Origin of the sequence: Spirillospora sp. NPDC048824 (assembly GCF_043198455.1) — a bacterium.
GTDB lineage: Bacteria > Actinomycetota > Actinomycetes > Streptosporangiales > Streptosporangiaceae > Spirillospora.
In genome coordinates, this window is record NZ_JBICUS010000010.1 from 1 (window position 1) to 53,431 (window position 53,431).

The window sequence follows — 53,431 nt, forward strand, 5'->3', positions numbered from 1 at the left end:
TCGCATGTCCGGAACTCCACCCGATCGTGATCATCCCCGGGCGCCCCGCCGACCAGCAGCATCATCCCCACAGCCACGATCTACAGCTGCCGTATCAGCGCACCGCACGACTGCTAGACGGCCGGGCTTCCCGATCCGTTGACACCGACCACGTCAGCCAACTCCCGGGGATCACTCCCGGAGCACCGGCATACGGACCGGCCCGGGGGCGACCCAGCGGGCCCGGGGCTCCTCACAGCAGGCCGACCGCCTCGGATGGATCGATGACGGCCAGGTAGTCGTAATTGCCGGTGCCGGCCGTGCGTTCGAGCGTCCTGATGATTTTCTGGCCGTTGTCGCGTGGACCCTGGATGTAGAAGGGCTTGCCGTCTTTGCCGAAGGTGATGGCGCTGGGCGGGGACCACGGCCCCAGCAGCTCGGCCGCGGCCTCGAAGTCGGGGTGGGGTTCGAAACCGAGGCCGCGGGCGTAGTCGACCGCTCCGTACACCAGATGCCGAGCCAGCTCCGGGGGCGCGGGCACGCGCCTGCCGGAGAAGGAGAAGAAGAACTTGTCGGTGTACTCGGGGAGGCGGCTCGCGGCCATCTCCTTGGGCGGCCATGCGTTCTTGACGCCCAGGCAGTAGACGTCGACCAGGAATCCCACGGCCCTGACCCGGTTGTGTCCGGCGGTCCGTGCGACAAACACCCCGGCCAGGCCGGATGACTCGGATTCGGGTGCAACGAGGCCGGGCCAGTCGGGCTCACCCGCGACCGTCAGTCCGCTGCTCCATTCCGGTGTGACGTAGCAGGCGACGATTTCATCGGATTTCGCGTGGGCCGCTGCCACGGCCCGGATCAGCGGGGTCACCTTGGCCGGGGACAGACCGAGAGCACGGGCGATCTGTTTGGGAGAACGTCCGGACGCGCGGAGTTCCCTGACCCGGGCCAGGAGTTCGTCGTTGTTCATGTGCGCCTTCAGGGGTATCGGGTGCGGTCATCTGGTCGGAGTTCAGCCCGGCGGGTGGAACCCCGCCTGGTCGAGTAGCTGTTGGAGCACTTTCTTTCCCGGGTGGGCGGCGCGGAGTCGGGCGACGAACTCGGAGTGCTCGAGCTCACGGCCGCATCGCCCGGCGAGGTTGCGTGCGGTGAGCAGGCATCGGATGGCGTCCTCATAGCCTGGACGGCTCCCGCGCCGGATGTGGGTTTCGGCCAGATCCCGGTAGAAGGGGATCGCGTCCTCAGGGTGGGTCCGCGCGTGGGCCTCGAGGACGCGCATCCGCAGATCGTGGTCAACCCGGTGATTCTGCACGATGCCCCACGCCGCGGGAACGTCGTCTTGGCGCAGCAGGATCCGTACCAGCAGGTCCGCATGCTCGGCAGTCCGGGCGCGCAGCAGGTCCATGGCACGTGCTCGCCATGTGGCGTCCTGGCCGGCCGCGTCGGTCAGGTCGACGTAGGTCTGCACGGTGGGGGCGGTGGTGAACCTGGTCCACAGCACCTCCATCACGTCCACGTCACGGCCGGCGCGCCGGTGGCAGTCCAGGGCCAGCGACAGCAGCCGGGAGTTCGCCGGCTCGTCGCTCAGTCCCTTGGTAATCCACACGAGTGCGTCGTCATCGCGGCCATCGCCGATCAGGACGTCGGCGATATGGACGAAGTCCCATGATCTGGACGCCGTGCGGGCCAGGAACTCCACTACGGCGTCGGTTCCGCCCTGGGCACGGGCCAGCCCTTCCCGCAGTTTCCGCAGCTTGTAAGGCTCCCGGCCGTTCCCGCCCGGGGCCGCTCGTTCCCGTTCCAGGAGCTCCCCGTAGCGGTTCAGGCCCTCGGGCCCGAGGACGTCGGCGTAGTCGACCAGGTTGTCGAAGGTTCCCCAGCCGCTGCGCAGGGCGCCGGCCAGCAGCCGTCCGGCGAGTGCGACGGGATCGGGGGCACCCGCGCGGCACGCGTCCAGGTGCAGGTCGGCGGCGCGCACGAGGGCGTCGGGCAGGTCACCGCCGGAGCATCCGTCCTCCAGGACCTCCTCCAGCAGGCGGATGGCATCCTCGGTGATGTCGACAACGGCGTCGGGCGCCTCCTCGAGCAGACCCTCGATGTCGTCGAGGACCTCCTCAAGCTCCTCGGTATCGGGATACCACTCGTCGAACCCGTAGTCATCACCGTCATCGCGCTCGGCCGTCAACTCGGCGACGACGCTCGCGATGTCGTCGCGCAGTTCCTGGATGACAAGGGCGTCCGGACCGCCGGCCGCCTCCAGCAGCCGGCTGGTGAGAGCGGGGTCGCCGACGGCCAGTTCGGCGAGCTTGGCCGCCAACCACCCGGAGTCCTTGGTGCGCAGTACGGCCAGCAGGTTCGGTTCACGCCGTTCGCGACCCGAGCGCAGCCAGGTCAGCGCCACCGCCACCGCATGCTCGCACAATTGCGGGGCCGGGGCCGCGCAGGAGATGTGGGCGCAGTTCGCGCCCAACCCCGCCGTGGTGACGAGCAGATTCGTCGCGATGCCCTCGACGTGCGCGCCGACGCGCGTCCCCTCCACCGTCACCGCATCCACCAAGCCGCGATCGGCGAGCGAGCGGCCGGACTCGAACGCATCCTCCCCGGCTTGGGAGCGCACGGTCTGCTCGGTGATCTCTACACTGGCCATGCGGCCCATTGTCCCGCGGCCGTAGCGGCGCAGCGCCGCATTCGGTCATTCCCGCCGCGACGTCAGGCGACCGAGGGTCGTCCCGCGGGGAGAGTTGCGCGGTCGAAGCGGGCGATGAGGCTGGGTTTGCGGTGGTGCTTTTGGTGCAGGAGCGTGAACCGTTCGGTGAACTCCCGGAGGATGCCCGCGCGCTCGGCGATGACCTGTAGGTCTTTGAGGAGCTCGACGGCCACGTCGTAGTCGGACGGTTTGCGGGCGTCGATCAGTTCGTCGACACGTGCCCAGGTGATCTCCGGGTCGCGGGCGATGGCGTCGAGTCTCTTCTCGCGAGCCGCCGCGCGCTGCTGCTCGCGGCGGGCCTCCTGCGCCGTGCGTGCCGCCTCGGCTTCGCGTTCACGCTCGTGGCGGACTTCGGCGGCGGTGTCCAGGAGTTCGGCCACCGTGCGCCGGGGACGGTCGTCCTTTCCGGCGTCGGGTTCGCCACGGAAACTACGGAGTAGCTCCATCTGGACCTGGTGCCCCTGACCTTGCGCGACTCGGAGGAGGAAAGCCTTCCCGGCCTTCACCGGCAGTTCCTCGATCCATTCCGCGAGCCGGCCGGAGTCGTCCTTGGCCTCGGCCAGGGGCGGGCTCGTCCGGGCGGCGACCTGGAGCAGGTCGGGGTCGAGGCGGAGGAAGTCGGCAAGAGCGCGCTGGGAGGCGGTGAGGGCACGCAGTCCTGCGGGTACCGGCGGCTCGAGTTCGTCTTCTTCGTCCTGCTCGAAGGCGTCCTCGTCGCGTTCCCACCTTCCGTAGGCCGCGAGCCAGGCGAGGTAGAGGGGGCGCAGATCTCCGGCTGCGAGTTCGGTGCGCACTCCGATGATCGCCGAGAGGGAGTCCTCGGCGCCTTCGACCCAGTCGCCTCCTTCGTCCTCGCTGGTCAGGTCAAGGATGAGGTGCTTGCCGGAAACCTCGACGGTGACGTGGGGGTCGATGCAATACCGTTCGGCGGCCTTGAGGGGGAGCAGCGTGCGGGGAAGTCGGAGCATCACCTGGTGGGTGCCCCAGTTGGTGACGTACAGGTGGGCGTCGTAATAGCGGCGCATCATCGTGCGCGGGTCACCCCGGAAATCGCCCCAGTCGTATTCGTTCGTGAAACTGGTGGCGGTGATCCGTGCCCGCGTGGACAGTGCGCGGACTTCAGCCTGCTGCCGTTCGTCCAAAGGCTGGTCGACGGCCAGGAACTCGTAGTACTGGTAAGTGCTCATCTTCGCTCGTCGTCAGCGGGCCCAGTGCTGGTAGGACACCCAGGACGTGGGCAGCTCCACCAGCGCGTCCAGTTCGGCATCGTTCAGCCTTGTCACTCTCGTCAGAGTAGTGACGCCGCGCGAACGATGTGAGATTTCATCCGAACCGGGCGACCACAAGGGTGGCGCCGGTGTTGCATCGGGGGTGGGCGGTTATGTGGTCAGGTTGATGTGGGCGGTGATCGGTAGGTGGTCGCTTCCGGTGGTAGGCAGGGTGCGGATGTGGCCGATGGTCGCCGAGCGGGCCATGACCTGGTCGATCCGGGCCAAGGGGAAGGCGGCGGGGAAGCTGAAGGCCAGGCCGCGCTCCGCCACGTTCAGTTGTGAGGTCAGCGGGGCCAGCCCGCGGTCGTCGACCGTGCCGTTGAGGTCGCCCAGCAGGATTGCCGCTTTCAGCTTTTCGGCGGCGACGGCCCTGCCCAGCAGGGTGGCGCTCTCGTCGCGTAGGGAGGATGCGAGGCCGCTCGTCCCGACGCGGACCGAGGGTAGGTGCGCGACGTATACGGCGATCTCACCGTGCGATGTTCGGGCCACGGCCCGCAATCCGCGGCTCCAAGGCTCCGTGATTGCCTGGGCCTTGATGTCCAGGGACTGGGCCGCGGTCAGCGGATGCTTTGACCAGAGTCCGACGGTGCCGTGGACCGTGCGGTACGGGAAGTCGGAGGCGAGGGCCTTCTCATAGACCGGCAGGGCCGAGGGCGTCAATTCTTCCAGCGCGATGAGATCCGGTTTCGTGTTGGCCAGGGCGCGTGCCGTGCCCGCCGGATCGGTGTTCTCGTCGCTGACGTTGTGCTGGACGACGACCAGGTCACTCGCCCCGGGCTCGGCCGCAGGCAGGAGCAGCCCGCCGAAGTGGAGCGCCCAAGCCGCCACCGGCAGGAGAAGGGCCACCAGCGCGGTGGCCGAACGGCACAGCACCGCCAGGGCGAGCAGCACCACGACCAGCAGGCCGAGCCATGGCAGGAACGTTTCCAGCAGGCTTCCCAGATGGCCGATGGAGTTGGGCACGGCCTTGTGGAACGCCAGCAGGCCGGCGGTCACCGCCGCGAGCGCGGCCAGCACCCGGCCACGCGTCCAAGCCGATCGTCGTCTCTCGTCCTCGTCATCGTCCGGATCTCGTCGGGCCGCCCACCTGGACACTGCTGTTGTCAGCGTCGTCGCGCCGCCGCCTGCCCGCGCCTGTTTCACCATGGCTTCCTATCCACTTGGCCTTGCCTCCTTTAGGACCGGCCACCAGGTGGACCAGTTCTGATCTCTACCAGTTGCAGACGGTCTGCAGGTGGGCTCCGTTGGAGGACAGCTGACGGCAGTACGGTCCGCGGGACGGGAACGCGTTCGGAGGATGCGGCGAAGGGGGTGATGGGCGAGTACTTCGCATGAGAGGCGTACGTGATGGAGACGCGAACTTGACCGCGGACGTGGATCGGCCGCCGGTGGCGGACGCGGAGCTCACCGACAGGTTTCGGCGGGATCCGGACGAGTTCACCGCTGTCTACGATCGCTACTTCCGCGATGTGTACCGGTATGCGGTCGGGCGGCTGGACGTGCAGACCGGCGAGGACATCGCCGCGGAAACGTTCGGGCACGAAAGCCGTGTCGTCACCTCGCTGGCCGCGCAGCGTTTGCAGCCGCAGCTTCTCGCGGCCCTTACCGGGCTGAACCAGCGGGAGCGCGATGTCGTCCTGCTCATCGCCCTCGGCCAGCTCAGTCATGGGGAAGTGGCGCAGACGCTCGGCATTGCCGATGGCACGGCGCCGGCAGTGGACCCGCTTCGACGGTGGGGCGCTCAAGAAGGTTCCTGGGCGGCATCCCGTCACGCTGCGCGGCACCGATCTGGGGATCGCGGAGATCGCGGAGCTGCCGACGTCCCCTGCTGAACTGAAGGCGACGTTGCTGAAGAGCAGGACCACGGAGCAGGAGAACGCGGAGATCACGGAGGAGACCCACCTGCTCCTGCTCCTGACCGGCCTGCTCGGGGACGTACCGGCGCCGCCCAAGGTCCGCGCCGCGGCCCTGCGCGCCCTCGCCGCGCTGCCCCACGTCGAGAACCGGGGGAAGGTCCCCGGTGGGCAGAGCCTGCTGTTCGCCGCCGACGGTGGCGGGACGAACCTGGTGGTCAACCCGAAGACCTCCGCGGTGAACGCCGAAGGCTTCGCCGACATCAACGGGGGGCGGGAGTCGATGGGCTCGACCAACTCCACGTCCGGATGGACCAACGAACTCCCCCGATAGTCGGCTCAGAGGACGGGACGTGAGCCTCCCACCGCTGCGATCACGGAATCAGGTGATCACAGCGGTGGGCGGTGGGCGCGTCCGGCCGGAACCGATCGCTCACCGGTTCCGCCCCCGGGCGCGCTTGGTCAGGCGCCGGCGTCGGGTGGCTGTTCGGGGTGGCCGCGGAGTTCGGTGTTGATGCGCATGGCTTCGGCGAGTTGGTCTTCGAGGATGATGATGCGGCAGGCCGCCTCTAGCGGGGTGCCCTCGTCGACCAGGTCCCGGGCGCGTTGGGCCAGGCGCAGCTGGTAGCGGGAGTAGCGGCGGTGGCCGCCGGCGGAGCGTTGCGGGACGAAGAGCTTGGCCGCGTCAAGGCCGCGCAGGAACCCCGGAGTGACGCCGAGCATGTCGGCGGCTCGGCCCATGCTGTAGGCGGGGTAGTCCTCGTCGTCGAGTTTGTCGTCCAGGGCATCGCCGGCTCCGGCGGGTGCGGCGGTCGCCGGGCCTGGTGAGGTGGTCTGCGGGTCCTGGTGCTCTTGGTGACTGCCGGATCGAGCCGGGTGGGTGGAGTTCACAAAACCTTCCGTACTGCCATGTGCCTGCTTTCAAGGCTCAATGTAGAGAGGAAACGCCGCTGGCCCCGGCGCCGAATGGGCGGCGCCGGGGCCATGAGGTACAACACCATCTGTCCGGCCTTCGCACTGCCCGTTCAGACGGGGCGAAGGCGCGGGGATCGCAGTTGCGTGACCGTGACCACTGTCAAATCTGTGGAGCTGCGGTACCCGAGCGGCGTGACTGGAGCCTGCGACGGGCGATCCCGATGGTGCCGCCTTCCTCCTTTCGTTTCCTACCTTCTGTTCACTACCTGTTCTCTTGCCATCACTTGCGTTCCTGCGGCCGGCAGCCCGTTGGCCACCGGTGACCAGGCGGGGTGTCGGAGTCCCTTCCACTGCGTTGACCCCGGCACGCCCGGCCTGCGTCATCCATCTCACCGGGCAGTTCGTCCTCTGCCACGTCTCATGGACTTGTTCTTCGTCGATGGCAGAGACTCTACCCACCTCTCGCCGGAAAATCTACTTCCGTGGGCACATATTTCTTGTGATCCACCTAACGTGTTCTTCGCGCTGTCGGAGTCGGTGTCGGGGCGGTCGGCGGGAGGGGGCGTCTCGCCGTTTGACCAGGTGTCTTCCGGTGCAGACTGTTCAGGTACGAGGCCGTCAGCGGGGGAGGCGGGCCTGTGGGGTGCTTTCGGAACGTTGCCGGGGTGGTGTTGTGCCTTGGCCTGCTCACGGCGTGCGGGGCGGACGGCGACGGGGGCGGCGATGCGCCGGCCACCGCGGAGGGGTCTTCGGTTCGCGGGAAGGTGATCGTGCTCGATCCCGGTCATAACGGGGGCAACGCGTCACATCCTGAGGAGATCAACAAGCAGGTGTCGGTCGGGAACGGGCGTAAGGCATGCGATACGACCGGCACCGTCACGCCGGAGGGCTACTCCGAACACGCCTTCAACTGGGATCTGGCGAACCGGCTGGCGAAGGTGCTCAGGGACAAGGGCGCCGAAGTCACGTTGACGCGGGAGAGCGACATCGGCGTCGGGCCGTGCATCACGGAGCGGGCGGCGACCGGTGGGCGGGTCGGCGCCGACGCGGCCCTGTCGATTCATGGGGACGGCGGTCCACCGTCCGGGCACGGTTTCCACGTCATCGTGCCGGCGCCCGTGGCGGGAAACGCGGGAATCGTGGACGAGTCCGTGCAGCTCGGCAAGGCGATTCGTGCGGCCTACCACGCCGGGACGGGCCTGCCGTACGCCACCTACATCGGCGAGGACGGCCTGGACCGGCGCGATGACCTCGGCGGGCTCAACCTGGCCAAGGTGCCGACGGCGTTCATCGAGTGCGGCAACATGAGCAACGAGGTGGAGGCGGCCAAAATGGCCAGTCTCACGTTCCGGCGACGCATGGCCGACTCTCTGGCCAAGGGTTTCGAGGATTACTTCAGCCGATAGAACGTGTTGCGTTGCCCCTGGCGGTGGGCGGGGTTTCCCGGCAGGATGCGGCTTGCGGGCCGCGTGCCCCTGGGAGATCTCATGGATCTGGTACTCGTTCTGCTCGTGGTCGCCGGCTCTGTCGGCGGGCTGGTTCTCCTGTATCTGCGGGCCGGCGGCTCGGTGAAGCGGGCGTTCGCGAAGGCACCCGCGTCGACGGTCGCGGCGGCTTCCGGGGTGTGCCGGCTGTCGGGGCGGGCCAGGGCGGTGGGCGCCGTCCCGGCGAGTGAGGCCAGCGGACGTTCGTACCTGGCGCGTGAGCTGGCGATCGTGCCGAGTTCGGGCGATTCGGACGGGACGCACCGGTTCGGGCAGGCGGTCGACTTCCTGCTGGACGACGGCAGTGGTGTCGCACTCGTCAGGGCCGCGGGCGGACGGGTCGCGGTGGCGCGGGACTTCGAGGCGCCGGTGACGACGCTGGACAAGGTTCCCTGGGTCGATGACCTGCTGCGTTCCGGCGGTTACCGCAACGGTTCTCCAGCGACCTGCCGGATCCGCCTGTACGAAGGGGTCATCGACCAAGGAGCCCAGGTCGGCGTTCTGGGGCAAGCCGAGCCGCCGGACGACGCCGCGCGCGCTCTGGGTGCCGTTGTGGTCATCAGAGGGACGGCGTCCGAGCCGGTGATGATCCGTCCTGAACCGTTCAGCGAGTCAGCAGACTCCTGAGGGCCTTGGTCACTTCGGCGGGGGCCTCCTCTGCCATGAAGTGGCCGTAGGGGACGGTGGTGTGGTCGAGGTCGGCGACCCATGCGCGCCACAGGGCGACGGCGTCGTAGCCGAGGGCGGCGCCCCAGTCCTGCTGGAGGACGGTCACGGGCATGCGGAGTCGAGTGCCCGCGTCACGGTCGGCCTGGTCGTGTTCGACGTCGATGCCTGCGGACGCGCGGTAGTCGGCGACGATCGACGGGATGGCGTTGCGGCCGGCGTCCAGGTAGGCGGTCCGGACGTCGGCGGGGATCGCGGACGAGCCACTCCCCCAGATGTCCAGGAAGTGGCCGAAGAAGGCGTCCGGGGCGCCGGCGATCAGTTCTTCGGGCAGGCCCGGCGGCTGGGCCATGAGGAAGAGGTGAAAGCCGACTGCGGCGGTGACACCGTGCATCGCGTCCCACATGTCGAGGGTCGGGAGGACGTCGAGGCAGGCGAGGTGGGTGACCGTGTCCGGGTGGTCGAGGCCGGCGCGGAAGGCGACCAGGGCTCCGCGGTCGTGTCCGGCTAGAGCGAAGCGGTCGTGGCCGAGGGCGCGGGCCAGGGCGACGATGTCGGCGGCCATGGTGCGCTTGGAGTAGCCGTCGGCGGGCTTGTCGCTGTCGCCGTATCCGCGGAGGTCGGGGCAGATGACGGTGTGGTCGGACGCCAGGTCGGCGGCGACGTGGCGCCACATCAGGTGGGTCTGCGGGAAGCCGTGCAGGAGGACGACCGGGGTTCCGGTGCCCGCGACGGCCGCGTTGAGGGAGACGCCGTCGGCGACGGGGATGCGGCGATAGTCGAATCCGGTGATGGTTGGCATGACTTCAGGCTGCCGGGCGTGGATGAGCATTCGATGAGCGCGCTATAGCGTTGCCTGCGTGGGGGTCGTTTTCGGGGTTTTGGGGCCGGTGACGGCGTGGGACGGCTCCGGCGGCGTGCTCGCTTTGAGGGGGCCGAGACATCGTGCGGTGCTGGCGCGGCTGATCGTCGCCCGGGGGCGTGTCGTCCCGGTGACGCGGCTGGTCGACGATCTCTGGCTGGATCCGCCGCCAGACGCGGTGGGGGCGGTTCGTACGTTCGTGGCGGCGTTGCGGCGTGCCTTGGAGCCTGAGCGTCCGCCGAGGGCACCGTCCCGGCTGCTGGTCACCGAGGGACCCGGGTATGCGCTGCGGGCCGACGTGGACGGGGTGGACGCCTGGCGGTTCGAGCAGGTGGTAGGTGACGTGACCCGTCCGGCAGAGGAGCTGATTCCGCGTCTGGACGAGGCGCTGGGGTGGTGGCGCGGGCCTGCTTATGCCGATTTCGCCGACGAGCACTGGGCTCGTGCGGAGCGTGCGCGTCTGGCGGAGTTGCGGTTGCGGGCCGTCGAGCGCCGGGCCGAGGCGAAACTGGCGCTGGGGCTCGCCGCCGATGCGGTGCCGGATCTGGACGCGCATGTCGCCGAGCATCCCTGGCGCGAGGAGGCGTGGCGGCTGCTGGCCCTCGCGCTGTACCGCACGGGCCGGCAGGGGGACGCGCTGGCGGTGCTGCGCCGGGCCCGGACGCTGCTGGTCGAGCAGCTCGGGATCGACCCCGGTCCGGCGTTGCGCGGGCTGGAGGACGACATGCTGCACCAGGCCGACCGCCTGGAGCCCGGCCAGGACGCGGCGTCCCGCGTGTGGGCGCAGGCGACCGAGGCGTATGACCGCACGGTGGCGTCCGGTGCGCGGTCCCGGCTGGAGTCGACGGTCGGGATCCTGCGCAACCTCGCGGTGACCGGCGGCGGTGGACTGGAGGCGGCGCGCGAGCAACGCATGGCGGCCATCGCGGCGGCCGAGGAGCTGGGCGATGCCGAGCTGACCGCGCGGGTGATCGGCGCATACGACGTCCCCGCGATCTGGACGCGGTCGGACGACCCGGAGCAGGCATCGCAGGTGGTGGCGGCGGCGGAGCGCACCCTCGCCGCGCTGACGGCCGGCGGGCCCTCGGTGACGCGGGCGCGGCTGCTGGCCACGGTCGCGCTGGAGTCGCGCGGTACCCGCACCGGCCGCGGTCGTGAAGCGGCTCGGGAGGCGGAGCGGATAGCCCGCGGCCTGGACGATCCGGCGCTGTTGGCGTTCACTCTCAACGGCGTGTTCATGCAGAGCTTCCATCGGGCGGGGTCGGCTCCGCAGCGGGACGGGATCGGCGCCGAACTCGTCGAACTGTCCGCCCGGCACGGTTTGGTCAGCTACGAGGTGCTGGGACACCTCGTCCGGCTCCAGGCCCGGAGTGCGCTCGCCGATTTCGCGGGAGCCGATGGCCATGCCGCGGCGGCGGAGCGTCTTGCCGAGCGCCATGAGCGTCCGCTGGTGGGTGTGTTCACCGCCTGGTATCGGGCGCTGCGGCTCGCCGCGTCCGATCAGGTGCCGGGAGAAGAGGTGGAGGCCGCCTACCGGGACGCCGTTGCGCGGATGGACGGTTCCGGTATGCCCGGGTTCGAGGCCGGGTTGCCCGCGCTGGCGGAACTGGCCCTCCGGGTCCGGGACGGGCGGCCTGCGCAGACGGACGCGCACACCGATTGGGGGCCTTACCTGCCGTGGGCCCGTCCGCTGGTTCTGCTGGCGGAAGGGCGGCGAGGCGAAGGCGCCACGGCACTGCGGAAGGCACCGGATCCGCCGCGTGATCTGCTGTTCGAGGCCATGTGGTGCCTCACCGCACGGGCCGCCATCGCGGTCGACGACCGCGAGGCGATGGAACGTGCACGCGACGAACTGGCCCCGGCCGCGGAGGAACTGGCCGGCGCCGGCAGCGGGCTCCTCACCTTCGGCCCGGTTTCCCGGTACCTGGACGACCTCACGGCCGCACTCCGCTGATCAGGACCGCTCTGGTCCCTGACCCGGGGTCTCTAGAACCAGCAGGGGCCTGTTCCCCACGCCCACGTCCATTCCCAGGGGAGTAGGAGGTGGATGTGGCAGTTCATGTTGCCCCAGACGATGTAGGGGCCCTTGTCGTCCCATCCGATGTCGCCCATGTTCTCCTCCACAGCTGTCTGGAGAGGGGCTGGGAGTTGCTTGACGACGCTCTCCGGGACCTGGCGTTCGGGCTCGGGCGTGGGGGCCGCCTGGGCCGGGACCGTTGCGGCCAGGGTCAGCGTCCCGGATAGCGCCAGAACCGCCGCCGCCTTGCTCAGCTTCTTCATGGCCCTGATTCTGACGACGGCGGACGCAAATTTCTTGTCACCCGAGCAACAAACTGCCAGCGTCCACTGGCGCAGTCGGCGTGGCCGCGCGAAGCTCGTCCGCTGAATGGTGGTGGGTGGGGGGCTGGATGACGGTTTACCTGGGGGGACGTTGGTTTGCGCGCCCTTCGGGTAGGGCCGCACGAAACCAGCGAGAGGAGACGGTGTCGTGACGGACGTTTCGAGTGGGGGGCCGCAGCCGGGGGACGAGCGTCCGGTGCTCACCAACCGGCAGGGCCACCCGGTCTACGACAACCAGAACCAGCGCACGGTGGGTTCCCGGGGCCCGGCGACGCTGGAGAACTATCAGTTCCTGGAGAAGATCAGCCACTTCGACCGGGAGCGCATTCCAGAACGTGTCGTCCATGCGCGGGGTGTGACGACGTACGGGTTCTTCGAGGCGTACGGGAAATGGGGCGACGAGCCGATCGCGTCGTACACCCGGGCGAAACTGTTCCAGGAACAGGGGAAGCGGACGCCGATCGCGCTGCGGTTCTCCACGGTCATCGGCGGCCGCGACTCGTCCGAGGCGGCGCGGGACCCGCGTGGGTTCGCCATCAAGTTCTACACCGAGGACGGCAACTGGGACCTCGTCGGGAACAACCTGGCGGTCTTCTTCATCCGCGACGCCATCAAGTTCCCCGACGTCATCCACGCGCTCAAGCCGGACCCGGTGACGTTCCGCCAGGAACCGGCGAGGATCTTCGACTTCATGTCGCAGAGCCCCGAGTCGATGCACATGCTCGTCAACCTCTTCAGCCCGCGTGGAATCCCGTCCGACTACCGGCACATGCAGGGCTTCGGCGTGAACACCTACAAGTGGGTGAACCAGGCGGGCGAGACGAAGCTCGTCAAGTACCACTGGATGCCGAAGCAGGGTGTGCGGAGCATGACGGGGCAGGACGCGGCGGCGGTGCAGGCCGGTGAACTCGGGCATGCCACCAAGGATCTGCGCGACGCCATCGACCGCGGCGAGTTCCCGGAGTGGGAGCTTCTCGTTCAGATGATGGACGACCACGAACACGCGGAACTGGACTTCGATCCGCTCGACGACACCAAGGTCTGGCCCGAGGACCAGTTCCCCGCGCTGCCGGTGGGACGGATCGTCCTGGACAAGAACGTCGAGAACAACTTCGCCGAGAACGAGCAGATCTCGTTCGGCACGGGTGTTCTCGTCGACGGCCTCGACTTCTCCGACGACAAGATGCTCGTCGGGCGGACGTTCTCCTACAGCGACACGCAGCGCCACCGGGTGGGGCCGAATTACCTGCAGCTGCCCGTGAACCAGGCCAAGGGCTCCCGGGTGCAGACGAATCAGCGCGACGGGGAGATGGCCTACTACGTCGATTCCGGGGGCGAGAACCCGCACGTGAACTACGAGCCGTCCATCACCGGCGGCCTGCGGGAGGGCCGGGATCCGGTGCACGACGAGCAGGGCCCGGAGATCCGCGGCCGGCTGACCCGCATGCGCATCGAGCGGGCGAACGACTACAGGCAGGCGGGCCAGCGGTACCGGCTGATGGAGGACTGGGAGCGCGACGATCTGGTGAGCAATTTCGTCGAGCTGATCTCCGAGTGCGCGCGTCCCGTGCAGGAGCGGATGGTGTGGCATTTCCTGCTGGTCGAGGACGACCTGGGGCTGCGCGTCGGCGACGGGCTCGGGATCGGCCCGGATGACGTCAAGCATCTGGATCCGCTACCCGGCCAGGACCTCACGGACGAGGACAGGCAGCGGCTCGAGAACCTCGGGAAGAACGGCCCGCGGAACGTGGACGGGCTGAAGATGACCCACTGCGTCCCGAACGAAAGGGCGGTCCACCAGCACTAGCGGCAGGGACGAGCGTCCGGCCTAGTTCTCGCTGAGGAGGGCGTGGAGGCGGCGGTCCATTTCGGGGCGCATGGCCCGGCAGTGGCCGTCGACCGCGGCATCGACGATCTCCTCCTCGGCGGTGAAGGCGGTCTCCATGACCGTGATGAACTCGGTCGTGGGCGGGTAGATGCGGGCGGCGGCGTTGGCCGTCCGGCGGACGACGACGCGGGCGCCGGCGCGCAGCGCCGACTCGAAGTGGTGGATCTCCTGGCCGGCGTGGGCCTCGCTGGCTCCGAGGTCGCGGAACGAGTCGAGCACCGCCCCCCGGTCCCGGACGCCGAGGTAGCCGGTGAGGGCGTCCCGGACGAGTGTCAGCACGGCACTGGCCCGCACATGCGTGTAGGCGGGGACGCGGGTGGTGATCTCGCCGACCACCTCGGCGGTGATCTCGTCGAGGCGTTCGGTGAGGAACTGCTCCAGGTCGGGCTTCATGGGATGTCCCCCATGTCGTTGGCGGGTGCCGCCCGCGCGAGCGCGGTGGGGTAGGCATGTTACCGACGCGTAGGGACGAAATTAACCCCTTTCTCCGCAATGTCCCTAAAGAGGCATCGGTTCATGGCATGCGCGACACCGCGCATCAAGCAGGGTTGGCTGTCGAGCCCTCCGTGCTCAGGAGGACGACCGTCTCTCGGTGTTGGGGCGCGAGAGCGGAGCGACGACGCGGAGTGAGGGCCGCGCGGGCTCCGGCCAGGGAGGCGGCTCCGCAGGGGCCTGCGGAAACGCCAAGGGCGGCCAGGTCGCGGGCCGTGCGGGCGGTGGCGGCGTCGGTGACCGCCACCGCCGCGTCCAGGCCCGAGCGGAGGAACGGCCAGGCGAGGCTGGACGGTGTGGCGCAGTTGAGCCCCGCCATGGTGGTCGATCCGGTCTGGACGGTGACCGGACGGTCGTGGTGGAGGCTCGTCAACACGCAAGGCGCCGCATCAGGCTCCACGCAGAGCAGGGTGGGTGCGGATCGTCCGGCCCTGTAGTGGGTCACGGCCGCCTGGGCCAGCGAACCCACACCGGCTGGGACGGCGACAAGGCCGGCTGGGGCTGCGCCGGCCGCGGCGAGCTGTTCGTCGATTTCGGTGAAGAGTGTGGAGTAGCCGTCGACGATCCACTGCGGCACGCGCTCGTAGCCGGGCCAGGCGGTGTCCTGGACGAGCAGCGCCGAGGGGTCGGAGGCCGCGACGTCCGCCGCGAGCCGGACCGCCTCGTCGTAGGGTGCCGGCACCTCGGTGACGCCCGCGCCCTCCTCCTTGATCGCGGCCACGGCGGCCGGGTGGACGCCGTGCGGGACGAAGACGTCCGCGGCGAGCCCCAGCATGCGGGCCATGGCGGCGACCGCGCGGCCGTGGTTGCCGTCCGTCGCGGTGACGAGCCGCACCGGAGGCCCGGCTGCGCCGCCGTGGCGAGCGAGGTCGCGCGGCCGCGCGAGCGGGGCGCGGGGCGGCAGGCCGTGGTGCTCGCAGAGCGCCCGGTGCACCCCCCACGAGGCGCCGAGGATCTTGAACGCGGGCAGCCCGAGGCGGGACGACTCGTCCTTCACGAACAGCCGCCGGACACCGAGTTCGGCGGCCAGGGACGGCAGTTCCACGAGCGGCGTGGGGGCGTATCCGGGGAGCGTCCGGTGGAAGGACGCGACGTCGGCGGGGGCGGGCGGGCACGTCCACGCCCTGGCGGCCGGACGAGTGAACCAGGACAAACCGAGCGAGGCGGGAGCTGTGGCCATGGGTCACACGTTTCCGCAGGCCACTTCCATCGGTCCAGCGAATGTTTCTGAGCGATAATCATCAGCTGAACCGATGAATGGGAGGGGTCTCCGTGCTGGATCTCCACCGGCTCCGGCTGCTCCGCGAGCTGAAGCATCGCGGGACGCTCGCCGCCGTCGCCGAGGCCCTCTCCTACAGTCCGTCGTCGATCTCGCAGCAGCTGTCCGTCCTGGAGAAGGAGGCCGGCGTGCCGCTGCTGGAGCCGGTGGGGCGGCGCGTCCGGCTGACGGCGCAGGCGGAGATCCTCGTCGCGCACACCGAGGCCGTGCTGGAGCGCCTCGAACGCGCGGAGGCCGACCTCGCCGCGTCCCTGCGGGGCATCACCGGGGTGCTGCGCGTCGCCGCGTTCCAGACGGCCGCGCTCGCACTCGTTCCGGACGCGCTCAGCCTGCTCCGCGACGCCCATCCGCGGCTGCGCGTGGAGCTCACCCAGCGGGAGCCCGAAAGTGCCCTCCCCGGCCTGCTCGCGCGGGACTTCGACCTGGTCATCACCGAGGAGTACCCGGGCGACCCGAGCCCGCGCCCGGCGGGGATCGAGTACGCCGAACTCGGCGAGGACGAGATGACCCTGGCCATCCCCGCACCGGCCGATGGGGGGCCGGCGGATCTCGCGGGGGTGCCGTGGGTCATGGAGCCCGCCGGTACCGCGTCCCGGCGGTGGGCGACGAGGCTCTGCCGCGCGGCGGGGTTCGAGCCGGACGTGCGGTTCGAGTCCACCGACCTGCTGCTGCATCTCCGGCTGGCCGAGCGCGGTCATGCCGCCGCGCTGCTGCCGGGGCTCGTGTGGTCGGGACGGCCGCCGACGGTGCCGGTCGTGCGGCTTCCGGAGGAGGAGCGGGTGCGCCGCCTTTTCACCGCGTCCCGCCGCGGAGGCGGCTCGCACCCGGCCGTGCACGCCTTCCGGGACGCGCTCGCCGGCGGATTTGCAGAGCGGAACTAACCTGGAAAGTCACCGAGCACCGCGCCGGAACCCCGCCCCCCGCACCCTGACTCCACCCCAGTGGTCAGGGTCCGTCTCAGGGGGCCAGGACCACGGATCTCCCGGGGGATTACTCCACCCCGGTTGGGGGTTTTCCCCGATGGCGATTAATTCGCCCCGCGGGCAGAGTCATATTCAGCAGCAGGGGAACGAGGACCCCTCCGCAGGAAGAAGGCAAAGATGTCGAACACGCCGACCCTCACCTCGCTCACCACGTCCGACCTGGCCGAGATCCTGTTCTGCTGCGGGATCCAGGCCTCCGACCACCCCTCCGCCGAGCAGGTCCGGACGGCCATCGGCGACCGGTTCGGCGCGTGCGGCGGCGACCGCTCCGCCTGCGTCGCAGCCGTCGCCCAGGAGGCCGGTGACCACCCCGAGACCTACCTCCAGCGGATGCGCTGGGCGCTCACCACCGTGTCCGAGGCCTACCACCGCGACCTCGTCACCGCCGCCTGACGGCCCCACGACACCTGACAGTCCCCACGACAAGGGAGGAAGCCCGATGCGTTCACCGTTCACCGACCGGCGCGAGGACATCGTCCCGCGTTCGCTGCGCGACCTGCTCGCCACCGAGGCGTCCCAGGCCGTGAACGAAAGGCGCCGGCGTCGACAACGCAAGACCATGACCGTCCGGCGCGTCACTTAGCCGCCGCGCCGAGACACCCCGCGCGGTCCGCCGGTCGAGGGCGGACGTTCCGGGTCAGTGGCGCGTCCTGCTCTTCGTCTTGGACTTCTTCTTGGACTTGCTACCGGACTCCCACTCGTACCCCGGCGTGTTGTTCTCGCAGTACCGGTCGGCGACCTCCCGGTCGGTCGCGTCGTGCTCGCACCAGCGGCTCCCCCCACCGCAGGCCGTCAGCCCGAACGTGGCGACCAGGACGGTGAGCGCGAGGGCGACGGGACGTTTCTTCGGCATGTTCGGCCTTTCCGCGGCTGCGACTAAGACGACGACGTGTCTCCAGGACGATGACATGTCTCCGACGTGCGCGATCACTGACACGTTCCGCCAGCGGACGATACGGGGCGTGACCGTCTCCGGCCGCGAACTATGCTTGCGGCCGTGAGCGAAGAGCCGATGGACGATCAGGACGTCCACCCCGGCGGCGGTGGCCGCGAGTACCGCATCGGCGAACTCGCGAAGGCCGCCGGCGTCCCGGTGCGGACGCTGCGCTACTACCAGGAACGCAAGCTGCTGCCGCCACCGCGCCGCGAAGGACGCATCGGCCTCTACTCCGAGGACCATCTCGCGCGCCTCCGCATGATCGGGAACCTCCTCGAACGCGGCCACACCCTCGAAGGCATCCGCGAACTGCTGTCGGCGTGGGAGCAGGGCCGCGACATCGGCGCCGTCCTCGGCGTCGAGAAGGCCGTCACGACGCCGTGGTCGCAGGAAGTCCCGGTGACGATGACGCTGGACGATCTGGCAGCGCTGTTCCCTGGAGAGGTCGACCCGAAATCCCTGGAGAGGGCCGTCGCCCTAGGCCACATCGAAGTGGACGGCGACCGCGTCACCCACTGGAGCCGCCGCCAGCTGGAGGCGACGGTGACGCTCGTCCAGGCGGGGGTTCCACTGCAAGAGGTCCTCTCGGCCGGGCAGGAGCTCCAGCGCAGCATGGACGACCTGGCCGCCATGTTCATCCGGCTGATCGCCACGCACGTCGTCGGACGCATCGACGAGCAGGACCTCGGCGATCTCACCGACACCCTCGCGCGGCTGCGCCCCGGCGCCCAGGTCACCGTCGAGGCGGGCTTCGCCCGCGCCATGGACCGGCAGGTCCGCGCCGCGATCGATCAGCTCCTCGGCCGCCTCACCGCCCCCTGACCCGCCCGGACGGCCGTTCGGCGGAACGCGGCCGTCATGGTGTCGACGAACGTCTGATCGGCCGTAACATCGGGGAGATGGTCGACGACGAACGCTGGAAGGCGCGATTCCGGGCCGCCCGGATGAGCCTGCCCCGATGGGCGCGAGACGCCCCGAGCCACAGCATCTACCGGTCGAACGTCACCGGGACTTGGGAAATCTACACGTGGGACCGTGACACCGGCGCGCAACGTCAGGTGACCGAACGGCCCAACGGCACATGGATGGGCACCATCGACCCGTCCGGTGAATGGGTGTGGTGGTTCGCCGATACGGACGGCGACGAGTTCGGTGTGTGGAAACGCGTCCCGTTCGACGCGGAGGAAGGGGCGGAGAGCGTCGAGGCCGTCCCCGGACTGGAGCCGTCGTACCCGTCCGGGCTGTGCCTGGGCCGAACCGGACTTGCCGTCGTCGGGCGGACGACCGACGAGGGCAACACGATCTACCTGTGCCAGGCCGGCGCCTCACCCGAGGTGCTCTACCACCACGCGGAGGACGCGCACGTCGCCGCGCTCTCGCGGGGGGAGAGCCTCATCGCGATCGGGCACAGCGAGCACGGCGACAGCCGCCACATGGCCCTGCGCGTGGTCCGCCCGGACGGCGCCACGGTCCGCGACCTGTGGGACGGTCCCGGCAAGGGCGTGTACGGGGCCGGGTTCGCCCCGGTCGAGGGGGATTCGCGGCTCCTGGTCAACCACGAGCGGCGCGGCCGGGACGAGATGCTGATCTGGGACCCCGTCATCGGCACCGAACAGGAGATCGTCCTCGACCTGCCCGGTGAGATCGGCGCCGGCTGGTACCCGGACGGGACGGCGCTGCTGATCTCCCACTCGCACGAGGCGCGCGACGAGCTGTACCGCTACGACCTGTCCGACGAGACCCTCACGAAGATCGACACACCGCGCGGGGTGCTCGGCGGCGCGGACGTCCGGCCGGACGGGACCGTCGAGTTCTCCTGGTCGTCCGCCGCCGAACCCCCGGTGATCAGGTCGACGTCCGGTGCGGTCGTCCTCACGCCGCCGGGTCCGGCCGCGCCGCCGTCCGTCCCGGTCGAGGACGTGTGGGTCGACGGCCCCGGCGGCCGCATCCACGCGCTGGTCAGCAAGCCGGACGGCGACCGTCCCCACCCGACCGTGTTCGACGTCCACGGCGGGCCGACGGCGCAGGACGACGACTCGTTCGTCGCGCCCGTCGCCGCCTGGATCGACCATGGGTTCGCCGTCGTCCGCGTCAATTACCGGGGGTCGACGGGCTACGGGTCGCAGTGGCGCGACGCCATCGAGGGACGGGTCGGGCTCACCGAACTGGAGGACATCAAGGCCGTCCGCGACTGGGCGGTGTCCAGCGGGCTCGCCGACCCGGCGCGGCTCGTCCTGACGGGCGGGTCGTGGGGCGGTTTCCTTACCCTTCTCGGCGTCGGCACGCAGCCGGACGACTGGAGCGTCGGCGTCGCGGCCGTCCCCGTCGCCGACTACGTCGCCGCGTACGAGGACGAGATGGAGGGCCTGCAGGCGTTCGACCGGTCGCTGTTCGGCGGCTCCCCGGACGAGGTCCCGGACCGCTACCGCGAATCGTCACCGATCACGTACGTCTCGCAGGTCAGGGCGCCGGTGATGATCCTGGCCGGGGAGAACGACCCGCGCTGCCCCATCCGGCAGATCGACAACTACCTCGGGCGGCTCGGCGAGCTGGGCCATCCGCACGAGGTTTACCGGTACGACGCCGGGCACGGCTCCCTCGTCGTCGAGGAACGGATCACCCAGATGGCCGCCGAAATCGGCTTTGCACGGAAGCATCTCGGTATGTCGTGATCTACCCCGGGGGCGGGCGAGGGCCTCGCCCGCCCCCGGGTTTACAAGATCGAAGGTCGGGCATTCCTCCGACCGGCCGCCACTGAGCAATGAGCCGGTAAGGACCCGGCTCGCCCCCCGGCGCTCGACCGTCGTTGATCGGGGGGATCACATGACACGGCTTCAGCACGTCCATGCGCTCGTCCGGCAGGCCGCCGCCGGCCATCGAAAACCCGGGGTGCACGGCCCGGCGTTCCGCCTGACGGCCCTGGTGACCGGACTCGCCGTCGCCACCACGACGCTCACCGCCGCACCAGACCGGGCATCCGCCGCCCACCCGGCCACCGATCCGGCTGCCGGACCCGGGCCGCTCCCTCGTTCGGCCTCACCGCCGGCTCTTCTCCAGGGGACCGCACCACCGGACGTCCCACCCCAGAACGCCGCGTCTCCGGACGTCCCACCGCAGGGCGCCATGCTCCCGGGGACCGAGCCCACCGGTGCCGCACCCCAAGGCGCCACATCCGCGAACGCCGCGCCACAGCACGCGCCTTCCCAGGGCGTCGCGCCTGAGAAGGCCGCCGCCCCCTCGGGTGCCGTGCGTCCGGGCGTCCTGCCGCTGGACATTCCCGAGTCACAGCGCCTGGAGCAGCGGTTCGTCAAGGACATTCTGCGGGGAAACGGCATCCGCTGGACGTCGACCGGCGGCTGCTCCAACCGGAAGGTCACGACCTGCACATCGTTCGAGAACATCCGCTGGGGGACGATCAAAGGGCTGATCGGCTTCGCGGAGTCAAGCGGCTGCGAGATCACCGTCACCGGCGGCACCGAGCGCGGGCACGCGAGCGGCACCCACAGCCACTGGAACGGCTACAAGGCCGACATCGCACCGGGACGCTGCGTCGACCGGGCGATCAAGCGCTACCCGTCCGCCGGTGTCCGGGGCGACGGCGCCGAGCTCTACCGTTCACCGGGCGGTGCGCTGTTCGCCCGCGAGAAGGACCACTGGGACGTCACCTTCCGGTGAGCGCACAGGCGCCGCGTGGTCAGGCGCGGACCTCGCGGATGATGCCGACCAGCTCCCGGGTCACCGACTTGAAACCCGGCATGCGCGACATCGACACCATACGGTTGACCAGCGGGACCGTCCGTTCCACCAGCAGATACGTCTTGCGGCAGCCCGGCGAGCTGTCGTGCACCCAGTACAGGACGATGCCCATCGAGTAGATCCACAGCAGCTCGGGCAGCTCCGCCCGGAACTCCTTGTCGATCTTCAGGTCGGAGCCTTCCACGACCTCGCGGTAGATCGCGACCGCCGACTCGCGGGCCGGGCCCGACTCGGCGCTGAACGGGTTGAGCGGGCTCGTCGGCTCGGCGGCGAACTTGAAGAACTTCCCCGCGAACTCGTGGTACGGGACCATCGTGTCGACGCGGGCCATCAGCACGCCCAGCAGCCGCCGCGCGAACTCCGTCTCCGCGTCCAGGACGGCACGGCAGGCGGCGAGGTGCTCGTCCTGCAACTCGTCATAGTAGGCCTGGATCAGCTCTTCCTTGGAGCCGAAGTAGTAGTAGGCGTTGCCGACCGAGACGCCCGCCTCCTTGGCGATCGCCCGCATCGTCGTCGCCTCGTATCCGCGTTCCCTGAACAGCCGCAGCGCCGTCTCGACGATCAGGGACCGCGTCTGCTCGGACTTCACGGCCTTCGTCTCGGTCACGCCTGCCACCCTAAAGCCCGCCACGCCGTCGTGCTCATTCCGCGAAGGCCGCCGCGACCGGCGCCCGCTCCTCCGGCCGCGCGGCCTTCGCGCTGGTCAGCGGCCGGTGCCTCCGTAGACGACGGCCTCGACCTGCTCGGCGTCGAGGTCGAACGCGTGGTGCGCCGCGGCGACCGAGGTGTCGACGTCGTCCTGGGCGACCACGACGGAGATCCGGATCTCCGAAGTGGAGATCATCTCGATGTTGACCCCGGCGTCGGCGATCGCGCCGAACAGCTTGGCGGTGACACCGGGGTGCGAGCGCATCCCCGCGCCGATCAGCGAGACCTTGCCGATCCGGTCGTCGTAGCGGAGCGACTCGAACCCGATGCGGTCCTTCAGCTTGTTGAGGGCGGTCAGCGCCGTCTGCCCGTCGGTCGACGGGAGCGTGAACGAGATGTCGGTGCGTCCGGTGGACGCCGCCGACACGTTCTGCACGATCATGTCGATGTTGATCTCGGCATCGGACAGCACCGTGAAGATCGCGGCGGCCTCACCGACCTTGTCCGGAACGCCCACCACGGTGATCTTGGCTTCGCTCCGGTCGTGGGCGACGCCGGAGATGATCGCCTGCTCCATGTCGTGTCCTTCGATCTCGCTGCTGTCGACGACCCAGGTGCCTTCCTTCTGACTGAACGAGGACCGCACATGGATCGGGATGTTGTAGCGGCGCGCGTACTCCACGCAGCGCAGATGCAGGATTTTCGCACCGTTCGCCGCCATCTCCAGCATCTCCTCGTAGGAGATCTTCGGAATCTTATGGGCGGCGGGCACGATGCGCGGGTCGGCGGTGAAAACACCGTCGACGTCAGAGTAGATCTCGCAGACGTCGGCGCCGAGCGACGCCGCCAGCGCGACCGCGGTGGTGTCGGACCCGCCGCGGCCGAGCGTGGTGATGTCCTTGGTGCCCTGCGAGACCCCCTGGAAACCGGCCACGATGCAGATCGAGCCCTCGTCCAGCGCGGTCCGTATCCGCCCCGGCGTCACATCGATGATCTTCGCTTTGCCGTGCGAGCCGTCGGTGATCACACCGGCCTGGGAGCCGGTGAACGAGCGGGCCTCGTGGCCCAGGTTCGCGATGGCCATGGCCAGCAGGGCCATCGAGATCCGTTCGCCGGCGGTGAGCAGCATGTCGAGCTCACGGCCCGGCGGCAGGGGACTGACCTGCTTGGCCATATCGATGAGATCATCCGTCGTGTCACCCATGGCGGACACGACGACGACCACGTCGTTGCCCGCCTTCTTCGTCGCGACGATGCGCTGGGCGACCCGCTTGACGCCTTCGGCGTCGGCGACGGAGGAGCCACCGTACTTCTGCACGATTAGAGCCACGAGCGGGCGCTCCTCGGATCGGGGTCAGGCGTACCGAACGACGAGTGTACCGAGCCCGCCAAAATGGATCACAACCAGGTAACTCTCTGCCCGCGGAGCGGGGAGGCGGCCGCGCGGTCGCCTGGGCCCCCGTCCGCCGCGCCCGCCGTCCGACCGTCCGCGTGAGCTGTTCGAACGTGACGCACAATGTACCGTGGCATGGATTTCCACGGCTGCCGCACAATTACGCTGAACTCTGGGCTCCGAGGACGATGGGCGGCGCGGCATCCCGGAGGGACTTGCGCGCATGAGCCGAACGAAATCGCGACTACCTTTCGCGTCCAGAGTCTCCGAATGGCGGAGCGAACGCACTTCATGGGCGCTCTGCGAAGCGGTTCGCGCGAATGCCCGGGAATTGGACGCCGCGCTGGATGCCGGCGAGTTCACGAAGCCCCAATCCGCCGAACGCGCACACCTGCTGGCCCGCGCCCGGCAGGCGCTGGACCGGGCGCACAGCGTCATCGATTTCGATCAGCATTGGCGGGCCCCGACGGCGTCCCATGTGACCGCGGCGCAGATGCACGTCAATTCCGCGCGCACCATGTGGTTGAGAACGCTTCCGGCCGAGGACGTCGTGCCGCACCTGCCGGACCTGTTCGCGATCATCAAGCAGCACCTGCCGGCGGACGACACGCGCAGGGTCGCCGCCGAGAACCTCGCACGGAACATGCAGCAGGCGCAGCTGGCGAACCAGGACTTCACGCCGTCGCCCCAGTCTGTGGGGGCCGTGCTGGAGGCCGTCGACGCCGCGCGTGAGGCCTCGCTGAAGGAGAAACTGCGCGCCACGAACTTCGTGCGCATGGTCCGGTGGGTGACGGCGCTCCTGTTCTGTCTGGCGGTCGCCATCGCCGTGTTCAGTGCCATCTGGACATCCGCCGTGCCGCTGTGCTTCACGCTCGCGAACGGCTCCCAGCAGGAGTTCGGCATCGTCTGCCCCAGCAGGTCCGCTCCGCTGCCGCCCGGTGCGCAGGCCGAGCAGCAGGTCGGCCGGGTCGCCGCGCCGGCGGACTACGCCATCGTCGAGATCGCCGGCGTGACGGCGGCCAGCATCGCGGCGGCCACGGCCCTGCGGAAGGTCCGGGGGACGTCGACCGCCTTCGGGATCCCCGTTGCGCTCGCCCTCCTGAAACTCCCCACCGGGGCGCTCGTGGCCGTACTCGGGCTCCTGCTCCTGCGCGGCGCGTTCATCCCCGGACTGAGCGCCCTCGACACATCGGCCCAGATCATCGCCTGGGCGGTCATCTTCGGCTACTCGCAGGAGCTGTTCACGAAGTTCGTGGACAGGCAGGGCCAGGCGGTGCTGGAAGGCGTGCACGGAACCGCCGATCCGAGGGCGTCAGGTGAGATCGTCCGTCCGGAAGCGACGGCCACGGTGCCGTCGCCGTCGCCGAACGGCAGCGCACCAAAGGGTCGGTTCCGGCGGAACCGCACCAGGGGTTGAATGTCCAATTATATCTAGGTTCATCCGGAGTCCGCCGGAGAATGCAGCTACAGCGCTCTTTACTGAAATCTTCCTTGATTGACGTTGATACGCGAACTCACCGGACGGAGAGTGAGTTTTGTCGGAGAAACCGAGTACAGGAGAGTAACGATCATGACTGAGCATGAAACTCAGACGGCAAAGGCTCCGCCGTGGCCGGGCAGAAACATCACGCAGCCACCGCCCATGAAGGGCGATGACGTCCGCACCTGGCAGATGCAGATGCGCAAGCGGGGCTGGACGAGCATCGTGGTGGACAGCATCTACGGCCCGCACTCCGAGAAGGTCTGCCGCGCATTCCAGAAGGAGAAGAAGCTTCAGATCGACGGCATCGTCGGTCCGAAGACATGGAAGGCGACCTGGACGGCGCCGATCACGAAACCCGGCGGTTGATCGAGACCAGCGGAAGCGGGCGTGCCGGACTGCGCGGCACGCCCGCTGCTCACTGCGCGGCCCCGCCCGCTCACCGGGCCGACGGCACGGGCCGACGGCACGGGGCGCGGGCGAACCCCTAAGTGGTGATCTTGATGGGGTCGGGCACCGGTTCGGCGGTTCGCGTCGCACGGGCGCGGAGGCCGAACGCGGTGATCACAGCTGCGGCCAGGGCGGCCGCGAAGGGGACCGCAAGGGCGATCCGGAGGGCGTCGAGGCTCGCGCCCCGCGAGCCGTCGCCGCCCAGAGCCGCGACCTGGACGGCGGTCACGGCGGACAGGCCGAGCGCCGTGCCGAACTGGATCGCGGTGTAGAACAGGCCGCCGGCCAGGCCGTGTTCGCTCTCGTCGACGCCTTCCGTGGCGGCCATCGTCAGCGGGCCGTAGGCCAGGGCGAACGCCAGCCCCAGCAATCCCATGATCGGGAACATGGTCGTGTAGGCCCAGTCGAGGCCGACGGGCAGGAACAGCCCGTACGCCGCGGCCGCGAGGACGAGGCCGCCGAGCAGGACCCGGAGGTTCCCGAAGCGGTTCACCAGGCGCGGCGTCACGGTGGGCGCGAGGACGGTGTCGATGCCGAGGACGAGCATGGCCAGGCCGGTCTGCCAGGTCGTCCAGCCGCGGAGTTCCTGCAGATACAACGTCATCAGGAACTGGAAGCCCGCGAAGGCGCCGATGAACAGCAGCGCGCTCAGATCCGTCCGCACCAGTGCGGCCGAACGGAGGATTCCGAGGCGGACGAGCGGCTTCGCGGCCCTGTGCTCGACCGCGACGAACGCGGCGAGGAGCGCCAGGCCGCCGGCGAAGGCGCCCGCGGTCAGCGCGGCGCCGTCGCCGGGGCGTTCCAGCCGGACGACCCCGTACGCGAGCAGCAGCATCGCGCCGGTGACGCTGAACGCGCCCACCAGGTCGAAGCCGCCCGAGATGCCGCGGGGCCGGGCGGAGTCAGGATCCCTGACCAGGGGAACCGCCGCGGCCAGGATGACCGCCGCCAGGATGACCGGCGCGAAGAACACCCAGCGCCAGCCGAGCGAGGTGAGCAGCCCGCCGGCGACGAGACCGAGCGTGAAGCCGCCCGCGGCCGTGCCCGCGTAGACGCCGAGCGCCCTGGTGCGCGCGGGTCCGGCCGGGAACATGGCGGTGACGAGCGCGAGCCCCGCCGGGGCCATGAACGCCGACGCGACCCCGGTGACGAACCGGGCGGCCAGCAGCGTCCAGCCGCTCGTGGCGAACCCGCCGAGCCCGGAGAACAGCAGGAAGACCACCAGCCAGAAGAGGAACACGCGGCGGTGGCCGAGCAGGTCGGCGGTGCGTCCGCCCAGCAGCATGAACCCGCCGTAGCCGAGCACATAGGCGCTGATGACGCCGCTGAGCATCCCGGTCGACAGGCCGAGGTCCGCCCGGATCGACGGCAGCGCGACGTTGAGCATCGCGACGTCGATGCCCTCCAGGAAGACAGCGCCGCACAGCACGAGCAATTGCGCCCAGGCACGTCTGTCCATACGGGCAGCGGATGTGGACATGAGCCGACTCCTCTGGGAGGGGGGCCCGGTTACCTTCATGGATGCCGGTTCCCTCTTGTTACCGACAGCATCGTCAGTCACCATTGGGCATCATGGAAGACGGAACTTTCGCGTCCCCCGGTTACTGCGGGGATACCGCCGCCGACGAGGACGTCCTGCAGTGGCACACGCGCAACGACTGCGAGGTCCGGCAGATCCTGGAGCGCGTCGCGGACAAGTGGTCGCTGCTGATCATCGCGTTGCTGGACCAGCGTTCGCTGCGGTTCACCGAGCTGCGCCGCCGGATCGACGGCATCAGCCAGCGGATGCTCGCCAGAACCCTCCGGCATCTGGAGCGGGACGGGCTGGTCAGCCGGACGGTGCATCCGACCGTCCCGCCGCGCGTCGACTACGCGCTCACGCCCATGGGGGTGACCCTGCACGAGACGATCCGCTCGCTGGTCACCTGGACGGAAGAGCACCAGAACGCGATCGCCGCCGCCCGCGCCGCGTACGACACCCGCGTCCAGGCCGAGAAGGAGGCGGCGGAGCAGGAGGCGGCCGAACGCGACGCCGTCGCCCACGAGGTCCTCACCGCCATCCGCTGACCCCGCCCCTCCACGCGGACCACCGAATAGTGGGGCAAAGCGTCTATGTAACGGCAGGGGCCGGCGGGATGCCGTGGTTCATCCCGCCCGCCCGTGATCCGTTGCGTCCGTGCCCCGCCCCGGCCGGGGCGTGCGCCGCGGTGACCGAGCTGATGGGAGAGCTGATGGCCGAGTTGCCGCGGGTCCGCAGGGGGCCGCTGGAATCCTTGTACGCGGCGCTACGGCGGCGGGCGCCGCAGGTGGCCGCGACGCGTCCGGACGGCGACGGCGACGGCGATCCCCGGTTGCACGTCGCGTACCGGGGGCAGGAGGCGCACGTCGTGTGGGACGGCGACCTCGGGTCGTACGCGTGGGGCTCGGAGACCGGCGGGCAGATCGGCTCGGACGCCGAGAAGGCGGCCGAGGTGATCGCGTGGGCGCTGGGCGCGCCGGCCGGGCCCGGCGCGTCCGGCTAGGCGGGCGCCGCCTCGGCCTCTGGGGCGACGTCCAGGCGGGCGTTGGCGACGAAGGCGTGAAGGGCGCGCAGCGCGGCACCGGCGTGGTTGCCCCAGTGGTTGAAGTAGGAGTACTGCCACCACCAGAGGGCTTCCAGGGGGCGGTCCTGGTTGTAGTGGCGCAACCCGTGGACGAGGTCGCTGGCGACGTCGACCAGGTCGTCCGACAGGCGGTAGGACGTGGGCTCGGTGTCCTTGTACGGGTCGAACACCTCGACGTACTCGTCCAGGGCGACCAGCCGCTCGGACAGGCCCTGCCGGACGGCGTCGAGGTCGGGGTCGTCGCCGACCTCCGGCTCCCAGTTGTCCGGGAGGATCACGTCGGCGCTGGCGCCGAGCTGCGCACCGGCGAGGATGACCTGCGACACCTCAAGGAGAAGCAGCGGGATGGTGTGCGTACCGCCGTCACCGCGGGCGACGGCCTCCAGTCCGTTCAGGTAGTTGTCGACATGGCACGCCACGCGTTCGGCGAGGGCGTTCCAGTCCTGCGGGCTGTTGGTGTCAGACATCGAGCAGCCTCCGTCCTTCGAATGCGCGGCCCAGCGTCACCTCGTCGGCGTACTCGAGGTCGCCACCCACCGGCAGGCCGCTGGCCAGACGGGTGACGGTGAGGCCCATGGGCTTGACGAGCCGGGCGAGATACGTCGCCGTCGCCTCGCCTTCCAGGTTGGGGTCGGTGGCGAGGATCAGCTCCGTCACCGTCCCGTCCGCGAGGCGCTGCATCAGCTCGCGGATCCGCAGGTCGTCCGGGCCGACGCCCTCGATGGGGCTGATCGCGCCGCCGAGGACGTGGTAGCGGCCGCGGAACTCGCGGGTCTTCTCGATCGCGACGACGTCCTTGGACTCCTCGACGACGCAGATGACGCTCGGGTCGCGGCGCGCGTCACGGCAGATCCGGCACTCCTCCTCTTCCGCGACGTTCCCGCACGTCATGCAGAAGCGGACCTTGTCCTTGACCTCCTTGAGCGCCTTACCGAGACGCTCGACGTCGGCCGGGTCGGCGGCGAGGAGATGGAAGGCGATCCGCTGCGCGCTCTTGGGGCCGACGCCGGGCAGCCTGCCCAGCTCGTCGATGAGGTTCTGGACCACCCCTTCGTACAACGGACCCCTCCTTTCTCTCGACCGGCCGGATCAGGCGCCGGAGCCGGAACCGGGGCCCCCGAGGCCGGGGAAACCGCCGGGCAGCCCGCCGCCTCCACCGAGACCGGGGATGCCGCCTCCGCCGCCGAGGCCCTCGGCGAGCGGTCCCATCTTCTCCTGCTGCAGCTGCTGTGCCTCGCGGCCGGCGTCGCGGATCGCGGCCAGCACCAGGTCGGCGATGGTCTCCGCCGTGTCGGCCGCGTCGTCGGTGTCGACGGCCTTCGGGTCGATCGACAGTCCCGTGACCTCGCCCTGCCCGTTGACCGTCGCGGTGACGAGCCCGCCGCCGGCGGTACCCTTCACCTCGGCCTCCGCGAGTTCGCGCTGCGCGCTGAAGAGCTGCTCCTGCATGGCCTGCGCCTGCTGAAGCAGTTCCTGCATGTTCAACTGACCACCGGGTTCCACGGTGCACTCCCTCTTCCGGCCCCCCGAGAGGGCCTTCTCTCTGGCGCTCCGCCAGCCACCGGATGTCCGTCCCCCGAGACTACGGGTTTCCGGCGCCCCGCCGTAAGTACGGTCGCCGGTGTGCCCAAACGTGAAGATCTTGGACGGGTGTTCCGCGTCCCCGCTAACGCGTGGAGGAGTTGTCGATCTCGCGGATGATCTGGCCGCCCAGCTCACGCTGGATGAGCGCCATCCCGCTCATCTCGGCCTCCGCGCCGTCGGCGTCCGCGTCGCCTTCCGGGTCGACCTCGTCGCTCTCGTCCACCGGGGTGGGTTCGGGTGGCGGCGGAGGCTCGTCCGGCGGCGGAGGCGGTGGTTCCAGGGCCGCCTCGGCCCGGGGGGCCGGCGGCGCGGCGGCCGGCTGCGCGGGCGGCCGCGGCTGCTGCCGTGAGGCCGGGTTCGGTGTGGCCGCCGTACCGAACCCGCCATTAGGGCCCGGCCGGCCGGGCGGCCGCCCGGCGGGCGCGGCGCCGACGACGGTCTCGATCCGCCAGTCGACGCCCATCCGTTCCTTGAAGACCTCGCGGAGGACGGTGTCACGCCCGCCGTTGACGAAGCCCAGGCGGCGTCCCTCGGCGTCGAACCCCAGGGTGAGGACCTTCCCGTCCAGCGAGACCGGCTGCACCCCGGCCATGATGACCATCCAGGTGGCGCGGCTCTTCTGCTTGACGGCCTCGACGACGTCCGGCCAGAGCCGCTGCACGGCGGAGAAGTCCATCCCCCCGCCGGCTGCGGCCGGACTGGGCGCCGGACCGGGTGCCGGCTCGGCGGCGGCCGCGGGCGGACGTTCCCGCGCGGGCGGCGGAGAAGGGCGTTCAGGCGGACGGGGAGCCTGTTCAGCCGGAGCCGGAGCCGGAGCCGTGGGCGGCGGCGTGGGCGGCGGCGTGGGCGTGGCTGGAGCCGGAGCCGGCGTCGCCGCCGGGGCCGGGGCGCCGGTGAAGCCGCCCTGGGAGGCTTGGCGTTCGAGGCGGTCGAGGCGGGCGAACATCGACGCCTCGTCCTCGTATGCGGCGGGCAGCAGGATCCGTGCGCAGATCAGTTCCAGCAGCAGCCGCGGGGACGTGGCGCCGCGCATCTCGGTGAGGCCGGTGTGCAGCAGGTCCGCCGCGCGGGTCAGCTCGCCCCGCCCGAGAGAGGCCGCCTGGCGCCGCATGTGCTCCAGCTCGTCCGGTGCGACGTTCAGCAGCCCGGACCCGCCCGCCTCGGGGACGTTCGACAGGATCACCAGGTCGCGGACGCGTTCCAGCAGGTCGGCGGTGAAGCGGCGGGGGTCCTGGCCGCTCTCGACGACCCGGTCGACGGCGGCGAAGACCGCCGCGCCGTCGCGGGCCGCGAATGCCGCGATGACCTCGTCCAGGAGCGCGGAGTCGGTGTATCCGAGGAGGGACACGGCCCGCGCGTAGGTGATGCCGTCCTCGTCCGAACCGGCGAGGAGCTGGTCGAGGATCGACAGGGTGTCGCGGGCCGAGCCGGCGCCCGCCCGGACCGCCAGCGGCAGCGCCGACGCCTCGTACGGGACGTCCTCCGACCGGAGTATCTCCTCGACGAGTTCGGTGAGTACACCGGGCGGGATCAGCCGGAACGGGTAGTGGTGCGTCCGGGACCGGATCGTCCCGATGACCTTCTCCGGCTCGGTCGTCGCGAACACGAACTTCAGGTGCGGCGGCGGTTCCTCCACGAGCTTCAGCAGCGCGTTGAAACCCTCCCGGGTGACCATGTGCGCCTCGTCGATGATGTACACCTTGAAGCGCGCCGACACCGGGGCGAAGAAGGCCCGCTCCCGCAGGTCGCGGGCGTCGTCGACACCGCCGTGGGACGCGGCGTCGATCTCGATCACGTCGATGTGCCCGGTCCCCGCAGGGCCGAGGGCGACGCACGAGTCGCACTTGCCGCACGGGTCGGGGGTCGGCCCCTGTTCGCAGTTCAGGGAGCGGGCGAGGATGCGGGCGCTGGACGTCTTACCGCAGCCGCGCGGACCGCTGAACAGGTACGCGTGGTTGATCCGGCCGTTGCGCAACGCCTGCTGCAAGGGCTCGGCGACGTGCTCCTGGCCCTTCAGCTCGGCGAACGTCGCTGGCCGGTACTTGCGGTACAGAGCCAGACTCATCGGGGAGCCGCCCTCCCTCGAAAAGCAGAGCGTCAGACGCGGTGTCCCATGGACGCGGTGTCCCTAAATCAAGGGACCCCCCGCACACCCGCCAGAGCCTGCTTATCCTTGCTGCCTTCCGGCCCTGGGGAGGTTCACAGGGTGACGCCATGCGAGGGGTCTGCCTCAGAGTCTATGGCATCCGCCGCCCAGGATGGCCACGCTTCCGCGTAGTCTCCGCCTCATGTCCGCCCCGACGCACGGCACGCTCCTGCACATCGCCGAACGAACCCACTGGGACGCCGCCCGCGACACCGGAGTGTCGTACACGATGTCGACGCTCGGGCGGACACTCGGCGAGGAGGGCTTCGTCCACTGCTCGTCCGACATGGCCCAGGTCGAGGGCGTCCTCGGCCGCTTCTACACGGGGGTTCCCCGCTCGGACCTGGTGCTGCTGGTGGTCGACGTGTCCCGGCTCGACGCCCCCGTCCGCTACGAACCCGCGGGCGACGAGGTCTTCCCGCACGTCTACGGACCGATCCCGGTCTCGGCCGTAATTGATGTCAGGTCACTGCCCGAGAACCGGTAGGCTTCCCCGTGGAGGATTCGCCTAGTGGCCTAGGGCGCACGCTTGGAAAGCGTGTTGCGTGCAAGCGCTCGCGAGTTCGAATCTCGCATCCTCCGCCGCTACGAGGCCGGTGCCCAGCAGGCACCGGCCTCTTCTCGTGCTCCGGCCGCATGCCCTGCCGGACGGCGTTGGACTAGGCCGAGAGCTTCTGCAGGTCCTCCGGGCCGAGGTCGCCGGCCGACGGGACGTTCCGCAGTTCGCCGGTGAATGTCGTCGGCGGGCGTTATCGTGCGGGCGCATGGCTCTCGATCTCGTCGCGCTCGCCAAAGAGCAGCGTGCCTCGCAGGACTGGGAAAGCAAACAGATCGGACGGCACGACGTCCTCATCGAAGGCTTGATAGGAACCTTCGTCCACCTCTTCCGCGGCGACCGCGTCCTGGTGTGCCAATCCAACCGGGGTTATCGCGAGGACGTCGTGGAAGCGCTGCTGGACGCCGTGGCCGATCTGATGGACGCCGAGCTCGGCGACACCGTTCACGTCCGGCCGATCGACGTGCCGGGCTTCGCGCTGGACCGGGCCGTCCTGCTCGGCCCCGGTCAGGCCCCATTCTGGGAGAAACGCGACCCGGAGTTGAGGGAGCGCGGGCTGCAGGTCGTCCCCGCCTACCGCGGCGAGGTCGCCGACGGGGAGCCCGCCTCGCGGTTCCGGTGGGCCGTCATGGGCAAGGGCCTGTCCCTGCGTCACGGCGAATGGGACCGGAATCCGGTGCCGCGCGCCCTGGTCAGCCGGACCAACGGCCCGAAGCGCGGGCTGCCCCTCCCGAAGGCGCAGGACATGATCATGTCCGCGAAGACCGCGCTGGACAACTACGCGAGGAGCCTCACCCCGGACATCGAGATCGTCCTGCGCGACGTCCGGGGCCGGGAGCTGCGGCTGTGCCGCGACTGGGACCGCTACAACGGCGCCCTGACGGACGGCCGGAACGAGCTGGAGGTGTCCGTCCCGGCCGACCGGCTGTGGGAGGCGCTCGGCCCGCTGTTCCACGGCGCGGACGCCGACCAGGCCACCCTGGTCGCCGACCCGGACGTTTCCTATCCGATGCTGGTGATGCGGGCCAACGACCGGTACCGCGACGGCACCCTCAAGTCGCCCGTCCCGCTGGAGCAGGCGCTCACAGCGCTGGGGAACCTGGAACGGGTCGACGGGTACTTCCTGGTGTTCAACGGCCGCTCCGGCGGCACCGTGCAGGTGATGTGGAAGGGGGACGGGCCGGACCGGCCGCAGCTGTGGCTGGAGACGCCCTACCCCGACAAGCGGGAGCTGCACGGCAGGTTCGTCACGGCCGAGGAGGCCGAGCGGATGGTCACGACCCTCGCCGTGGAGGACCGCGTCGCCGTCGACGAGCTGGACGACCTGGAGATCGACACCTGGTAGATCGACGACCGGCGGGCGAGCGCGGGGGCCTCCGTCACGGGAGCGGCACCGCGGCCGGTACTTACTGACGAAGCCGTTGAGCTGGGAGGTAACTGGTTTACCGGTGGTGGCAAGCAGAGTGACGCATGTTGTTGCGTTGCCTTCTCCAGGTCACCCCGACGCCGTAGACTCGAAGTGTGATCTTCAAGGCGGTGGGTGAGGGAAGGCCCTATCCCGAGCACGGACTCTCGTCCCGGGACTGGGCCAAGATCCCGCCTCGCCAGGTACGTCTCGACCAGCTCGTCAGCACCAAACGCGAGATGGACCTGCAGTCGCTCCTGTCGAAGGACTCCACGTTCTACGGCGACCTGTTCCCGCACGTGGTCCAGTGGAAGGGCGAGATGTACCTGGAGGACGGCCTGCACCGGGCGCTGCGGGCCGCGCTTCACCAGCGGCAGGTCCTGCACGCGCGCGTGCTCGACCTGGACGCCGTCGACATCACCTGATCGTCGACATCGGCTGATCAGCGACGGCTTCGGCCTGTCAGACGCGTCCCAGGTCCCGGTTGGCCGCCTGCGGGCGGGCGGCGCGGAGACCGGCGGCCTCCAGCGCCTTCCGGTAGGCGGTCGCGGCCTCTTCCGGATCGTGGACGAGTTCGAGCAGCTCACCCAGTTCCCTGAGCAGATGCGCCGCCGGACGTCCCGCGGGCAGCGTCGCCAGCTGTTCCGACGCGGCGCGCAGAACGACCTGTGCCGCCATCCGGTCCCCCTGGGCGACGCGTGCGCGCGCGAGGACGAGACGGGCCAGGACGGTCTTCTGCGTGCGCGCCGCACGGTCGTTGTCAGGCTGCGGGGTCACGGGAGGGGAGTACGTCGGGGCGGCCAGGGCCATGCCCGTGTCGAGGAACTGCTCCAAGGTGGCGATGGCGTCGTCCAGATCGCCGACTAGGACGAGCGCACGAGCCTTCGCGATCGTCCTCTCCGTGGCTTCGGCACCGTCGAGATTGGCCGTCCCCCGGAGAAGGTCGAGCGCCTCCAGCGCGGCCTCACGGGAACCCTCGGCGCGCGGACATTCGAACCCGTACTCACCGGCGGGAACGGCAAGGGACGGCGCGTCCGCCGAGAACGGCATGACGCCCCTGAGCAACGCCTTGGCAGCCGCAAGGGACAGCCGTTCGCGAGCCTGCTCCGGGCTGGTGTCGCTGCGTACGGCCAGGGCCCGGTCGGCGAAGTACAGCGAGTCGCCGATCGTCCCCTCCTCAAGGGCACGCATGCTGGCCCGCTGGTAATGGACGCTCGCCGGCTCGTCCGCGGAACCCTCCGGGTGCAGGAGCCGCCGCCCGAGCTCATGTGCGCGCGCCGGATCCGAGCGATCCACGTAGGCGAGCAGCAGGATCCGCCCGACCTCGGTGTACTCCTCGCCCACGCCGAGCCCGAGATGGTGCAGCCGCGCGGCGGCGCGCTCGCCGAGCGCGATGGCCTGCCCCAGGTCGCCGACCGTGTGGTAGCAGCGGGCCAGCGCGATGACCGGCGGCAGCCAGCTCGCCCGGCCCGGGTCGCGCTCGGCCTGCTCGCGCAGCTCCTCGAAGAGCGCGATCGCGTCGTCGGTGCGGCCCAGCTCCTCCAGGGCGCGGGCGCGTCCCCAGCGGGCGCGGGCCGTCAGGTCGGGGTCGTCGCTGCGGGCGATCACCTCGTCGAAGCCGGCCTCGGCCGTGACCGGGTCGCCGCGCAGCAGCGCCAGATGCGCGTGGCGCTCCCGTACCTCAAGATGGGCGCGCTGCTCCGGCTCGACGCCCTCCGCGAGATATTCGGGGGTGCAGCCGAGGCGCTCGGCCAGCATGCGCAGGACGGTGGGCGTCGGAGTGCGCTTGCCCGACTCGATCAGAGAGATGTAGCTGTCGGAAAGGTCGTGACCGGCGAGCTGTGCCTGCGACAAGCGTCTGGTCAGCCGCAGGTTGCGGACACGTTCGCCGACGTTGCCTGGACCCGGCATGTGGACTCACTTAGCGGAAGTAAACAGGCGGCTGGAGTGCCGACATGATTGCACATTGCGGGTTATCGCACATCGAGAGTAATGAAGCGGCAGGAGACGAGATCGGCTGGTCGGGCCCCGCCCGGCCCCGCGCGCACGCTGCTGCAACGTCGTGGCGCGCCGGTTGCGGCCGGTGGATCCCCCGGCGATCGCGACGCCTGTCACCCTCGGAAGGTATCCGACCATCCACGCATGATCAGAAAAACCACCGATATTGATCAGCCCGCCGCGTTTAACGGCTAGCGGCCCGGCCGCTCAGCCCTGGTCGTCGGGGCCCGGGGCGGTGGGGACGTCGTCCGCATCGACCGTCTCCCTCGGGCGGCGCGGCGGCGGAGGCGGGGGGAGCGTCTTCTCCTCGGGCGCCGGGTTCTTGTTCGGGAAGATCATTTCGCAGACTTCGAGGTAGAGCTGCTCGGGGTAGGGCAGGTAGTCGACGTTGGTGAGCGCCTGGTCCTGGCCGGCGGACTCCAGGATGAACTCCCCGTAGCCGAGCATGCGGCCCGCGATCGTCCGCTTGAAGCTCATGTCGGTGACCTTGGCCAGCGGCATCATCGCGACCCTGCGGGTGATCAGGCCCGTGGTCAGCAGCATGCGCTGGTTGGTGATGACGAAGTAGTCGACGGACCATTCCGCGACCCGCCACACGAACCAGCCCAGCAGGATCAGCCAGCCCCACCAGATCCAGGTCATGGCGGCGGTGACGGTGTTGCTCAGCACACCCGCGACGATCAGGCCGCCGAGGACGAGACCGACGGGGACCATCAGCACGGCCGGATGCCGGCGCACCGTGATCACCTGGTTCTCGTGCGGGAGCAGGTACTTGTTCACCGATGCCGGCGCGGAGTCGCCGGGGGTCACGAGCCTCATGGCGGCCTCAGGCGAGCGCGTTGACGAAGGTGGCCAGGGATCCGGCGGCGGACGCGATGCCGCTGGCGGCGCTGTGCACCGACTGCGCCGCGCCGTCCGGCTGCTTGATCACGTAGAAAGCCACGAAGGCCACCGCGGCCCACGTCACGTACTTTTTTGCGGGCACGGCTGCCTCCCGGAGCGTTGACCCACGGACCCCGGTTCAGTTTCGCACAGCCCGCACGACCGGCAAAGCAAGGCCTATGGCGCGTTGACGACGGCTTGTGACGCGCCGTCGCGGCCTATGGCGCGTTGTCGAGCGACGAACGGCGCGCCCGGCGGCGCTTCTCGGCCGCGACGGTCGCGAGCACCTCCAGGTGCCGGCGCGCGATCCGTTCCACGAGATCGGGCGGCGCCGACCCCGTGACCTCCTCGGCGCCGTGCCTGGCGGCGGAGACGCACCGGTCCACCGTGTCGGCGCCGTGCACCCCGTCGAACTCTTCGGTGAGCCTCTCGCCGATCGCCGTGTAGCGCGGCAGGTCGCCATCCCCTAGGTGAGCCATCACACGTCCTCGATCGAGCTCGCTCACACCGCCCGGTCCGTAACGGTCCCCTGTGCCGGGGCGGCGGAGGGGAACGCGCACTGGCGTTCCGTAGCGCCTTCGTACCCTCCGCCGGAGCGAACGAACATCGCAGGTCAGGTCGGGCATCCGAATCGTGATGACGTGGATGGCCGGCGGGTTTCCCGTGGTGGGACGACGGCCCCGCACCCCTCGGAACCCGCGTGGGTCAGACGACGCCGTAGAGCCGGTCTCCGGCGTCCCCGAGGCCGGGCATGATGAAGCCCTGCTCGTTGAGGTGGGAGTCGATCGCGGCCGTCACGACCCGGACGGGCGCCGTGATGTCGGTGAACGACTGCTCCAGGTGCTTCAGCCCCTCCGGGGCGGCGAGCAGGCAGATCGCGGTCACATCGTCGGCGCCGCGGTCGAACAGCAGCCGGATGGCGGCGGCGAGCGTCCCCCCTGTCGCGAGCATCGGGTCGAGGACGTAGCACTGCCGGCCGGACAGGTCGTCCGGCAGCCGCGTCGCGTACGTCTGCGCCTGGAGGGTGCCCTCGTCCCGGATCATCCCGAGGAAACCGACCTCGGCGGTGGGCAGCAGCCGCGTCATGCCGTCCAGCATCCCGAGGCCGGCGCGCAGGATCGGCACGACGAGCGGCTTCGGGCTCGCCAGCTGGACGCCCTGCGCCGGGACGAGGGGCGTCTGGACGGTGGCGTCCGCGACCCGGACGTCGCGGGTGGCCTCGTAGGCGAGCAGGGTGACCAGCTCGTCGGCGAGGCGGCGGAACGTGGGGGAATCGGTGCGGACGTCCCGCAGCGTGGTGAGCTTGTGCGCGACGAGCGGGTGATCGACGGCGAGGGTCTGCATGCGATCACCGTAGCCCACCGTCCGCGATCGGCCGGACCTCGCCGAAGTTGGATAGGACGCCGTTGAGCTGGGCAGTATGGCGTTATGAACAGCGAAAGCGATCACCAGCCGGATGGTCCGGCGCGGGCTCGGGAGACCGTGCCCGACCCGCCTGAGCCGCCGGCTCCCCCGGGTTCGGCCGGTGGGCGGCCGGACTCGCCCGGGGGTGCCGCCGCGGCGCCGCCTCCGGGAGCCGCGGCTCCCCCGCCCGGAACCGCGGCGCAGTCTCCCGCTCCCCCCGCCTCCGGTGATCCCGCCTCCACCGCCTCCGCCTCCGAGGACGCGCCGGCGTCCGCCGAGCCCCCGGTGACCGATGTCACAGCCGGGCAGGACGTCCGGCCGCGCCCCGGCCCCCAGGGCGACATCTCCCCCGAGCAGGTGCGCGAGCATCTGCGGCGCCGGGCGATCTTCCTGCGGGAGCTGGCGGAGGCCCGTGAGCTGCGCCGCCGGGTGACGCCGCACCGCTCGCGGCGCGCGCGGATCCATGCGCAGCTGCGCCGCCGCACGTTCCGCATAAATTGACGCGGATCCACCAGATTCTTCCGCTGGGCACCGGATTGCGGCACTGACTCCCGGTCTCACGCGCGGGTGCGGCGCCCAGTTTGGCGTTGGAGCGCGCGCGGGCCCGCCGCATCTGGGACCATGCCCTGGCAAGTTACGCGCCGGTGGGGTGGAAATGACGGATGTGGACGCGACGGATTTCGCCGTCGTGGTGTACCGGGAAGACGAGGGCTGGGAGGCCGAGATCCTCCCGGTCGCGTTGACCGAGGACCTCGCGGGGCTGATCCATGCCCTGCGCCAGCAGCCGAGCCTCGGCGGCACGGTCGGGCTGGTCTCGGTCGGCGACGACTTCTTCGTGGCGATCCGCCTGCTCGGCGACGACGTCATGGTGTTCCTGTCGGACGTCACGGCCTCGGTCGACTGGCCGCTGGCCGGCCAGGTCCTCGAGTACCTGGACATACCGATCCCCGATGACGAGGAACTCGACCAGGTCCTCCCCGTCGGCGACATGTCGATCTTCGCCGATCTCGGCCTGGACGAGATGGAGCTCGGCGCCATCTCCGGCGACCTGGAGCTCTACCCGGACGAGATGCTGCTCAGCATCGCCGGCCGCATCGGCTTCGCCCCCGCCTTCGAACGCGCCGTGGACGCCATCGTCTGACGGCGTCCACGGGCACGGTCATCCCTGGCAGAACAGACATTTCATCGGGATTGGAGCGATCCCGCGACCGCTGGGGCTGTGACCCGGGCAACCCCGTGGGTCACAATTAACACGTGTCCTATTTCGCCGCCGTGTTCGCGCAGACCCCGGAGGGCTGGGTCGGGACCGAGGCCGTGCTCGCCGAGGCCGATCACGTCGACGACGTCGCCGACCTGATGCGGGAGGCGGCCGTCGAGTCCTACGGCGACCCGGTGGTGCTCCTGATCGAGCAGGACGACGACTGGTTCGCGGTCGTCCGGCTGGACGGGCAGGACGAGCCGCGCGCCTACGTGTCCGCCGTCCGCGAGAACGGGCTGGGCGCACTGTTCCAGCGGCTCGTCGGCGAGGTCCCGGACGGCGATCCCGGCGGCGACCCGGCCCTGCTCGAAGACCTCGGCCTCGACGCCAAGCGGCTCGGCGACCTCGGCGAGCGCGCCCTGCCCGGTGACGCGCTGCTCACCGTCGCCGAACACGCCGGCTTCGGTGAAGAGTTCGACCGCCTCCGTGACTGACCCGCGCCCCGCCGGCCGGGACCCCGGAACCGGCATGCCCCACCCCGCGTCCGAGCCGCCGGCGGCCGAAACCGCACGGCCGGCCGAACCCGGACCGGGGCCGGGGCCGGTCGCGGAGGTCGGTGTGCCGGGCGATGCCGTGGTCGCGGGGTTCGAGGCGGCGATGCGGCGGGCGCTGGAGGAGGCGCGCAAGGCGTTCGAGGCCGGGGAGATCCCGGTCGGGGCCGTCGTGCTGGACGCGTCGGGCGAGGTCATCGGGGCGGGGCACAACGATCGTGAGCGGTCCGCCGACCCGACCGGGCATGCGGAGATCGTCGCGATGCGGGAGGCGGCCGCCGCCCTCGGGGAGTGGCGGCTCTCGGGCTGCACGCTGGTCGTGACCCTGGAGCCGTGCACGATGTGCGCCGGAGCGTCCGTCCAGGCCCGGCTGGACCGGGTCGTGTACGGCGCCGTCGACCTGAAGGCGGGCGCGGTCGGGTCGCTGTGGGACGTCGTCCGGGACCGGCGCCTCAACCACAGGCCGGAGATCGTCGCGGAGGTGCTCGCGGACGAGTGCGCCGCGCTGCTAACCGAGTTCTTCACGCACCGCAGATTCGGGTAGGCTCTCCCGCGGTGGTGTCGCCTAGTGGACGAGGGCGCACGCCTCGAAAGCGTGTGAAGTGCAAGCTTCCGTGGGTTCGAATCCCACCACCACCGCCTACGCCGAGGGCCGCAACCCGAAACCGGGTCGCGGCCCTTGCTCATCCGGCCCCCGCGAACGGTGCGGGTCCACCCCGTCGCACGGCCGACACACACCACACTCGCCGCTGACGGTCGCGCCCACCCTCCGCTGCGTACCCTCGTCTCCTCTGCGCCGGCCAGCGTGTCAGCCGACGGTCACCAGGGCGACGCCGGCGACGGCGACGCCCATGCCGACGCGCTGGATCACCCGCAGGCGCTCGCTGTAGGCGATACGGGCCAGCAGGACGGTGATCGCCGGGTAGAGGGACGTGAGGACGGCGGCGAGGCTGAGCAGGCCGCTGTGGGCGGCGAGGAAGTAGAGCACGTTCGCGCCCGCGTCCAGGGTGCCCGACAGCAGCGCCAGCCCGATCAGCGTCCGCCCGGATATGCGGGGGCCGAGGTCGCCGCCGCGGAGCACCATGAACAGCAGCGCCGCGGCGACGATGACGAGGTTGCCGACGCGGGCGCCGACGATCGGCCAGAGGCCGGTGCCGTCCCCGGCGGCCTTCAGCAGGACGAAGAAGATCCCGAAGCAGGTCCCGGACACTCCGGCCATCGCGGGGCCCGAGTCCAGGAGCCGCCGCCATCCGGCCGCGGCCGGCCCGGCGGCCTCCCCGTCGCCGTCGGCCTCCATGCTGACCAGCCCGATCGCGACGAGGCACAGCAGGACACCGGCGAGGACGGACGCGTCCAGCCGCTCGCCCATCGCGACGCCGACGGCGACGGGCAGGACGGCCGCGGCCAGCGCGGACACGGGCGCCACCACGTTCATCGGCCCGCGCGCGAGCGCCCGGTAGAACGTGATCAGGCCCGCGCCGCCGCTGAGCCCGGCCGCGAAGCCCCAGGCCATCGGACCGGGGGACGCGGTGCCTCCGGCGAGCAGAGCGGACACCAGCACGACCGCGAGGCCGATCGGGACGCACCAGGTCAGCGCCTTCAACGCCGTCGACTTGCGCGTCACGGCGCCGCCGAGGAAGTCGGCCACGCCGTAGGCCAGCGCCGCGCTCAGCGCCAGGACCGTGACCATCACCGTCCGCCGATGACCCGGCTCGCGATCCGGACGTCTGGTGTGATCGCCCGGAGCCGCCCGGCGAGCCGGCCGCCCGCCTCGGCCAGCCGCTTCAGCGGGTACGGCTCAAGGCTTTCGAGCAGGAAGAGGCCGTTCTTCGTGGTCTCCGTCAGCCGCGTCCGGACGCACTGCCGCCAGTTCCAGCGCCGGCAGGTCACGCCCGCGTCGTCGCGCCAGACGACCTCGCCGGCGTTCGGGTGCTCGACGGCGGGCTCGCCGCCTGCCATCACGTCGAACGTCTCGTCGCCGGTGGCCCTGATCAGGCGCGCCGCGCCCTGGTACGCGTCGAGGTCCTCGCCGCCGATGGGCAGCGCGTACTCGACGCTGACCGCGTTGTAGGCGTCCACGACCTTGTTGATGGACGGGAGCGCGTCGGCCCGGCGGAGCAAGGCGTCCACCGAGGGACGGGTCCGCTGCGGCTTCGCCCCGAACGCCCGGTAGGCGTCGCGCCACGCCTCCACGTGGGGGTCGGCGGCGTCCGCCTTCCCGGCCGCCTCGGCCAGCCAGCCCTGCGACTCCTGGTCGCCGGGTCCGTTCACCAGCCCCTCGGCGGTCATGACGAGCACGGCGAAGTCGGGACGCAGTTCCCGCACGGCCTCGTCCACAACGACCTGCTCCAGCATCTCCAGCCCTCCGGGACGGTCACTTTAATGACATATAGATATCATCATACCGACCGACCGTGCCGTCTCCGCCCATCCGCCCATGATCGGAGGGCGGGGTGGGATCGTTGAGTGGACGTTCTGGAACGGGAGGGCGATTGAGCGAGCAGGGTGCGGCCGGGGAGGCCGTGGCGCGGGCCGTCCGGGCGCTGCGGGCCGGGCACGGGTGGAGCCTGGACGAGCTGGCGGGCCGGGCCGGGGTGAGCAAGGGCGTCCTGGTCGGGCTGGAGCAGGGCCGCGGGAACCCGAACCTGGGGACGCTCATCCGGATCTCCGACGCGCTCGGTGTGCCGTTGACGCGGCTGGTGCAGGTGGAGGAGGAGCCGCCGGTACGGATGTTCCGCCCGGACCGGCACGTCGTGCTCTGGGAGGGCGAGAAGGGCGGGACGGGCACGCTGCTGGCCGGGAGCGACCCGAGGCCGTCGCTGGAGCTGTGGAGCTGGGAGTTGCGGCCGGGGGAGACGCGGGAGAGCGACGCGCACGTCCCCGGCACCAAGGAGATCGTCTACGTGCAGCAGGGCACCCTGACGCTCGGCGTCGACGGCCGGACCGATCTCGTCGAGGAGGGCGCGGCCGCCGTGTTCGTCGGCGACCGCCCGCATTCGTACGGCAACGCGGGCGACCTGGAGGTCCGCTTCGTCCTCGCCGTCCTGGATCTGTGACCTGGGAAGCGCCGGTCAGGAGGTCAGGCGGACGGGCATGGCGAGGTAGCGGTAGCCGGTGTCGGAGGTGTCGTCGGCAGCGTCCTCGTCGTCCTTCTTGTCGGGGATGGCGGTGAGGAGGGCGGCCTTGGTGGCATCGGTGCATTCGAGGCGGGCGTACTCGGTGTCGATGCCGGCGAGGCCGTCCAGGAGGTACTGGGGGGCGAACGCGATGTCGATGTCGTCGCCGGTGAGCCGGGCGGCGAGGCTCTCGTTGGCGCGGGCGGAGTCGCCGGTGGCGGCGCGGATGCGGACCTCGTCGGCGGTGAAGGCCAGCCGGATCGGGGTGCCGCGCTCGGTGACCAGGGCGGCGCGTTTGATCGCCTCGACGAACGGGGCGACGGGAATCTCGGCGACCGACGTCCAGGTGCCGGTGAGCCGGGACCGGTAGTTGATGTACTGGTCGTCCAGGAGGCGGCTGGTCATGCTGCGGCCGCCGCCGGATACGCCGATGAGGGTGTCGGCGGTGCCGCCGAGGTCGATGGCGACGTCCGCGCCGCGCTTGATCGCCTTGGCGGTGTCGGCGAGGGTGCGGGCGGGGACGACGACGCCGGCGGTGAAGCCGGGATCGGCGGGGGACCAGGTCAGCTCGCGGGCGGCGATGCGGTAGCGGTCGGTGCAGGCGAGCCACATCGTGTCGCCCTCGATGTCGATGCGGACGCCGGTGAGCATCGGGAGGGTGTCGTCGCGTCCGGCGGCCGGGGTGACCTGGGCGACGGCGGTCGCGAACAGGTCGCCCGGGATGGTTCCGGCGCGGGCCGGCGGCTCGGGAAGGGTGGGGTAGTCCTCGACGGGCAGCGTCAGGAGGCCGAACTCGGCGGGGCCGCAGCGGACCACCACCTCCGAGCCCTTCGTGAAGATATCCACAGGCTGTGGAGGAAGGTTCCGGACGATGTCGGACAGGAGCCGTCCGGGGACGAGGACACGGCCCGGCTCGGTGACGGCGGCCTCGTCCGTGGCGCGGGCCGAGACCTCGTAGTCGAACCCGGCCAGGGTGAGCTCGCCCTGGTCGGTGACCTCGATGAGCATGCCCGCGAGGACGGGGAGCGCGGGGCGTGCCGGCAGTGTCCGCGCGGCCCACGCCACGGCGTCGGCGAGGGTCTGGCGGTCGACTCGGAACTCCACCTTGATCAGCCTTTCCGGCGACTGCTTGACGGGCCGGGGACCGGCCATGACACGCACGTTATCCCCAGCCTCTGACAAGACTTAGAAAAGTGCGTCGGCGGTGCCGTGGGTCTTGCGTTCGAAGTCGAGGAGGTAGCGCTTGCGGTCGAGGCCGCCGCCGTAGCCGGTGAGGCCGCCGGTGGAGCCGATGACCCGGTGGCAGGGGACGATGACGCTGATCGGGTTGCGTCCGTTGGCGAGACCGACGGCACGGGACGCGGACGGCTTGCCCATCTCGGTGGCGAGCTGGCCGTAGGTGGCGGTCTCGCCGTAGGGGATCTCCCGGAGCAGCCCCCAGACGCGTTGCTGGAAGGGCGTGCCGCGGAGGGTGAGCGGGAGGTCGAACTCGGTCAGTTCACCGGCGAAGTACGCGGAGAGTTGTTCCGCGACGGTCGCGAAGGGGCCGGTGTGAGGGTCGCCGGGCGCGCCGAAGGTCTCCTCGGACGGACGGTGCCGCTGCACGTCCATGAAGAGGCCGGACAGGGCGCCGTCCATGGCCACCAGCGTGAGCGGGCCTACGGGACTGTCCACGACGACGTGCGTCGGGTTCATGGGGCGATCCTCTCCTGGTCAGGATGCGGGAAGCAGGTTGATGGCGTGGTCGCCCGTGGCCCACAGGTACTGAACGGCGTAGGCGCGCCATGGACGCCATTGCGCGGCGCGGCGGGTGAGGGCCGCCGGCGTCGAGGGGAGGTCGAGCGACTTGGCGGCGGCGCGGATTCCCAGGTCGCCGGGGATGAACGCGTCGGGGTCTCCGAGAGCGCGCATCGCGATCGTCTCCGTGGTCCAGGGACCGAAGCCCGGGAGGGCGGACAAGCGCGCGCGGGCCTCCTCCCAGTCGCTTCCCACGCCGAGGTCGATCTCGCCGCTCGCGAGCGCGTCGGCAAGGGTCAGGAGGGTGGTGCGCCGGGTCTTCGGGAACGCGAGGGCTTCCGGGTCGAGTTCCGCCAGGGCGGACGGGGTCGGGAAGAGGTGGGTCAGTCCCCCGCCTGGGTCGTCGATGGCGTCGCCGTAGGCGGTGACGAGCCGTCCCGCATGGGTTCGGGCCGCGGCCGTCGACACCTGCTGCCCCAGGACGGCGCGGACGGCGAACTCGGGGCCGTCCACGGTGCGGGGGACGCGCCGTCCGGGCGCCTTGTCGACCAGCGGTGCGAGGACGGGGTCGGTGCGGAGCAGGTCGTCCACGGCGACCGGGTCCGCGTCGAGGTCGAGCATCCAGCGGCAGCGGCTGATCGCGATGGCGAGGTCGCGCAGGTCGCTGAGGATGAGCGTGCAGGCGACATGGTCGGGCCGGGGCCGCAGCGCGGCGATGCCGTGCCCGTGCGGCAGGCGCATCGCGCGGCGGAACGCGCCGTCCCGCCACTCCTCCACGCCGGGGACGGCGGTGGCGGTGAGATGGCCGAACAGGTTGTCGGGGCAGAGCGGCGCCCGGAACGGCAGCCGCAGCGACAGCGCCCCTGAGCCGGCGGGCGGGTGGCCCTTGGCGACACGGTCGCGCAGTCCACTCGGCGTCAGCGCGAACACTTCTCGGACGGTGTCGTTGAAGGCGCGGATGCTGGCGAAGCCCGCCGCGAACGCGACATCACCCATGGGGAGGGCTGTCGTTTCGATGAGGAGCCGCGCCGTCTGCGCACGCTGAGCTCGCGCCAGGGCGAGTGGGCCGGCGCCCAGTTCGGCGTTGAGCTGACGCTCGATCTGACGCGTGCTGTAGCCGAGACGTCCTGCGAGCCCGGGAACGCCCTCACGGTCGACGACGCCGTCGGCGATGAGCCGCATCGCACGGGCGACGACGTCCGCGCGGTGGTTCCATTCCGGTGACCCGGGGCTGGTGTCGGGTCGGCAGCGCTTGCAGGCGCGGAAACCGGCCTGCTGTGCGGCGGCGGCGCTGGGGTAGAAGCGCATGTTGCCGGGCTTGGGCGGGACGACCGGGCAGCTCGGGCGGCAGTAGATGCCCGTGGTGACGACCCCGGTGAAGAACCATCCGTCGAACCGGGCGTCCTTCGCCTGGACGGCCCGCACGCACCTTTCCGCGTCCTCATGCATGCCCCCAGCATCACCGATGGTCACATGCGCCCACTAGCGGATTTCCGACATCAACGCTCAGGTGCATTTGCCGAGCGACTGAACAAGCGTTTAGCATGCTGAACATGTGTTCAATGATCGATGACCGGACGGCCCGGGCCGTCATCCGCGACGAGGCGCTGCGGCTGTTCGCCCTGCGCGGCCCGGACGCGGTCACGGTGCGGCAGGTCGCCGAGGCCGCGGGCGTCTCGGCGGCGCTGGTCATGCACCATTTCGGCTCGAAGGACGTGCTGCGCGAAAGCGTCGACCAGCACGTCCTGCAGATGTTCGACGGGATGATCGGCGAACTGACCGGCGAGACCGGCGCGACCGGGGAGACCGCCGCGGACGCCGACGCCGGGTCCCTGGCCAAGGCCGTGCTTCGGCACCTGCCATCCGGCTCACCTGTACCCGCGTACCTGCGGCGGCTCCTTCTCGACGATGGCGAACCCGGACGGCGCCTGTTCCGGCGCCTGTTCGAGGTGAGCCGGGCCCAGCTGGACGCCATGGTCGCCGCAGGCGAGGCGGCTCCGGGCGACGATCCGGCCGTCCGCGCGGCGTTCCTGTTGGTCAACGATCTGGCCGTGTTCCTGTTGCGGGACCGGCTTGCCGACGTACTGGGGTCCGACCCCTTGTCGGCCGAAGGCATGACCAGATGGGCGGACGAGGCGGTGACCATCTACGGCAGTGGGCTGGGCAGAACGAGGCCGACACCATGACCGGCGGCCGAATCGACTGGGAAACCACGTCCGCGAAGCCGAGCTGGTTCCTCGGCAGTGGCGCGACGGCGCACGAACGGGCCCTCGCCTATCTGGCGGGGGCGTTCGGCGTGGCCGTTCTGCTGTGGATCGCCCGGGACCTGCCGTGGCCCTGGTGGAAGTGCCTGATCGGCGCGGTCGTGGCGTACGACATCGCCGGCGGCGTCGTCGCCAACGGGCTGAACGCCGTCAAGCGCTTCTACCACGGGCCGCTGCCGCTGCCGCCGACGCGCCTGAACCGGCTCATGCACAACGAGATCGGGTTCGCGGCGTGCCACGTCCAGCCGATCGTGGTCGGCCTGGTGTTCGGCGGGCCCTGGTGGTGGGGGCCGCTGTGGTACGCGTGGGCCTTGACCGGCGTCGTCCTCGTCGCCCGCGCGCCGCTCTACCTGGCCCGCCCGGCCGGGCTTTTCGCCGTCCTCGGCGGGGTGATGGTCGCGCCGTCGGTCTCCCATCCCGAGGGCTTCGGCTGGCTGCCCGTCGCGCTGCTGATCAAGCTCGCCGTCGCGCACGCCGTCCCCGAGGAGCCATACGGCCGGTCCGCGCGCCGGGCATGACCTCCCAGGTAATCGATCTTCTGCCGCGGCGTTGGCAGCGTAGGGGGCACCGGGACGGACCCGGCGGATCAGACGGGAGTCATGAGATGAGCGACGTTCAGCAGCGGGTCGAGCGGTACCTGGCCATCTGGAACGAGACCGACCCGGCCGTGCGCCGCGCCGCGATCGACGCCCTGTGGACGGAACAGCCGCTGTACGTCGACCCGCTGGGCGTAGCCGAAGGACGAGACGCCATCGACTCCTTCGTCGGCGCGGCGCAGCAGCAGTTCCCCGGCTTGGTCTTCCGCCCCGCGGGCACCCTGGACGCCCACCACAACGTGGCCCGCTTCACCTGGGAACTCGGCCCCGAGGGCGGCGAGGCGATCGTCGTCGGTTTCGACGTGGCGGTCTTCGCCGACGACGGCCGCTTCGACCGCGTCCACGGCTTCCTCGACAAGGTGCCCGCCTGACGACGGGCGGGCGGCGTGCCGGACGTCCCGCGCCCGGCACGCCGCCCTGGTCGCGGTCAGATCTGCCGGAGCGCGCCGCCGTCGACCGTCCACTCCGCCCCGGTGACCTGGGAGGCCGGCGGGGACAGCAGGTAAGCGATGACCTGCGCAACGTCCTGGGGTGTGCCCAGGCGTCCGACGGGGAGTCGGCGCTCTTCGCGGACGAACCGCTCTATGGCCTCCTCCACTGGAAGCCCGAACTGGGCGGCGAGCTGGTCGGCGAACCCACCCGGCTGGTCCCACAACCTGGTTCGTGTAGGGCCGGGCGTGACGACGTTGGAGCGGATTCCACACCGGCCGAACTCCCCAGCCAGCGTCTTGGACACCGACAACAGCGCCGTCTTGGACGCCGCATAGTCGACCAGTGGCGTATCGGGGAACCGTCCGGCTTCGCTGGACACGTGCACCATGCTCCCCGCGCCCTGGTCGATCAGGGCCGGCAGCGCCGCGCGGGCCATCCGGACGGCCGCGTGGAAGTTCAGCTCGAAGGTCGCATGCCACTGGTCGTCGGTCACGTCGAGGAAGCCGATCCGGGAGTCGAGCGCACCCGCGTTGTTGACCAGTCCGTCCAGCCGCCCGTGCCGCTCCAGCGCGACGTCCACGGCGCGTTGCGCGGTGGCGGGGTCGGTCAGGTCGGCGGCGACGTCGCCGCTGCGGGAGACACCGACGACCTGCGCGCCCTCGTCGGTGAGCAGCGCGGCCGCCGCCGCACCGATCCCGGCGGACGCCCCGGTGACGATGAAGACCTTGCCGTCGAGTTCGAGATCCATGGCGGGCCCCTTCAGGAACGGCGCAGGAACGACCCGACGAGGGCCGCGCCGGCGAGGACGACGGCGACGTTCACCGCGATCGCGGTGTGGACGCCGCCGAGGACGGACGTGTTCGCGGTGGCCACGGCGCTCATCACGGGGATCCCGAGCGTGATGGCGACCTGCTGGGTCATGGTGGCGACGCCGGTCGCGAGGCCCTGCTCGCCGTCCGGCAGCCCGGACGTGACGGTCCCCATGAACGCCACGATCGCGACGAGGTTCCCGAATCCGCCGATCGCGGTGGCGGCGAGCATCAGGCCGAGCCCGTCGCGCGACTCGCCGATCCCCAGCAGCGCCGCCGTCGCCGCGGCCTGCAGGACGAGCCCGGCGACGAGGGTCGCGCGGCCGCCGAACCGTCCCATGATCCGGGGTGCGGCGACACCGCCGGCGAACGTCCCGGCGCCGAGGACGCCGAGCGCGAGCCCGGTGGTCAGCGGCGAGAAGTCCAGGACCTTCTGCAGGTAGAGCGTCATCAGGAACACCAGCGACGTTTCGGTGGCGAACGCCACGAACCCGCCGACGTTGCCCCAGGTGACGGTCCGCCGCGTCAGGACGTTCAGCGGCGCGAGCGGGGCCGGCGACCGCCGTTCCACCAGGACGAACACGCTCAGCAGGACGGCCGCGGCCACGAGCGCCCCCAGTGCCACCGGGTCGCCCCAGCCCCGCGAGCCGCCGGACGTGATCCCGTACACGAGCGCGAGGAGACCGCCGGTCACGGTCACCGCGCCGGGGACGTCCAGTTTCGCCCCGTTCCGCGACCGGCTCTCCGAAACGACCGCGGGTGTGACGGCGAGGATCAGCACCGCGACCGGCACGTTGATCAGGAAGGCCCACCGCCAGCTCAGCAGGTCCGTGAGCACACCGCCGAGGATCGCGCCGACGGTGAACCCGGCGGACATGAGCGCGCCGCTGAGGCCGAGCGCCCGCGTCCGCATCGGCCCTTCCGGGAAGGACGTCGTGATCAGCGACAGGGCTGCCGGTGTGGCGATCGCCGTGGCCAGGCCCTGCAGGACCCGCCCGGTCAGCAGCATCGCCGGCGACGCGGCCAGCCCGCCGATGAGGGAACCTCCCGCCAGAAGCGCCATGCCCGCCAGCAGCATCCGGCGCCGTCCGAACAGATCGGCGACGCGGCCGAACAGCAACGTGAATCCGGCGGCGGGAAGCGCGAACGCGGTCGCGATCCATTGCAGGTCGTCCAGGTCGAAGCCCAGTCCCCTGCCGACGACGGGCAGCGCCACGTTCAGGATGGAGAAGTCGATGGCGAGCATGAACTGCGCGCCCAGCAGAAGGGTCAGTACGAGCTTGTGCCGTGACGACATCCGCCCAGGAGGAGCGGAGACGGCGGTGGTGAGTGCGGTCATGGCAGAGACCCTCGCGCCGCAGGAAGCGGCTACCCAGCCCCCGCCCGTTCGTACCACCCGCAGTAGCAGGCTCCGTGATGCCCGCCGGATAGCCTCTGCGCATGGCGCGCAACGTCGAACTCGGCGAGTTCCTCAAGTCGCGGCGGGCACGGCTGCGGCCCGAGGACGTGGGCATCCCGTCGTTCGGGAGCCGGCGCCGTGTGCCGGGGTTGCGGCGGGAGGAACTGGCGCAGCTCGCCGGCGTCAGCGTCGCCTACTACATCCGGCTCGAACAGGGGACGGCCGAGGGCGTGTCCGCCGAGGTGCTCGGCGCGATCTCCCGGGCCCTGCGGCTGGACGGCGACGAACACGCCCACCTGCACCGCCTCGCGCACCCGCCGCGCCGCGAGCCCGCCACGGACCCGCCCCGCCTGCGCGCTCCGCTCCGGCATCTGCTCGACTCGATCACCCACGCGCCCGCGTACGTGGTCGGGCACCACACGAACGTGGTCGCCTGGAACCGGCTCACCGCCGCCGTGTTCGTCGACCTCGCGAACGTCCCGGCGGACGAGCGGACCTGGTCGCACCAGATCCATCTGAACGACGACTACAAGGCGCGGCTCGGGGACAACTGGCCCGCGGTCGCCCGCCGCAACGCGGCCTACCTGCGGTTCCGCTCCGGGCAGGACCCGGACGACCCGCGGCTGCGCACGCTGATCGACTGCCTGCGGGAACGCAGCCCCGAATTCCGGCGGATGTGGTCGGCGCACCACGTGACGGACCTGACGCACGGCGAGGCCCGCATCGACCACCCGGACGCCGGACGGCTCGTCCTGCCGTTCGAGACCCTGCACCTGCCCGGCGACCCCGACCTCAGCCGCCTCATGCTCTACGCCGCCGAACCGGGTTCCGCCTCGGAGAAGGCACTCCGCAGGCTGGCCGAGACGTCCACCCACCTCTCCAGCGCCGACCTGGCCTGAACAAAGTCGCGCGGTGGTACGTTCGATCCCGACTTGAAGGGGCACTCGCCACACTGTGGCCACTGCCCCTTTTTCTTGCGTATCGGCTCATTCGGTGGCGGCGAAGGCGGCCATCTCCAGCAGGAAGGCGAGCCCCTCGTTCAATACACGCAAAGCTCCTGGTAGTCGCACGGGCTGATCTTCCCACCCGTCCCGCCGGCGGCGCTAACGTACCCCCTGTGGACGAGATCGCCTGGCATGAGGACGGCCGGGCGCAGCGCGTCCGCTGGCGTTCGGAGAGCGGGGCCCCGCCACCCCGCCGTGTCGTGACCGCCGACGACGAGACGCGGGCGGACGACGCCTACCGGCTGGCCTGCGAGGGCACGGCGCTGCTGTGGCGCGGCGACTTCCAGAACGCGCGGCAGCTCCTCCAGGCGATGGCACGCCGGATCGACCGTCCTCCACGGCGACGTAGGCACAAGGCCGAACCGTCGCAGGTACAGGCGTTCCACCTTCACCGCCAAGCACGTGCCCAGCGCGCGCGGACGCTGGGCATGCTGCTCATACCGTTCGACCCCGGACACGTGATCCCGCTCCGACGGGCACCGGACGTGCAGGCCGCCTGCACCGAGGTCCACGGACCGGACGACCAGCCATACGTGACGTCCCTGCGCGAACTTCTCGGGCTGATCGGCGCCCATGAGTGGCGTGTGAAGGGCGTACCGATCCCCGCGCTCGGCGGCGACCGTGTTCACCCGCACTACGGCGTCTTCTCGCCGGTCAGAGGCGAGTACGTAGACCTGGTCGGCGCAGCGCCGCTGCCGTCAACGACATCGGCCTTCGACATCGGAACGGGGACGGGTGTCCTGGCGGCCGTCCTGGCCCGTCGCGGCATCGAGCGCATAGTCGCCACAGACCATGCCCCGCGCGCGCTTGCATGCGCCCAGGAGAACCTCAACCGGCTGGACGTTGCGAAGCAGGTCGACGTCGTCCAAGCCGACCTCTTCCCAGAAGGACGGGCCGGCCTGGTCATCTGCAACCCGCCCTGGGTACCGGCCAAACCCAGCTCGCCCCTCGAACACGCCGTCTACGACCCGGGAAGCCGGATGCTCCGCGGCTTCCTCGACGGCCTCACCGGCCACCTGGAGCCGGACGGCGAAGGCTGGCTGATCATGTCGGATCTGGCCGAGCACCTGGGCCTGCGCACCCGCGACGACCTCCTCGCAATGTTCTCCTCGTCCCGCCTGGAGGTCGCGGGCAGGCACGACACCAAGCCGACCCACCCCCGCGCCGCAGACCCCGACGACCCCCTCCACGCGGCCCGCGCCGCCGAGACGACGACCCTCTGGCGGCTCAGGCGCGGGCCGGACGGGCGGCCCCCCGGCCTGTGACGCGTGTCCGGCCACTACGCCGTCAAGTACGAGCAGGTCGCCCCGACCAAGTACGAGCAGGCCGCCCCGACCGGCTGGTGACGCCTTCGGGGAAGCCGGCCCCGGCCATGGATCAGATGTGGCTGCGGTGCGCGGTCTCCGGTGCCGACGACGCGGAGGAGCTCAAGGGCCTCGATGGTGGCGGTCCCCCGGCGGCGGGGTGAAGACGATCAGCCGCTGGTCCTCGGCGGGGGTCAGCAGGCCTCGGCGCCGAACTCGACACCGGCCACGTGGCGATGGTGGAGCGGCCGGACGAGTTCGAAAAGCTCGTGCGCGACTTCCTCGACCGGCCATAGCGACCCTGCGCCCGCCGAGGCCGTCCGCGCGGGGGAGCGCGGACGGGCACGGGGCGACCTCCCAGGTGAACTACCTGTCCGGGCTCACCGCCCCCGGACAAGGCGGAAGAACGCCCGGATGTCGCCGGTGAGCAGATCAGGTGCCTCAACGGCCGGGAAGTGCCCGCCACGGTCGAACTCCGTCCAGTGGACGACGTCGTAGACGCGCTCTACGAGACGCCTCACCGGCCGGACGAGGTCGCGCGCGAACACCGCCACGCCCAGGGGAACCGGACACGGAGCAGGCGGACCGCCCCGCGCGGCGTTCTCCCTATGCAGCCGTGACGAAGACCCAGCCGTACCGGTGAGCCAGTAGAGCATCACCGTCGTGAGCAACCGGTCGTCGTCGATTCCGCTCGCCGGGTCGGTCCACTCTGTGACCTTGTCAGTGATCCAGGCGAGCTGCCCCACGGGCGAGTCCGTCAGCCCGTACGCGACGGTCTGCGGACGCGTCGACTGCATCTGCCAGTACCCGGCGGGACTGGCCAGATACGCCTTCTGCCGTTCCAGCCTGTTCTTCTCCTCCCCGGACAGCTCGGAGACGTCGCCCGGGGGCGGCGAGCCCAGGTAGTTGAGGTGGACGCCGACGACCCGCTCCTCGGCCACGGAACCGAGCGCGTTCGAGATCGGCCACCCCCAGTCGCCACCCTGCGCGCCGTACCGCGCGTAGCCCAGGCGGTCCATCAACTCGGCCCACGCACGCGCGATGCGGTTCACGTTCCACCCGG

The 53,431-nt window shown here is 70.7% G+C and carries 59 protein-coding genes, 2 tRNA genes, 1 other RNA gene and 1 pseudogene (1 of these 63 cut by a window edge); 31 read left to right on the top strand and 32 right to left on the bottom strand.

Annotated elements, in window-relative coordinates:
* Positions 1-232 precede the first annotated feature (232 nt).
* From ACGFIS_RS20640 to ACGFIS_RS20655, 4 genes are all read right to left on the bottom strand, one after another.
* On the bottom strand, positions 233-847 hold the full coding sequence (locus tag ACGFIS_RS20640) for a helix-turn-helix domain-containing protein (protein ID WP_392972157.1): 615 nt from the start codon (positions 845-847) through the stop codon (positions 233-235).
* Positions 848-988: 141 nt separating this feature from the next.
* Positions 989-2,623 carry an SWIM zinc finger domain-containing protein gene (locus ACGFIS_RS20645; protein WP_392903992.1) on the bottom strand — a complete coding sequence of 545 codons (1,635 nt, stop codon included), beginning with the start codon at positions 2,621-2,623 and terminating at the stop codon, positions 989-991.
* 62 nt (positions 2,624-2,685) lie between these two features.
* The gene (locus tag ACGFIS_RS20650) at positions 2,686-3,870 is read right to left on the bottom strand and encodes a hypothetical protein (RefSeq protein WP_392903989.1); all 1,185 of its coding nucleotides are present in this window, start codon (positions 3,868-3,870) and stop codon (positions 2,686-2,688) included.
* Positions 3,871-4,062: 192 nt separating this feature from the next.
* Positions 4,063-4,971: an endonuclease/exonuclease/phosphatase family protein gene (locus tag ACGFIS_RS20655; protein WP_392903986.1), complete on the bottom strand. Its 909-nt coding sequence runs from the start codon at positions 4,969-4,971 to the stop codon at positions 4,063-4,065.
* A gap of 344 nt (positions 4,972-5,315) precedes the next feature.
* Between ACGFIS_RS20655 and ACGFIS_RS20660 the strand changes: the two genes are divergently transcribed.
* Together ACGFIS_RS20660 and ACGFIS_RS20665 are read left to right on the top strand one after the other, a co-directional pair.
* Positions 5,316-5,786, top strand: a complete 471-nt coding sequence (locus ACGFIS_RS20660; protein WP_392903983.1) for an RNA polymerase sigma factor — start codon at positions 5,316-5,318, stop codon at positions 5,784-5,786.
* A gap of 13 nt (positions 5,787-5,799) precedes the next feature.
* The gene (locus tag ACGFIS_RS20665) at positions 5,800-6,141 is read left to right on the top strand and encodes a hypothetical protein (RefSeq protein ID WP_392903980.1); all 342 of its coding nucleotides are present in this window, start codon (positions 5,800-5,802) and stop codon (positions 6,139-6,141) included.
* Between the two features lie 128 nt (positions 6,142-6,269).
* Here ACGFIS_RS20665 and ACGFIS_RS20670 read toward each other — a convergent pair whose 3' ends face one another.
* The gene (locus ACGFIS_RS20670) at positions 6,270-6,548 is read right to left on the bottom strand and encodes a MerR family transcriptional regulator (protein WP_392972314.1); all 279 of its coding nucleotides are present in this window, start codon (positions 6,546-6,548) and stop codon (positions 6,270-6,272) included.
* Between the two features lie 944 nt (positions 6,549-7,492).
* Between ACGFIS_RS20670 and ACGFIS_RS20675 the strand changes: the two genes are divergently transcribed.
* Both ACGFIS_RS20675 and ACGFIS_RS20680 read left to right on the top strand, forming a co-directional pair.
* Positions 7,493-8,128, top strand: coding sequence for an N-acetylmuramoyl-L-alanine amidase (locus ACGFIS_RS20675; RefSeq protein WP_392972159.1), 636 nt, complete (start codon positions 7,493-7,495; stop codon positions 8,126-8,128).
* Between the two features lie 81 nt (positions 8,129-8,209).
* Positions 8,210-8,833 (top strand): hypothetical protein, encoded by a 624-nt coding sequence (locus ACGFIS_RS20680; RefSeq protein ID WP_392972161.1) that lies wholly within the window; start codon positions 8,210-8,212, stop codon positions 8,831-8,833.
* Here ACGFIS_RS20680 and ACGFIS_RS20685 read toward each other — a convergent pair.
* Positions 8,811-9,674 carry an alpha/beta fold hydrolase gene (locus tag ACGFIS_RS20685; RefSeq protein ID WP_392903971.1) on the bottom strand — a complete coding sequence of 288 codons (864 nt, stop codon included), beginning with the start codon at positions 9,672-9,674 and terminating at the stop codon, positions 8,811-8,813. The genes ACGFIS_RS20680 and ACGFIS_RS20685 overlap by 23 nt on opposite strands.
* A 58-nt stretch (positions 9,675-9,732) precedes the next feature.
* Between ACGFIS_RS20685 and ACGFIS_RS20690 the strand changes: the two genes are divergently transcribed.
* Positions 9,733-11,688 (top strand): BTAD domain-containing putative transcriptional regulator, encoded by a 1,956-nt coding sequence (locus tag ACGFIS_RS20690; protein ID WP_392972163.1) that lies wholly within the window; start codon positions 9,733-9,735, stop codon positions 11,686-11,688.
* 32 nt (positions 11,689-11,720) lie between these two features.
* On the opposite strand, the gene ACGFIS_RS20695 is transcribed toward ACGFIS_RS20690, so the two are convergent.
* Complete coding sequence (locus ACGFIS_RS20695) at positions 11,721-12,014, bottom strand: hypothetical protein (RefSeq protein ID WP_392903966.1); 294 nt, start codon at positions 12,012-12,014, stop codon at positions 11,721-11,723.
* Between the two features lie 208 nt (positions 12,015-12,222).
* On the opposite strand from ACGFIS_RS20695, the gene ACGFIS_RS20700 reads away from it, so the two are divergent.
* Positions 12,223-13,881, top strand: a complete 1,659-nt coding sequence (locus ACGFIS_RS20700; RefSeq protein ID WP_392903964.1) for a catalase — start codon at positions 12,223-12,225, stop codon at positions 13,879-13,881.
* A gap of 21 nt (positions 13,882-13,902) precedes the next feature.
* Here ACGFIS_RS20700 and ACGFIS_RS20705 read toward each other — a convergent pair whose 3' ends face one another.
* Together ACGFIS_RS20705 and ACGFIS_RS20710 are read right to left on the bottom strand one after the other, a co-directional pair.
* Complete coding sequence (locus ACGFIS_RS20705) at positions 13,903-14,355, bottom strand: hypothetical protein (RefSeq protein ID WP_392903962.1); 453 nt, start codon at positions 14,353-14,355, stop codon at positions 13,903-13,905.
* A 145-nt stretch (positions 14,356-14,500) separates the two neighbouring features.
* Positions 14,501-15,634: a diaminopropionate ammonia-lyase gene (locus ACGFIS_RS20710; protein WP_392972165.1), complete on the bottom strand. Its 1,134-nt coding sequence runs from the start codon at positions 15,632-15,634 to the stop codon at positions 14,501-14,503.
* Positions 15,635-15,726: 92 nt separating this feature from the next.
* On the opposite strand from ACGFIS_RS20710, the gene ACGFIS_RS20715 reads away from it, so the two are divergent.
* The 3 genes from ACGFIS_RS20715 to ACGFIS_RS20725 all read left to right on the top strand — a co-directional run bounded on the left by ACGFIS_RS20715 (position 15,727) and on the right by ACGFIS_RS20725 (position 17,299).
* Positions 15,727-16,614: a LysR family transcriptional regulator gene (locus ACGFIS_RS20715; RefSeq protein WP_392903957.1), complete on the top strand. Its 888-nt coding sequence runs from the start codon at positions 15,727-15,729 to the stop codon at positions 16,612-16,614.
* 219 nt (positions 16,615-16,833) lie between these two features.
* Positions 16,834-17,109 (top strand): hypothetical protein, encoded by a 276-nt coding sequence (locus ACGFIS_RS20720; RefSeq protein WP_392903955.1) that lies wholly within the window; start codon positions 16,834-16,836, stop codon positions 17,107-17,109.
* A gap of 46 nt (positions 17,110-17,155) precedes the next feature.
* Entirely contained in the window at positions 17,156-17,299 is a 144-nt protein-coding gene (locus ACGFIS_RS20725; RefSeq protein WP_392903952.1) for a hypothetical protein, read from the top strand.
* 54 nt (positions 17,300-17,353) lie between these two features.
* On the opposite strand, the gene ACGFIS_RS20730 is transcribed toward ACGFIS_RS20725, so the two are convergent.
* A complete protein-coding gene (locus tag ACGFIS_RS20730; RefSeq protein WP_392903950.1) occupies positions 17,354-17,569 on the bottom strand; it encodes a hypothetical protein in 216 nt (71 codons plus the stop codon).
* Between the two features lie 144 nt (positions 17,570-17,713).
* Between ACGFIS_RS20730 and ACGFIS_RS20735 the strand changes: the two genes are divergently transcribed.
* The 3 genes from ACGFIS_RS20735 to ACGFIS_RS20745 all read left to right on the top strand — a co-directional run bounded on the left by ACGFIS_RS20735 (position 17,714) and on the right by ACGFIS_RS20745 (position 21,328).
* The gene (locus ACGFIS_RS20735; RefSeq protein WP_392903948.1) at positions 17,714-18,475 is read left to right on the top strand and encodes a MerR family transcriptional regulator; all 762 of its coding nucleotides are present in this window, start codon (positions 17,714-17,716) and stop codon (positions 18,473-18,475) included.
* 77 nt (positions 18,476-18,552) lie between these two features.
* Positions 18,553-20,325, top strand: a complete 1,773-nt coding sequence (locus ACGFIS_RS20740; protein ID WP_392903946.1) for a prolyl oligopeptidase family serine peptidase — start codon at positions 18,553-18,555, stop codon at positions 20,323-20,325.
* A gap of 151 nt (positions 20,326-20,476) precedes the next feature.
* Positions 20,477-21,328 carry a hypothetical protein gene (locus ACGFIS_RS20745; protein ID WP_392903943.1) on the top strand — a complete coding sequence of 284 codons (852 nt, stop codon included), beginning with the start codon at positions 20,477-20,479 and terminating at the stop codon, positions 21,326-21,328.
* A 19-nt stretch (positions 21,329-21,347) separates the two neighbouring features.
* Here the strand turns inward: ACGFIS_RS20745 and ACGFIS_RS20750 are convergent, their stop codons facing one another.
* The 3 genes from ACGFIS_RS20750 to ACGFIS_RS20760 form a co-directional block, all read right to left on the bottom strand.
* Positions 21,348-22,016, bottom strand: a complete 669-nt coding sequence (locus ACGFIS_RS20750) for a TetR/AcrR family transcriptional regulator (protein WP_392903941.1) — start codon at positions 22,014-22,016, stop codon at positions 21,348-21,350.
* Between the two features lie 96 nt (positions 22,017-22,112).
* Positions 22,113-23,387 (bottom strand): aspartate kinase, encoded by a 1,275-nt coding sequence (locus ACGFIS_RS20755; protein ID WP_392903939.1) that lies wholly within the window; start codon positions 23,385-23,387, stop codon positions 22,113-22,115.
* Between the two features lie 352 nt (positions 23,388-23,739).
* Positions 23,740-23,904 carry a hypothetical protein gene (locus tag ACGFIS_RS20760; protein WP_392972167.1) on the bottom strand — a complete coding sequence of 55 codons (165 nt, stop codon included), beginning with the start codon at positions 23,902-23,904 and terminating at the stop codon, positions 23,740-23,742.
* A 69-nt stretch (positions 23,905-23,973) separates the two neighbouring features.
* Between ACGFIS_RS20760 and ACGFIS_RS20765 the strand changes: the two genes are divergently transcribed.
* Both ACGFIS_RS20765 and ACGFIS_RS20770 read left to right on the top strand, forming a co-directional pair.
* Entirely contained in the window at positions 23,974-24,867 is an 894-nt protein-coding gene (locus ACGFIS_RS20765) for a hypothetical protein (protein WP_392972169.1), read from the top strand.
* A 153-nt stretch (positions 24,868-25,020) separates the two neighbouring features.
* Positions 25,021-25,299 (top strand): peptidoglycan-binding protein, encoded by a 279-nt coding sequence (locus ACGFIS_RS20770; protein ID WP_392903935.1) that lies wholly within the window; start codon positions 25,021-25,023, stop codon positions 25,297-25,299.
* Positions 25,300-25,417: 118 nt separating this feature from the next.
* On the opposite strand, the gene ACGFIS_RS20775 is transcribed toward ACGFIS_RS20770, so the two are convergent.
* Positions 25,418-26,839, bottom strand: coding sequence for an MFS transporter (locus ACGFIS_RS20775; protein WP_392903933.1), 1,422 nt, complete (start codon positions 26,837-26,839; stop codon positions 25,418-25,420).
* A 113-nt stretch (positions 26,840-26,952) separates the two neighbouring features.
* Here ACGFIS_RS20775 and ACGFIS_RS20780 point away from each other — a divergent pair, with 113 nt between their 5' ends.
* The gene (locus ACGFIS_RS20780; protein WP_392903931.1) at positions 26,953-27,447 is read left to right on the top strand and encodes a winged helix-turn-helix transcriptional regulator; all 495 of its coding nucleotides are present in this window, start codon (positions 26,953-26,955) and stop codon (positions 27,445-27,447) included.
* Between the two features lie 140 nt (positions 27,448-27,587).
* On the top strand, positions 27,588-27,902 hold the full coding sequence (locus ACGFIS_RS20785; protein WP_392972171.1) for a hypothetical protein: 315 nt from the start codon (positions 27,588-27,590) through the stop codon (positions 27,900-27,902).
* Here the strand turns inward: ACGFIS_RS20785 and ACGFIS_RS20790 are convergent.
* The 5 genes from ACGFIS_RS20790 to ffs all read right to left on the bottom strand — a co-directional run bounded on the left by ACGFIS_RS20790 (position 27,899) and on the right by ffs (position 31,796).
* On the bottom strand, positions 27,899-28,450 hold the full coding sequence (locus ACGFIS_RS20790; RefSeq protein ID WP_392903926.1) for a DUF5063 domain-containing protein: 552 nt from the start codon (positions 28,448-28,450) through the stop codon (positions 27,899-27,901). The genes ACGFIS_RS20785 and ACGFIS_RS20790 overlap by 4 nt on opposite strands.
* Complete coding sequence (gene recR / locus ACGFIS_RS20795; protein WP_392903923.1) at positions 28,443-29,042, bottom strand: recombination mediator RecR; 600 nt, start codon at positions 29,040-29,042, stop codon at positions 28,443-28,445. Before recR ends, ACGFIS_RS20790 begins: the two co-directional genes overlap by 8 nt.
* Before the next feature lie 30 nt (positions 29,043-29,072).
* Positions 29,073-29,462 (bottom strand): YbaB/EbfC family nucleoid-associated protein, encoded by a 390-nt coding sequence (locus ACGFIS_RS20800; RefSeq protein ID WP_392904068.1) that lies wholly within the window; start codon positions 29,460-29,462, stop codon positions 29,073-29,075.
* A gap of 187 nt (positions 29,463-29,649) precedes the next feature.
* Positions 29,650-31,632 carry a DNA polymerase III subunit gamma and tau gene (locus ACGFIS_RS20805; RefSeq protein WP_392972173.1) on the bottom strand — a complete coding sequence of 661 codons (1,983 nt, stop codon included), beginning with the start codon at positions 31,630-31,632 and terminating at the stop codon, positions 29,650-29,652.
* 68 nt (positions 31,633-31,700) lie between these two features.
* Positions 31,701-31,796, bottom strand: an RNA gene (gene ffs / locus ACGFIS_RS20810) — signal recognition particle sRNA small type.
* Positions 31,797-31,855: 59 nt separating this feature from the next.
* Between ffs and ACGFIS_RS20815 the strand changes: the two genes are divergently transcribed.
* The 4 genes from ACGFIS_RS20815 (at position 31,856) to ACGFIS_RS20830 (ending at position 34,099) form a co-directional block, all read left to right on the top strand.
* Entirely contained in the window at positions 31,856-32,200 is a 345-nt protein-coding gene (locus ACGFIS_RS20815) for a DUF952 domain-containing protein (protein ID WP_392903917.1), read from the top strand.
* A gap of 10 nt (positions 32,201-32,210) precedes the next feature.
* Positions 32,211-32,295, top strand: a tRNA-Ser gene (locus tag ACGFIS_RS20820).
* A gap of 182 nt (positions 32,296-32,477) precedes the next feature.
* Positions 32,478-33,614: a hypothetical protein gene (locus ACGFIS_RS20825; RefSeq protein ID WP_392972175.1), complete on the top strand. Its 1,137-nt coding sequence runs from the start codon at positions 32,478-32,480 to the stop codon at positions 33,612-33,614.
* Positions 33,615-33,790: 176 nt separating this feature from the next.
* Positions 33,791-34,099 carry a type II toxin-antitoxin system VapB family antitoxin gene (locus ACGFIS_RS20830; RefSeq protein ID WP_392903912.1) on the top strand — a complete coding sequence of 103 codons (309 nt, stop codon included), beginning with the start codon at positions 33,791-33,793 and terminating at the stop codon, positions 34,097-34,099.
* 37 nt (positions 34,100-34,136) lie between these two features.
* On the opposite strand, the gene ACGFIS_RS20835 is transcribed toward ACGFIS_RS20830, so the two are convergent.
* The 5 genes and pseudogenes from ACGFIS_RS20835 to upp form a co-directional block, all read right to left on the bottom strand.
* Positions 34,137-35,585: a helix-turn-helix domain-containing protein gene (locus tag ACGFIS_RS20835; RefSeq protein ID WP_392972177.1), complete on the bottom strand. Its 1,449-nt coding sequence runs from the start codon at positions 35,583-35,585 to the stop codon at positions 34,137-34,139.
* A gap of 408 nt (positions 35,586-35,993) precedes the next feature.
* Positions 35,994-36,491, bottom strand: a pseudogene (locus tag ACGFIS_RS20840) (PH domain-containing protein); the annotation flags it as partial.
* Positions 36,492-36,498: 7 nt separating this feature from the next.
* Positions 36,499-36,657, bottom strand: a complete 159-nt coding sequence (locus tag ACGFIS_RS20845) for a hypothetical protein (RefSeq protein WP_392903907.1) — start codon at positions 36,655-36,657, stop codon at positions 36,499-36,501.
* Positions 36,658-36,772: 115 nt separating this feature from the next.
* Entirely contained in the window at positions 36,773-37,033 is a 261-nt protein-coding gene (locus tag ACGFIS_RS20850; protein WP_392903904.1) for a hypothetical protein, read from the bottom strand.
* Positions 37,034-37,259: 226 nt separating this feature from the next.
* Complete coding sequence (gene upp, locus ACGFIS_RS20855) at positions 37,260-37,898, bottom strand: uracil phosphoribosyltransferase (protein WP_392903902.1); 639 nt, start codon at positions 37,896-37,898, stop codon at positions 37,260-37,262.
* A 345-nt stretch (positions 37,899-38,243) separates the two neighbouring features.
* On the opposite strand from upp, the gene ACGFIS_RS20860 reads away from it, so the two are divergent.
* The 5 genes from ACGFIS_RS20860 to ACGFIS_RS20880 all read left to right on the top strand — a co-directional run bounded on the left by ACGFIS_RS20860 (position 38,244) and on the right by ACGFIS_RS20880 (position 40,346).
* Complete coding sequence (locus tag ACGFIS_RS20860) at positions 38,244-38,459, top strand: hypothetical protein (protein WP_392903900.1); 216 nt, start codon at positions 38,244-38,246, stop codon at positions 38,457-38,459.
* A gap of 154 nt (positions 38,460-38,613) precedes the next feature.
* Positions 38,614-39,099, top strand: coding sequence for a tRNA adenosine deaminase-associated protein (locus ACGFIS_RS20865; RefSeq protein WP_392903898.1), 486 nt, complete (start codon positions 38,614-38,616; stop codon positions 39,097-39,099).
* A 113-nt stretch (positions 39,100-39,212) separates the two neighbouring features.
* A complete protein-coding gene (locus ACGFIS_RS20870; RefSeq protein WP_392972179.1) occupies positions 39,213-39,650 on the top strand; it encodes a tRNA adenosine deaminase-associated protein in 438 nt (145 codons plus the stop codon).
* Between the two features lie 163 nt (positions 39,651-39,813).
* A complete protein-coding gene (gene tadA / locus ACGFIS_RS20875; protein WP_392904066.1) occupies positions 39,814-40,251 on the top strand; it encodes a tRNA adenosine(34) deaminase TadA in 438 nt (145 codons plus the stop codon).
* Positions 40,252-40,261: 10 nt separating this feature from the next.
* Positions 40,262-40,346 (top strand) — tRNA-Ser (locus ACGFIS_RS20880).
* A gap of 169 nt (positions 40,347-40,515) precedes the next feature.
* Here the strand turns inward: ACGFIS_RS20880 and ACGFIS_RS20885 are convergent.
* Together ACGFIS_RS20885 and ACGFIS_RS20890 are read right to left on the bottom strand one after the other, a co-directional pair.
* A complete protein-coding gene (locus tag ACGFIS_RS20885; protein WP_392972181.1) occupies positions 40,516-41,397 on the bottom strand; it encodes an EamA family transporter in 882 nt (293 codons plus the stop codon).
* Positions 41,397-42,062, bottom strand: a complete 666-nt coding sequence (locus ACGFIS_RS20890; RefSeq protein WP_392903891.1) for a B3/4 domain-containing protein — start codon at positions 42,060-42,062, stop codon at positions 41,397-41,399. The genes ACGFIS_RS20885 and ACGFIS_RS20890 overlap by 1 nt, the downstream gene beginning before the upstream one ends.
* A gap of 137 nt (positions 42,063-42,199) precedes the next feature.
* On the opposite strand from ACGFIS_RS20890, the gene ACGFIS_RS20895 reads away from it, so the two are divergent.
* Positions 42,200-42,763 (top strand): helix-turn-helix domain-containing protein, encoded by a 564-nt coding sequence (locus ACGFIS_RS20895; RefSeq protein ID WP_392903888.1) that lies wholly within the window; start codon positions 42,200-42,202, stop codon positions 42,761-42,763.
* A gap of 15 nt (positions 42,764-42,778) precedes the next feature.
* Here ACGFIS_RS20895 and dnaN read toward each other — a convergent pair whose 3' ends face one another.
* From dnaN to ACGFIS_RS20910, 3 genes are read right to left on the bottom strand one after another with little or no spacing between them, the layout of a single operon-like run.
* Positions 42,779-43,975: a DNA polymerase III subunit beta gene (gene dnaN, locus ACGFIS_RS20900; RefSeq protein ID WP_392972183.1), complete on the bottom strand. Its 1,197-nt coding sequence runs from the start codon at positions 43,973-43,975 to the stop codon at positions 42,779-42,781.
* A gap of 33 nt (positions 43,976-44,008) precedes the next feature.
* On the bottom strand, positions 44,009-44,518 hold the full coding sequence (locus ACGFIS_RS20905; protein WP_392903886.1) for a methylated-DNA--[protein]-cysteine S-methyltransferase: 510 nt from the start codon (positions 44,516-44,518) through the stop codon (positions 44,009-44,011).
* Positions 44,519-44,536: 18 nt separating this feature from the next.
* A complete protein-coding gene (locus ACGFIS_RS20910) occupies positions 44,537-46,009 on the bottom strand; it encodes an AlkA N-terminal domain-containing protein (protein ID WP_392903883.1) in 1,473 nt (490 codons plus the stop codon).
* A gap of 104 nt (positions 46,010-46,113) precedes the next feature.
* On the opposite strand from ACGFIS_RS20910, the gene ACGFIS_RS20915 reads away from it, so the two are divergent.
* The 3 genes from ACGFIS_RS20915 to ACGFIS_RS20925 all read left to right on the top strand — a co-directional run bounded on the left by ACGFIS_RS20915 (position 46,114) and on the right by ACGFIS_RS20925 (position 47,791).
* Positions 46,114-46,746, top strand: a complete 633-nt coding sequence (locus ACGFIS_RS20915; protein ID WP_392903881.1) for a TetR/AcrR family transcriptional regulator — start codon at positions 46,114-46,116, stop codon at positions 46,744-46,746.
* Complete coding sequence (locus tag ACGFIS_RS20920; RefSeq protein WP_392903879.1) at positions 46,743-47,342, top strand: hypothetical protein; 600 nt, start codon at positions 46,743-46,745, stop codon at positions 47,340-47,342. The genes ACGFIS_RS20915 and ACGFIS_RS20920 overlap by 4 nt, the downstream gene beginning before the upstream one ends.
* An 86-nt stretch (positions 47,343-47,428) precedes the next feature.
* Positions 47,429-47,791, top strand: a complete 363-nt coding sequence (locus tag ACGFIS_RS20925) for a nuclear transport factor 2 family protein (protein ID WP_392972185.1) — start codon at positions 47,429-47,431, stop codon at positions 47,789-47,791.
* Between the two features lie 56 nt (positions 47,792-47,847).
* On the opposite strand, the gene ACGFIS_RS20930 is transcribed toward ACGFIS_RS20925, so the two are convergent.
* Together ACGFIS_RS20930 and ACGFIS_RS20935 are read right to left on the bottom strand one after the other, a co-directional pair.
* Complete coding sequence (locus ACGFIS_RS20930) at positions 47,848-48,600, bottom strand: SDR family NAD(P)-dependent oxidoreductase (RefSeq protein ID WP_392972187.1); 753 nt, start codon at positions 48,598-48,600, stop codon at positions 47,848-47,850.
* 11 nt (positions 48,601-48,611) lie between these two features.
* A complete protein-coding gene (locus ACGFIS_RS20935; RefSeq protein ID WP_392903872.1) occupies positions 48,612-50,000 on the bottom strand; it encodes an MFS transporter in 1,389 nt (462 codons plus the stop codon).
* A gap of 101 nt (positions 50,001-50,101) precedes the next feature.
* Here ACGFIS_RS20935 and ACGFIS_RS20940 point away from each other — a divergent pair, with 101 nt between their 5' ends.
* Together ACGFIS_RS20940 and ACGFIS_RS20945 are read left to right on the top strand one after the other, a co-directional pair.
* Positions 50,102-50,959, top strand: coding sequence for a helix-turn-helix domain-containing protein (locus tag ACGFIS_RS20940; RefSeq protein WP_392972189.1), 858 nt, complete (start codon positions 50,102-50,104; stop codon positions 50,957-50,959).
* Positions 50,960-51,177: 218 nt separating this feature from the next.
* A complete protein-coding gene (locus ACGFIS_RS20945) occupies positions 51,178-52,329 on the top strand; it encodes a methyltransferase (RefSeq protein ID WP_392972191.1) in 1,152 nt (383 codons plus the stop codon).
* Between the two features lie 419 nt (positions 52,330-52,748).
* On the opposite strand, the gene ACGFIS_RS20950 is transcribed toward ACGFIS_RS20945, so the two are convergent.
* Positions 52,749-53,431 carry the 3' portion of an epoxide hydrolase family protein gene (locus tag ACGFIS_RS20950; RefSeq protein ID WP_392972193.1) on the bottom strand. Its footprint extends 445 nt past the window's final position, so 683 of the gene's 1,128 nt are visible here — the last part of the coding sequence; its start codon lies off the right edge, out of view; its stop codon occupies positions 52,749-52,751.

Excerpts from the sequence above, each read along its gene's own strand:
- ACGFIS_RS20645 (WP_392903992.1), bottom strand. The coding sequence starts at position 2,623 with ATGGCCAGTGTAGAGATCACCGAGCAGACCGTGCGCTCCCAAGCCGGG.
- ACGFIS_RS20650 (WP_392903989.1), bottom strand. The coding sequence starts at position 3,870 with ATGAGCACTTACCAGTACTACGAGTTCCTGGCCGTCGACCAGCCTTTG.
- ACGFIS_RS20670 (WP_392972314.1), bottom strand. The coding sequence starts at position 6,548 with ATGGGCCGAGCCGCCGACATGCTCGGCGTCACTCCGGGGTTCCTGCGC.
- ACGFIS_RS20680 (WP_392972161.1), top strand. The coding sequence starts at position 8,210 with ATGGATCTGGTACTCGTTCTGCTCGTGGTCGCCGGCTCTGTCGGCGGG.
- ACGFIS_RS20685 (WP_392903971.1), bottom strand. The coding sequence starts at position 9,674 with ATGCCAACCATCACCGGATTCGACTATCGCCGCATCCCCGTCGCCGAC.
- ACGFIS_RS20695 (WP_392903966.1), bottom strand. The coding sequence starts at position 12,014 with ATGAAGAAGCTGAGCAAGGCGGCGGCGGTTCTGGCGCTATCCGGGACG.
- ACGFIS_RS20705 (WP_392903962.1), bottom strand. The coding sequence starts at position 14,355 with ATGAAGCCCGACCTGGAGCAGTTCCTCACCGAACGCCTCGACGAGATC.
- ACGFIS_RS20710 (WP_392972165.1), bottom strand. The coding sequence starts at position 15,634 with ATGGCCACAGCTCCCGCCTCGCTCGGTTTGTCCTGGTTCACTCGTCCG.
- ACGFIS_RS20720 (WP_392903955.1), top strand. The coding sequence starts at position 16,834 with ATGTCGAACACGCCGACCCTCACCTCGCTCACCACGTCCGACCTGGCC.
- ACGFIS_RS20725 (WP_392903952.1), top strand. The coding sequence starts at position 17,156 with ATGCGTTCACCGTTCACCGACCGGCGCGAGGACATCGTCCCGCGTTCG.
- ACGFIS_RS20730 (WP_392903950.1), bottom strand. The coding sequence starts at position 17,569 with ATGCCGAAGAAACGTCCCGTCGCCCTCGCGCTCACCGTCCTGGTCGCC.
- ACGFIS_RS20740 (WP_392903946.1), top strand. The coding sequence starts at position 18,553 with ATGGTCGACGACGAACGCTGGAAGGCGCGATTCCGGGCCGCCCGGATG.
- ACGFIS_RS20745 (WP_392903943.1), top strand. The coding sequence starts at position 20,477 with ATGACACGGCTTCAGCACGTCCATGCGCTCGTCCGGCAGGCCGCCGCC.
- ACGFIS_RS20760 (WP_392972167.1), bottom strand. The coding sequence starts at position 23,904 with ATGCTGATCGAAATCGATGACGCTGTGCGCCCGGTCCAGCGCCTGCCG.
- ACGFIS_RS20770 (WP_392903935.1), top strand. The coding sequence starts at position 25,021 with ATGACTGAGCATGAAACTCAGACGGCAAAGGCTCCGCCGTGGCCGGGC.
- ACGFIS_RS20775 (WP_392903933.1), bottom strand. The coding sequence starts at position 26,839 with ATGGACAGACGTGCCTGGGCGCAATTGCTCGTGCTGTGCGGCGCTGTC.
- ACGFIS_RS20780 (WP_392903931.1), top strand. The coding sequence starts at position 26,953 with ATGGAAGACGGAACTTTCGCGTCCCCCGGTTACTGCGGGGATACCGCC.
- ACGFIS_RS20790 (WP_392903926.1), bottom strand. The coding sequence starts at position 28,450 with ATGTCTGACACCAACAGCCCGCAGGACTGGAACGCCCTCGCCGAACGC.
- ACGFIS_RS20800 (WP_392904068.1), bottom strand. The coding sequence starts at position 29,462 with ATGCAGGAACTGCTTCAGCAGGCGCAGGCCATGCAGGAGCAGCTCTTC.
- ACGFIS_RS20805 (WP_392972173.1), bottom strand. The coding sequence starts at position 31,632 with ATGAGTCTGGCTCTGTACCGCAAGTACCGGCCAGCGACGTTCGCCGAG.
- ACGFIS_RS20815 (WP_392903917.1), top strand. The coding sequence starts at position 31,856 with ATGTCCGCCCCGACGCACGGCACGCTCCTGCACATCGCCGAACGAACC.
- ACGFIS_RS20825 (WP_392972175.1), top strand. The coding sequence starts at position 32,478 with ATGGCTCTCGATCTCGTCGCGCTCGCCAAAGAGCAGCGTGCCTCGCAG.
- ACGFIS_RS20835 (WP_392972177.1), bottom strand. The coding sequence starts at position 35,585 with ATGCCGGGTCCAGGCAACGTCGGCGAACGTGTCCGCAACCTGCGGCTG.
- ACGFIS_RS20850 (WP_392903904.1), bottom strand. The coding sequence starts at position 37,033 with ATGGCTCACCTAGGGGATGGCGACCTGCCGCGCTACACGGCGATCGGC.
- upp (WP_392903902.1), bottom strand. The coding sequence starts at position 37,898 with ATGCAGACCCTCGCCGTCGATCACCCGCTCGTCGCGCACAAGCTCACC.
- ACGFIS_RS20865 (WP_392903898.1), top strand. The coding sequence starts at position 38,614 with ATGACGGATGTGGACGCGACGGATTTCGCCGTCGTGGTGTACCGGGAA.
- tadA (WP_392904066.1), top strand. The coding sequence starts at position 39,814 with ATGCGGCGGGCGCTGGAGGAGGCGCGCAAGGCGTTCGAGGCCGGGGAG.
- ACGFIS_RS20885 (WP_392972181.1), bottom strand. The coding sequence starts at position 41,397 with ATGGTCACGGTCCTGGCGCTGAGCGCGGCGCTGGCCTACGGCGTGGCC.
- ACGFIS_RS20890 (WP_392903891.1), bottom strand. The coding sequence starts at position 42,062 with ATGCTGGAGCAGGTCGTTGTGGACGAGGCCGTGCGGGAACTGCGTCCC.
- dnaN (WP_392972183.1), bottom strand. The coding sequence starts at position 43,975 with ATGGCCGGTCCCCGGCCCGTCAAGCAGTCGCCGGAAAGGCTGATCAAG.
- ACGFIS_RS20905 (WP_392903886.1), bottom strand. The coding sequence starts at position 44,518 with ATGAACCCGACGCACGTCGTCGTGGACAGTCCCGTAGGCCCGCTCACG.
- ACGFIS_RS20910 (WP_392903883.1), bottom strand. The coding sequence starts at position 46,009 with ATGCATGAGGACGCGGAAAGGTGCGTGCGGGCCGTCCAGGCGAAGGAC.
- ACGFIS_RS20915 (WP_392903881.1), top strand. The coding sequence starts at position 46,114 with ATGTGTTCAATGATCGATGACCGGACGGCCCGGGCCGTCATCCGCGAC.
- ACGFIS_RS20920 (WP_392903879.1), top strand. The coding sequence starts at position 46,743 with ATGACCGGCGGCCGAATCGACTGGGAAACCACGTCCGCGAAGCCGAGC.
- ACGFIS_RS20925 (WP_392972185.1), top strand. The coding sequence starts at position 47,429 with ATGAGCGACGTTCAGCAGCGGGTCGAGCGGTACCTGGCCATCTGGAAC.
- ACGFIS_RS20930 (WP_392972187.1), bottom strand. The coding sequence starts at position 48,600 with ATGGATCTCGAACTCGACGGCAAGGTCTTCATCGTCACCGGGGCGTCC.
- ACGFIS_RS20935 (WP_392903872.1), bottom strand. The coding sequence starts at position 50,000 with ATGACCGCACTCACCACCGCCGTCTCCGCTCCTCCTGGGCGGATGTCG.
- ACGFIS_RS20940 (WP_392972189.1), top strand. The coding sequence starts at position 50,102 with ATGGCGCGCAACGTCGAACTCGGCGAGTTCCTCAAGTCGCGGCGGGCA.